This window comes from Agrobacterium sp. MS2 (assembly GCF_003261015.1).
Taxonomy (GTDB): Bacteria; Pseudomonadota; Alphaproteobacteria; order Rhizobiales; family Rhizobiaceae; genus Agrobacterium; species Agrobacterium pusense.
Map to the genome: position 1 here is coordinate 495,368 of NZ_QLNF01000012.1, position 56,334 is coordinate 551,701.

General features: G+C 59.6%; 52 protein-coding genes and 1 pseudogene. 20 read left to right on the forward strand and 33 right to left on the reverse strand.

Annotated features, from left to right (window positions below; all coding sequences use genetic code 11):
- Positions 1-172: 172 nt before the first annotated feature.
- On the reverse strand, positions 173-436 hold the full coding sequence (locus DOU54_RS27945; protein ID WP_004441746.1) for a hypothetical protein: 264 nt from the start codon (positions 434-436) through the stop codon (positions 173-175).
- Between the two features lie 131 nt (positions 437-567).
- On the opposite strand from DOU54_RS27945, the gene DOU54_RS07215 reads away from it, so the two are divergent.
- The 3 genes from DOU54_RS07215 (at position 568) to DOU54_RS07225 (ending at position 3,263) form a co-directional block, all read left to right on the forward strand.
- A complete protein-coding gene (locus DOU54_RS07215) occupies positions 568-1,287 on the forward strand; it encodes a hypothetical protein (RefSeq protein ID WP_113380620.1) in 720 nt (239 codons plus the stop codon).
- Positions 1,288-1,426: 139 nt separating this feature from the next.
- The gene (locus tag DOU54_RS07220) at positions 1,427-2,920 is read left to right on the forward strand and encodes a D-alanyl-D-alanine carboxypeptidase (RefSeq protein WP_081093392.1); all 1,494 of its coding nucleotides are present in this window, start codon (positions 1,427-1,429) and stop codon (positions 2,918-2,920) included.
- An 82-nt stretch (positions 2,921-3,002) separates the two neighbouring features.
- Complete coding sequence (locus DOU54_RS07225) at positions 3,003-3,263, forward strand: hypothetical protein (protein WP_004441743.1); 261 nt, start codon at positions 3,003-3,005, stop codon at positions 3,261-3,263.
- A 92-nt stretch (positions 3,264-3,355) separates the two neighbouring features.
- Here the strand turns inward: DOU54_RS07225 and gyrA are convergent, their stop codons facing one another.
- The gene (gyrA, locus tag DOU54_RS07230; RefSeq protein WP_113380621.1) at positions 3,356-6,148 is read right to left on the reverse strand and encodes a DNA gyrase subunit A; all 2,793 of its coding nucleotides are present in this window, start codon (positions 6,146-6,148) and stop codon (positions 3,356-3,358) included.
- Positions 6,149-6,364: 216 nt separating this feature from the next.
- Between gyrA and DOU54_RS07235 the strand changes: the two genes are divergently transcribed.
- Together DOU54_RS07235 and DOU54_RS07240 are read left to right on the forward strand one after the other, a co-directional pair.
- The gene (locus DOU54_RS07235) at positions 6,365-6,994 is read left to right on the forward strand and encodes a MarC family protein (protein WP_035208833.1); all 630 of its coding nucleotides are present in this window, start codon (positions 6,365-6,367) and stop codon (positions 6,992-6,994) included.
- A 127-nt stretch (positions 6,995-7,121) separates the two neighbouring features.
- Complete coding sequence (locus DOU54_RS07240; RefSeq protein ID WP_113380622.1) at positions 7,122-8,270, forward strand: CBS domain-containing protein; 1,149 nt, start codon at positions 7,122-7,124, stop codon at positions 8,268-8,270.
- Between the two features lie 52 nt (positions 8,271-8,322).
- Here the strand turns inward: DOU54_RS07240 and DOU54_RS07245 are convergent, their stop codons facing one another.
- Together DOU54_RS07245 and DOU54_RS07250 are read right to left on the reverse strand one after the other, a co-directional pair.
- On the reverse strand, positions 8,323-8,586 hold the full coding sequence (locus tag DOU54_RS07245; protein WP_234882499.1) for a hypothetical protein: 264 nt from the start codon (positions 8,584-8,586) through the stop codon (positions 8,323-8,325).
- A gap of 33 nt (positions 8,587-8,619) precedes the next feature.
- Positions 8,620-9,198, reverse strand: coding sequence for a single-stranded DNA-binding protein (locus DOU54_RS07250; protein WP_048902810.1), 579 nt, complete (start codon positions 9,196-9,198; stop codon positions 8,620-8,622).
- Positions 9,199-9,463: 265 nt separating this feature from the next.
- Between DOU54_RS07250 and uvrA the strand changes: the two genes are divergently transcribed.
- Entirely contained in the window at positions 9,464-12,385 is a 2,922-nt protein-coding gene (uvrA, locus tag DOU54_RS07255; protein ID WP_004441722.1) for an excinuclease ABC subunit UvrA, read from the forward strand.
- A gap of 56 nt (positions 12,386-12,441) precedes the next feature.
- Complete coding sequence (locus tag DOU54_RS07260) at positions 12,442-13,242, forward strand: DUF72 domain-containing protein (protein WP_113380623.1); 801 nt, start codon at positions 12,442-12,444, stop codon at positions 13,240-13,242.
- Between the two features lie 6 nt (positions 13,243-13,248).
- Here the strand turns inward: DOU54_RS07260 and dusA are convergent, their stop codons facing one another.
- Complete coding sequence (dusA, locus tag DOU54_RS07265) at positions 13,249-14,259, reverse strand: tRNA dihydrouridine(20/20a) synthase DusA (protein ID WP_113380624.1); 1,011 nt, start codon at positions 14,257-14,259, stop codon at positions 13,249-13,251.
- Positions 14,260-14,396: 137 nt separating this feature from the next.
- On the opposite strand from dusA, the gene DOU54_RS07270 reads away from it, so the two are divergent.
- A complete protein-coding gene (locus DOU54_RS07270; protein ID WP_006697530.1) occupies positions 14,397-15,086 on the forward strand; it encodes a fumarylacetoacetate hydrolase family protein in 690 nt (229 codons plus the stop codon).
- A gap of 27 nt (positions 15,087-15,113) precedes the next feature.
- Positions 15,114-15,647: a gamma carbonic anhydrase family protein gene (locus tag DOU54_RS07275; protein ID WP_004441707.1), complete on the forward strand. Its 534-nt coding sequence runs from the start codon at positions 15,114-15,116 to the stop codon at positions 15,645-15,647.
- Between the two features lie 39 nt (positions 15,648-15,686).
- On the opposite strand, the gene zur is transcribed toward DOU54_RS07275, so the two are convergent.
- From zur to znuC, 3 genes are read right to left on the reverse strand one after another with little or no spacing between them, the layout of a single operon-like run.
- Positions 15,687-16,100, reverse strand: coding sequence for a zinc uptake transcriptional repressor Zur (gene zur / locus DOU54_RS07280; protein WP_004441705.1), 414 nt, complete (start codon positions 16,098-16,100; stop codon positions 15,687-15,689).
- Positions 16,097-16,915 carry a zinc ABC transporter permease subunit ZnuB gene (gene znuB / locus DOU54_RS07285; protein WP_004441703.1) on the reverse strand — a complete coding sequence of 273 codons (819 nt, stop codon included), beginning with the start codon at positions 16,913-16,915 and terminating at the stop codon, positions 16,097-16,099. Before znuB ends, zur begins: the two co-directional genes overlap by 4 nt.
- Positions 16,908-17,855, reverse strand: coding sequence for a zinc ABC transporter ATP-binding protein ZnuC (gene znuC, locus DOU54_RS07290; RefSeq protein ID WP_113380625.1), 948 nt, complete (start codon positions 17,853-17,855; stop codon positions 16,908-16,910). Before znuC ends, znuB begins: the two co-directional genes overlap by 8 nt.
- 104 nt (positions 17,856-17,959) lie before the next feature.
- Here znuC and znuA point away from each other — a divergent pair, with 104 nt between their 5' ends.
- Positions 17,960-18,979, forward strand: coding sequence for a zinc ABC transporter substrate-binding protein ZnuA (gene znuA / locus DOU54_RS07295; RefSeq protein WP_107339691.1), 1,020 nt, complete (start codon positions 17,960-17,962; stop codon positions 18,977-18,979).
- Between the two features lie 61 nt (positions 18,980-19,040).
- Here znuA and DOU54_RS07300 read toward each other — a convergent pair whose 3' ends face one another.
- Entirely contained in the window at positions 19,041-20,093 is a 1,053-nt protein-coding gene (locus DOU54_RS07300; RefSeq protein ID WP_113380626.1) for a LacI family transcriptional regulator, read from the reverse strand.
- A gap of 502 nt (positions 20,094-20,595) precedes the next feature.
- On the opposite strand from DOU54_RS07300, the gene DOU54_RS07305 reads away from it, so the two are divergent.
- From DOU54_RS07305 to DOU54_RS07315, 3 genes are all read left to right on the forward strand, one after another.
- Entirely contained in the window at positions 20,596-23,046 is a 2,451-nt protein-coding gene (locus DOU54_RS07305; RefSeq protein WP_244404997.1) for a beta-mannosidase, read from the forward strand.
- 122 nt (positions 23,047-23,168) lie between these two features.
- Positions 23,169-24,200 carry an L-glyceraldehyde 3-phosphate reductase gene (mgrA, locus tag DOU54_RS07310; protein ID WP_113731008.1) on the forward strand — a complete coding sequence of 344 codons (1,032 nt, stop codon included), beginning with the start codon at positions 23,169-23,171 and terminating at the stop codon, positions 24,198-24,200.
- Positions 24,201-24,379: 179 nt separating this feature from the next.
- Positions 24,380-24,703 carry an RcnB family protein gene (locus DOU54_RS07315; protein ID WP_004441687.1) on the forward strand — a complete coding sequence of 108 codons (324 nt, stop codon included), beginning with the start codon at positions 24,380-24,382 and terminating at the stop codon, positions 24,701-24,703.
- Between the two features lie 65 nt (positions 24,704-24,768).
- On the opposite strand, the gene gnd is transcribed toward DOU54_RS07315, so the two are convergent.
- The 5 genes from gnd to ccoG form a co-directional block, all read right to left on the reverse strand.
- Positions 24,769-26,199, reverse strand: coding sequence for an NADP-dependent phosphogluconate dehydrogenase (gene gnd, locus DOU54_RS07320; protein WP_035208854.1), 1,431 nt, complete (start codon positions 26,197-26,199; stop codon positions 24,769-24,771).
- 127 nt (positions 26,200-26,326) lie between these two features.
- Positions 26,327-26,500, reverse strand: a complete 174-nt coding sequence (gene ccoS, locus DOU54_RS07325; protein WP_112765787.1) for a cbb3-type cytochrome oxidase assembly protein CcoS — start codon at positions 26,498-26,500, stop codon at positions 26,327-26,329.
- Positions 26,497-28,788: a cation-translocating P-type ATPase gene (locus DOU54_RS07330; protein ID WP_113380628.1), complete on the reverse strand. Its 2,292-nt coding sequence runs from the start codon at positions 28,786-28,788 to the stop codon at positions 26,497-26,499. Before DOU54_RS07330 ends, ccoS begins: the two co-directional genes overlap by 4 nt.
- A complete protein-coding gene (locus tag DOU54_RS07335; RefSeq protein ID WP_112554868.1) occupies positions 28,785-29,285 on the reverse strand; it encodes a FixH family protein in 501 nt (166 codons plus the stop codon). The genes DOU54_RS07330 and DOU54_RS07335 overlap by 4 nt, the downstream gene beginning before the upstream one ends.
- Positions 29,282-30,865, reverse strand: coding sequence for a cytochrome c oxidase accessory protein CcoG (gene ccoG, locus DOU54_RS07340; RefSeq protein WP_113380629.1), 1,584 nt, complete (start codon positions 30,863-30,865; stop codon positions 29,282-29,284). Before ccoG ends, DOU54_RS07335 begins: the two co-directional genes overlap by 4 nt.
- A gap of 121 nt (positions 30,866-30,986) precedes the next feature.
- Here ccoG and DOU54_RS07345 point away from each other — a divergent pair, with 121 nt between their 5' ends.
- Together DOU54_RS07345 and DOU54_RS07350 are read left to right on the forward strand one after the other, a co-directional pair.
- Entirely contained in the window at positions 30,987-31,391 is a 405-nt protein-coding gene (locus DOU54_RS07345; RefSeq protein WP_035208858.1) for an SRPBCC family protein, read from the forward strand.
- An 11-nt stretch (positions 31,392-31,402) separates the two neighbouring features.
- Positions 31,403-31,759: a VOC family protein gene (locus tag DOU54_RS07350; RefSeq protein WP_113731022.1), complete on the forward strand. Its 357-nt coding sequence runs from the start codon at positions 31,403-31,405 to the stop codon at positions 31,757-31,759.
- A gap of 72 nt (positions 31,760-31,831) precedes the next feature.
- Here DOU54_RS07350 and hflX read toward each other — a convergent pair whose 3' ends face one another.
- From hflX to dusB, 9 genes and pseudogenes are all read right to left on the reverse strand, one after another.
- Positions 31,832-33,238 (reverse strand): GTPase HflX, encoded by a 1,407-nt coding sequence (gene hflX / locus DOU54_RS07355; RefSeq protein ID WP_193603305.1) that lies wholly within the window; start codon positions 33,236-33,238, stop codon positions 31,832-31,834.
- 108 nt (positions 33,239-33,346) lie between these two features.
- Positions 33,347-33,637 (reverse strand): RNA chaperone Hfq, encoded by a 291-nt coding sequence (hfq, locus tag DOU54_RS27700; protein WP_197483846.1) that lies wholly within the window; start codon positions 33,635-33,637, stop codon positions 33,347-33,349.
- Positions 33,614-33,829: pseudogene (gene hfq / locus DOU54_RS27950) on the reverse strand (RNA chaperone Hfq); the annotation flags it as partial. The pseudogene hfq (DOU54_RS27950) and the gene hfq (DOU54_RS27700), both read right to left, overlap by 24 nt.
- A 184-nt stretch (positions 33,830-34,013) precedes the next feature.
- Positions 34,014-35,390: a Trk system potassium transporter TrkA gene (gene trkA, locus DOU54_RS07365; protein WP_004441664.1), complete on the reverse strand. Its 1,377-nt coding sequence runs from the start codon at positions 35,388-35,390 to the stop codon at positions 34,014-34,016.
- Between the two features lie 48 nt (positions 35,391-35,438).
- On the reverse strand, positions 35,439-36,803 hold the full coding sequence (gene ntrX, locus DOU54_RS07370) for a nitrogen assimilation response regulator NtrX (RefSeq protein ID WP_004441661.1): 1,365 nt from the start codon (positions 36,801-36,803) through the stop codon (positions 35,439-35,441).
- A complete protein-coding gene (locus tag DOU54_RS07375) occupies positions 36,793-39,054 on the reverse strand; it encodes a sensor histidine kinase NtrY-like (RefSeq protein ID WP_004441659.1) in 2,262 nt (753 codons plus the stop codon). Before DOU54_RS07375 ends, ntrX begins: the two co-directional genes overlap by 11 nt.
- A gap of 150 nt (positions 39,055-39,204) precedes the next feature.
- The gene (gene ntrC, locus DOU54_RS07380; protein WP_004441656.1) at positions 39,205-40,656 is read right to left on the reverse strand and encodes a nitrogen regulation protein NR(I); all 1,452 of its coding nucleotides are present in this window, start codon (positions 40,654-40,656) and stop codon (positions 39,205-39,207) included.
- Positions 40,653-41,801 carry a two-component system sensor histidine kinase NtrB gene (locus DOU54_RS07385; RefSeq protein WP_004441645.1) on the reverse strand — a complete coding sequence of 383 codons (1,149 nt, stop codon included), beginning with the start codon at positions 41,799-41,801 and terminating at the stop codon, positions 40,653-40,655. Before DOU54_RS07385 ends, ntrC begins: the two co-directional genes overlap by 4 nt.
- A complete protein-coding gene (gene dusB / locus DOU54_RS07390; protein ID WP_113380630.1) occupies positions 41,798-42,814 on the reverse strand; it encodes a tRNA dihydrouridine synthase DusB in 1,017 nt (338 codons plus the stop codon). Before dusB ends, DOU54_RS07385 begins: the two co-directional genes overlap by 4 nt.
- A gap of 275 nt (positions 42,815-43,089) precedes the next feature.
- Between dusB and DOU54_RS07395 the strand changes: the two genes are divergently transcribed.
- Both DOU54_RS07395 and DOU54_RS07400 read left to right on the forward strand, forming a co-directional pair.
- Positions 43,090-44,277, forward strand: coding sequence for a bifunctional 2-C-methyl-D-erythritol 4-phosphate cytidylyltransferase/2-C-methyl-D-erythritol 2,4-cyclodiphosphate synthase (locus tag DOU54_RS07395; RefSeq protein WP_113380631.1), 1,188 nt, complete (start codon positions 43,090-43,092; stop codon positions 44,275-44,277).
- Positions 44,274-44,783, forward strand: a complete 510-nt coding sequence (locus DOU54_RS07400; RefSeq protein ID WP_004441636.1) for a CinA family protein — start codon at positions 44,274-44,276, stop codon at positions 44,781-44,783. Before DOU54_RS07395 ends, DOU54_RS07400 begins: the two co-directional genes overlap by 4 nt.
- On the opposite strand, the gene DOU54_RS07405 is transcribed toward DOU54_RS07400, so the two are convergent.
- Entirely contained in the window at positions 44,765-45,217 is a 453-nt protein-coding gene (locus DOU54_RS07405; protein ID WP_004441633.1) for a type II toxin-antitoxin system RatA family toxin, read from the reverse strand. The genes DOU54_RS07400 and DOU54_RS07405 overlap by 19 nt on opposite strands.
- 9 nt (positions 45,218-45,226) lie before the next feature.
- Positions 45,227-45,796 (reverse strand): P-loop NTPase family protein, encoded by a 570-nt coding sequence (locus DOU54_RS07410; RefSeq protein ID WP_113380632.1) that lies wholly within the window; start codon positions 45,794-45,796, stop codon positions 45,227-45,229.
- 239 nt (positions 45,797-46,035) lie between these two features.
- Here DOU54_RS07410 and DOU54_RS27375 point away from each other — a divergent pair, with 239 nt between their 5' ends.
- The 3 genes from DOU54_RS27375 to DOU54_RS07425 all read left to right on the forward strand — a co-directional run bounded on the left by DOU54_RS27375 (position 46,036) and on the right by DOU54_RS07425 (position 48,092).
- Positions 46,036-46,212, forward strand: a complete 177-nt coding sequence (locus DOU54_RS27375; protein WP_003496171.1) for a hypothetical protein — start codon at positions 46,036-46,038, stop codon at positions 46,210-46,212.
- Positions 46,213-46,337: 125 nt separating this feature from the next.
- Positions 46,338-47,072, forward strand: a complete 735-nt coding sequence (locus DOU54_RS07420) for a helix-turn-helix transcriptional regulator (RefSeq protein WP_022556105.1) — start codon at positions 46,338-46,340, stop codon at positions 47,070-47,072.
- Positions 47,073-47,162: 90 nt separating this feature from the next.
- Entirely contained in the window at positions 47,163-48,092 is a 930-nt protein-coding gene (locus tag DOU54_RS07425) for a DMT family transporter (RefSeq protein WP_113380652.1), read from the forward strand.
- Between the two features lie 205 nt (positions 48,093-48,297).
- Here the strand turns inward: DOU54_RS07425 and lipA are convergent, their stop codons facing one another.
- The 8 genes from lipA to DOU54_RS07465 all read right to left on the reverse strand — a co-directional run bounded on the left by lipA (position 48,298) and on the right by DOU54_RS07465 (position 56,214).
- On the reverse strand, positions 48,298-49,269 hold the full coding sequence (gene lipA / locus DOU54_RS07430) for a lipoyl synthase (RefSeq protein ID WP_113380633.1): 972 nt from the start codon (positions 49,267-49,269) through the stop codon (positions 48,298-48,300).
- A 102-nt stretch (positions 49,270-49,371) separates the two neighbouring features.
- Positions 49,372-49,620, reverse strand: coding sequence for a GlsB/YeaQ/YmgE family stress response membrane protein (locus tag DOU54_RS07435; protein WP_004441618.1), 249 nt, complete (start codon positions 49,618-49,620; stop codon positions 49,372-49,374).
- A 95-nt stretch (positions 49,621-49,715) separates the two neighbouring features.
- Positions 49,716-51,161: a dihydrolipoyl dehydrogenase gene (gene lpdA / locus DOU54_RS07440; protein WP_022556103.1), complete on the reverse strand. Its 1,446-nt coding sequence runs from the start codon at positions 51,159-51,161 to the stop codon at positions 49,716-49,718.
- 57 nt (positions 51,162-51,218) lie between these two features.
- Positions 51,219-51,863, reverse strand: coding sequence for an SGNH/GDSL hydrolase family protein (locus tag DOU54_RS07445; RefSeq protein ID WP_006697549.1), 645 nt, complete (start codon positions 51,861-51,863; stop codon positions 51,219-51,221).
- A gap of 12 nt (positions 51,864-51,875) precedes the next feature.
- Entirely contained in the window at positions 51,876-53,246 is a 1,371-nt protein-coding gene (locus DOU54_RS07450) for a pyruvate dehydrogenase complex dihydrolipoamide acetyltransferase (protein WP_045534817.1), read from the reverse strand.
- 14 nt (positions 53,247-53,260) lie between these two features.
- A complete protein-coding gene (locus tag DOU54_RS07455) occupies positions 53,261-54,682 on the reverse strand; it encodes a pyruvate dehydrogenase complex E1 component subunit beta (RefSeq protein WP_035208868.1) in 1,422 nt (473 codons plus the stop codon).
- Positions 54,683-54,699: 17 nt separating this feature from the next.
- Complete coding sequence (pdhA, locus tag DOU54_RS07460; protein ID WP_004441604.1) at positions 54,700-55,743, reverse strand: pyruvate dehydrogenase (acetyl-transferring) E1 component subunit alpha; 1,044 nt, start codon at positions 55,741-55,743, stop codon at positions 54,700-54,702.
- A gap of 153 nt (positions 55,744-55,896) precedes the next feature.
- Positions 55,897-56,214, reverse strand: a complete 318-nt coding sequence (locus tag DOU54_RS07465; protein ID WP_004441601.1) for an FtsB family cell division protein — start codon at positions 56,212-56,214, stop codon at positions 55,897-55,899.
- Positions 56,215-56,334: the final 120 nt, after the last annotated feature.

Here is a 56,334-nt window from a genome sequence, read left to right on the forward strand (position 1 = left end):
GCAGCGCCGGCGGCAAGGTATCGGACAACTCGGCGATGATTTCGTTGGCGCGGTTATAGGAATAGATCGCGCAGAGCGTGAGCACCAGCAGAACGATCCAGGGCCAGATTGGTTTGCGCCTTTGCGACGCTCCGTTGGGCTGTTGCGGTAAAGTCATGCCGGCACCTTCCGTTCAGGCCTTGACGCGCGGCTCGCCTCCCGGCGCATAGGCGGTTTTCTGCAGGAAGCGGAATATGTTGCCGCATTGGGCGCAGCGGATCATGAAGTCGGTTGGGTCGCCCGAAGGGCGTTCTGCGCGAAATCCCCGGGGCATTTCGTCAATGCGGAAATCAACGTCCCGGCGGGTTTTGTCATCCGACTCGGACGCCTCGGCAAAACCCTGATGGCCACATTTGGAACATTCGAGTTTCCGGGAATATCTGTCACGCGCTGCCATATGCCGTCCTTTGCTTGCGCTTATCAGGTAGCAGCGGCAAAACATCATTTCAATGGCGATCGCCGCGGGTTAAAGCTTTGCCTGTTATTTCCGCGCCGAAAACCCGGCGGACAGAGCGAGTTTGAAAGCTCATGCATAGCGACACAGGCTTCCTTTCCTCTTCCCTCATAAGACGCGTCATCGTCATATGCGGAGCCCTTGCCGCCCTTCTCACTGCGCTCAATTTCGGCATGAAATGGTATGGCGACAGAATTATTCAGGCGGGACACACCACGTCGACCGACGAAGTGGAGATGACCATCGGCAACGACCGGCTGAAACTGGCAAAAAACACCCTTCGGAATCCGTCTGATCGTGACAGTGGTGCACATGAGCGCGCCGACCTCTACCTCACCTGGCCCGACCTTGCGGGGTATCGAGATTCGAATCGTGCCCTTTTCGACGATCCGAAAAATGCAGTCGGGCTGATTTTCGTTCAGCTGTCGCAAAGCACCATGTCGCAGGACATGTCAGGACGTTTCGAGCCGATTTATACCAGACTTATAGAAGGTGAGCCGACGCCCCTGAAGCACGGTCTGCTGCTCCATCGGCTGCGCGCTGATTCCGGTTATGGCAAGGAAGTCATATTGACCGGCCGACGCGACGGCGAAAGCGTCTATGTGGTGCGCTGCCTGCTGCCGCAGACGCCTCAGGAAACAGCGGGTAGCGATTGTCAGAGAGATATCCACGTCGGCCAGGACCTGAGCCTGTTCTACCGATTCTCGGCCAACCTGCTGCCGCAATGGCAGGCGCTAGACGCAGCCGTGACAGCCTATGTCGAGAAACGCCTCGTAAAAGACGAAAACCCGTGACACGGCACGAGACAGATCGCGTGTGAAAAGTCGCATTTTATGGAAGGCGGATACCTTTCATAAACCACTTGGTAACGCCATCCCGATAAAGTTTCTACCCGGAGCATTCGGGCGGGGCGTGTCCGAGCGGAACATAAATATGCGATTAAAGAGTTCAGCAGTGTTGAAAAGTCTATCTTGGGCACATTCGCGCAAAGCGGGTACAGGGTCTTTTGTAAGGTTTGTGGCGTTGACACTTGCGGCGGCGTTCATAACCGCAACATCCGTCCAGACCGCAAAGGCCGATCCGAAATATGCGGGCATCGTCATCGATGCGAAGACCGGCAAGGTGCTTTACGGCGAGGATCCCGACGGGCTGCGTTACCCGGCTTCGCTCACAAAGATGATGACGCTTTATCTGACGTTCGAAGCCCTCAGTGCCGGACGTATCTCTCTTGATTCCAAGGTGCCGGTTTCGGCGAATGCAGCCAAGGAGCCGCCGTCCAAACTCGGTGTGCGCGCTGGCGGCAGCATTACGGTCGAGCAGGCGATCCTTGCTCTCGTTACCCGGTCGGCCAACGACATGGCGACGGCGCTCGGTGAATATCTCGGCGGCTCAGAAGACCGTTTCGCCAGAATGATGACCGCAAAGGCCCGTGCCCTGGGCATGACGCGCACGACCTACCGCAATGCCAACGGGCTGCCCAATACAGCCCAGATGACCACGGCGCGCGACCAAGCCCGCCTCGGCATCGCGCTTCGCCAGCATTTTCCGCAATATTACGGTTACTTCTCCACCCGCACCTTTAATTTCGGCAAGCAGGTAATCGGCAATCACAATCGCCTCGTCGGAACCGTGAAGGGCGTCGACGGTATCAAGACCGGTTACACGCGTGCAGCCGGCAGCAATCTTGCCACCTCCGCGCAGCTCGACGGGCGCTCCATTGTCGCCGTCGTCCTCGGCGGTCGCTCCAGCGCCGCCCGTGACGCCACCATGCGCAAACTGGTTGCAACCTATCTGCCGCAGGCGTCGCGTGGCGGCAACAGCAACCTGATTGCACAGACGCGTTCCGCCCCGGTCGAAGAGCCGGTCGCTGTGGCCGCCGCCGTTCCCTCTGTCGCCGTCGCCGCGACGGATGCCGGCCTGCCCAATGCCGGACCCGTTCCGCAGACGCGTTACGAGGAAGCGCCGGTTACCGCCTTTGCTGGCTCCTCTTCCAATGCAGCCGTCAAGGCAATGGAAGCGGCTACCTGGCAGAAGGGTAAAGACCCCATCCGTCAGGCGCCGTCCGCGCCCGATCGCAAGCTGATAACCAATTCCACCAAGGTCGATAATATCGTCACGGCTTCCACCTCGGCTTCCGCAGCCTCCGCCCCTTCCGTTGCGGCAAGGTCTGACGCGCCGCAGGGCGGCTGGGTCATCCAGATTGGCGCATCGCCGGACGAAAATTCCGCGCGCGGCCTGCTGCAGAGCGCCCAGGAAAAAGGTGGTGCGGCGCTTCGTTCAGCCAAGCCCTTCACGGTGGCCTACAGCAAGGATGGCTCCCAGATATACCGCGCCCGTTTCGGCGGCTTCGATGGCCAGAACGCCGCGGTGAATGCATGCAATGCATTGAAAAAGAAAGGCGTCAGCTGCTGGGCATCCCTTCAGTGAAGACGTTCCCGCAGGCGGTGCTCTCTGTTTCGAACATCGCCTGTCTCCTCGAATTGTGTAATGAGTAGCGAGGCTTTCCAAGATGGCAGTCAACGAGAATTATTCGGACATTGCGTCTGGCAACGGGCATGGCAGCCTGTCGGTTCTGCATCCCATTCATGAGGCGGCGATGCGTATCGCCGATCTCGGTCTCAACCGTTCCAAGGCAAAAACGCGTGATCTCGTCGCGTTGCTGCTCTCGCATGGCGCCCGTGCCTGGCGCGCCAACCAGCCGGAAGCCAGCATTCACCTGCACGTCGCCCGTCGGTCGGGGCGCTCACCGGTTCATATACGTATTCGCTAACAGACCGCACCAGACGGAAACCCAAAGAAAAACCCCGCGGCGCACAGGCACCGCGGGGTTTTTGTTGATCCTGATGTGAAAAACGAGGCGGCTTACGCCTCGCTTTCCGGTGCCTCCGGCGTGGTCGGCAGATTGTCATCCGCCTCCTCGCCATTGCCATTTTCAGCCTCGTCGTCGCCTTCAGGCTCGTTGATGCGCTCCACGGAAACCACCTTCTCATCCTTCGCAGTCGAGAAGATTGTCACACCCTTGGTCGCGCGGCTGGCGATGCGGATGCCGTTGACAGGCACGCGGATGAGCTGTCCGCCATCGGATACCAGCATGATCTGGTCGCCTTCTTCCACCGGGAAGGCCGCAACAAGTTCACCGATCTCCGACGTCTTCGCGGTATCGGTGGCGCGGATGCCCTTGCCGCCGCGGCCTGAAGTGCGGAAATCGTAAGACGATGAACGCTTGCCGAAGCCCTTCACGGAAACCGTCAGCACGAATTCTTCGCGCGCCTTCAGTTCCTGGTAGCGCTCCTCATTGAGTTCGCCCTCTTCCGTTACTTCCTCACCGACGAGCGCGATATCGTCCTCATCCACGCCTGCGGCACGCCGTTCGGCAGCCGAGCGCTTGAGGTAAGCCGCACGCTCCCACGGCTCCGCTTCCACATGGCCCACAATGGTCATGGAGATGATGCGGTCGCCTTCGGCCAGGTTGATGCCGCGCACGCCGACGGAATTGCGGCCGGCAAAGACGCGTACATCGTCCACGGGGAAGCGGATGCACTGGCCGAGCGCGGTCGTCAGCAGCACATCGTCGCGGTCCGTACAGGTTTCGACGGAGAGGATTTCATCGCCCTCCTCGTCCAGCTTCATGGCGATCTTGCCGTTGCGGTTGACCTGTACGAAATCGCCGAGCTTGTTGCGGCGAACCGTGCCGCGCGTCGTCGAGAACATCACGTCAAGCGTTTCCCAGGTCGTTTCGTCCTCGGGCAACGGCATGATGGTGGTGATGCGCTCGCCGGGTTCCAGCGGCAACATGTTGATAAGGGCCTTGCCCTTGGACTGCGGCGTGCCGATCGGCAGACGCCAGACCTTTTCCTTGTAGACGATGCCACGCGAGGAGAAGAACAGGACTGGCGTGTGGGTGTTGGCGACGAACAGACGGTTGACGAAATCCTCATCGCGCGTTGCCATGCCGGAGCGACCCTTGCCGCCGCGACGCTGTGCACGATACGTCGTCAGCGGCACGCGCTTGATGTAACCGAGATGCGAAACGGTCACGACCATGTCTTCGCGGGCGATGAGGTCTTCATCGTCCATATCGGGACCGCCTTCGACGATCTCGGAGCGACGCGGCGTGCCGAATTCGTCGCGGACGGCGGAAAGCTCGTCCTTGACGATCTGCATGATGCGGAGGCGCGATGACAGGATTTCCAGATACTCGCTGATCTCAGCGCCGATCTTGTTCAGCTCGTCGCCAATTTCATCCCGGCCGAGCGCCGTAAGGCGCGCAAGACGCAATTCGAGAATGGCGCGGGCCTGTTCCTCGGAAAGGTTGTAAGTCCCGTCTTCGTTGATGCGGTGGCGCGGATCATCGATGAGGCGGATCAGGCTTTCCACATCCTGTGCAGGCCAGCGACGCGTCATCAGTTCTTCTCGGGCCGAAGCCGGATCGGGAGCATGCCGGATGACGCGGATGACCTCATCGATATTGGCGACGGAAATCGCCAGACCGACCAACACATGCGCCCGCTCGCGCGCCTTGCGCAGCAGGTATTTCGTGCGACGGCTGACGACATCTTCGCGGAAGGACACGAAAGCACGCAACATGTCGAGCAGCGTCATCTGCTCGGGCTTGCCGCCGTTCAGCGCCACCATGTTGCAGCCAAACGAGGTCTGCAGCGGTGTGTAGCGGTAAAGCTGGTTCAGGATGACGTCTGCATTGGCGTCGCGCTTCAATTCGATGACGACGCGATAACCCTGGCGGTCGGATTCGTCGCGCAGGTCGGAAATGCCCTCGATGCGCTTTTCCTTGACCAGCTCAGCCATTTTTTCGATCATCGACGCCTTGTTCACCTGATAGGGAACTTCGGTGATGATGATCTGCTCGCGGTCGCCACGCATCGGCTCGATTGTCGCGCGGCCACGCATGATGACCGATCCGCGGCCCGTTTCGTAAGCCGAGCGGATGCCGGAACGGCCCATGATCAGCGCACCGGTCGGGAAATCAGGGCCCGGAATGATCTGCATCAGTTCCGGCAGCTCGATCGCCGGATTATCGATCAGGGCGATACAGCCATCGATAACCTCTGACAGGTTATGCGGCGGGATGTTCGTGGCCATGCCGACCGCGATGCCGCCTGCCCCGTTGACCAGCAGGTTCGGGAACTTGGCCGGAATGACGACCGGCTCCTGCAAGGTGCCGTCATAGTTGTCACGGAAGTCGACCGTTTCCTTGTCGAGATCGTCAAGCAGCGAATGCGCGGCCTTATCCAGACGGCATTCGGTATAACGTTCAGCGGCCGGCGGATCACCGTCGATGGAGCCGAAGTTGCCCTGGCCGTCGATCAGCGGCAGGCGGAGCGACCAGTCCTGCGCCATACGCGCCAGCGCGTCATAGATTGCCGAGTTGCCGTGCGGATGGAATTTACCCATCACGTCCCCGGTTACGCGGGCGCATTTAACGTATTTCTTGTTCCAGTCGATGCCGAGTTCGGACATGCCGTACAGAATACGGCGATGAACCGGCTTCAGGCCGTCTCGCACATCGGGAAGCGCGCGGGACACGATAACGCTCATGGCGTAATCGAGATACGACCGCTGCATTTCCTCCATGATGGAAATCGGTTCAATGCCTGGCGGAAGCTTTCCGCCGCCGGGGGGGCTCTGGTCAGTCAAAACGGATCACATTCTCTGTTAAGAATCGGATGGATTTTTATAGCGGAAACAGCCACGTTAAGCCAATTTCCCGGCGAGTTTTGAACAGGCTTTTGCGTCATTTGCAAGACGAACGCCGCTTTTCACGATTTAGCTGCCCAAATGCGTGGCGCTCTCTTTCAAAGTGCCCGCGACTTGCGTAGGCTCCGGCCTAAAAACAAAACCAACGGGGAAAGAATGGCCAGCAGCGAAACGCTCATCAATGCGCTTACCACACTTCTGGTCACACTCGATCCGCCTGGGCTTGCGCCCGTCTTTCTGGCGCTGACTGCCGGAATGACCCGTGACCAGCGCAGCCAGGTGGCGTTGCGCGGCTCCATCATCGCTTTCGGTATCCTTGCCGTCTTTGCCCTCTTCGGCCTCGCAATCCTCAATCTGCTCGGAATTTCGCTGGGCGCCTTCCGCATCGCCGGCGGCCTTCTCCTGTTCTGGATCGCCTTTGAAATGATTTTCGAAAAGCGCCAGGAGCGCAAGGAAAAGACCTCGGAAATCGCCATTACCAAGGACCATCTCCACAATCTCGCGGTCTTCCCGCTGGCCCTGCCGTTGATTGCCGGGCCGGGTGCTATTTCCGCCACCGTTCTGCTTGCCGGCTCAATGAAGACCACGGTCGAGATGGTGGTGCTCATCCTTATCCTCGCTTTCGCGATGGCTCTCGTTTACGCGGCCTTGATCGTCTCGGAACGGATGGACCGCTTTCTCGGCAATACCGGCCGCGCCATCCTTACCCGGCTTCTCGGCGTGCTGCTGGCTGCACTGTCGGTGCAATTCGTGGTCGACGGGATCAAATCCGCATTCGCTTTCTGAGCCGTTCCTGCGCGACACCAACGCAATAAATTCCTGCCACCGCTGAAATGCCGGAAAATCCTCCCTTAAAATCAGCTGGCGCTTCGGCTAAAAGACGCGTGTCATTTCGGATTCGAAAGTTATCTCCATGCGTTCCACGCTGCGCCGCATCATTCCCGATGCCGCACCCGTCAGCAACAGGGAAAGGCTCCGCTCCGCCACAGGCGCCTTCGTCGGCATACTGCTGACTGGCACTCTCGCCAGTTTCGCTCTTCGTTTCGATCCCACGCTGCCCGCCATGATCGCGCCAATGGGGGCTTCGGCCGTCCTGTTGTTCGCCGTACCCTCCAGCCCGCTGGCGCAGCCCTGGTCGATCCTGTGCGGGAATTTCGTCTCGGCTTTTGTCGGGGTGACGGTGGCGCTGCTGGTTCCGGATCCGTTCCTCGCAAGCGCGCTCGCCATCAGCCTGGCCATCGCCGCCATGATGGCGCTGCGCTGCCTGCATCCGCCGAGCGGTGCGGTGGCGCTGACGGCCGTTCTGGGCGGCCCTGCCATACATGGCCTCGGCTATGGTTTCCTGCTATGGCCGGTCGCCGGAAATTCGCTGATCCTTCTTGCCCTGGCCGTCGCTTACAACAATGCCACCGGCCGCGCCTATCCACACGGTCTGAAGCTTGGCAAGGCCGCGCACGGGACAGCCGATCCGACACCCATTCAGAAAATCGGCTTTTCCTCCACCGATCTCGACGACGTGCTGAAGGAATATGACGAGTTCATCGATATCGACCGCGACGCGCTGGAAACCATCCTGCGGAAGACAGAGTTGCGCTCCTACCGGCGTCGCGCGCTGCATCTCGATTGCGAAAGTGTCATGTCCCGGGATGTGGTCGGCGTCGCCCCTGATGACAGCCTGCGCCACGCGCATGCCCTGATGCAAAGCCATCATTTCAAGGCGTTGCCCGTCACCAATGACAGCGCCGAAATCGTCGGCATCGTCACCCAGACAGACTTTCTGGAAAAGGCGAGCTGGAGAAACGGTCGTCCCTCGATCGGTTTCCTGCAGCGACTGCGCCTCATCCTGTCAGGCGCAAGTGCCCCCAACGATACGGTCAAGGACATCATGACATCGCCCGTTAAAACCGTGCGGCCGGAAACCCCAATCGAGGAAGCAATCATCCGCTTTGCGGAGGAAGGATTGCATTATCTGCCTGTCATCGACGCCAGGGGTAAGATGGTCGGCATCGTCTCGCAATCCGATGTCATGGTGGCGATGCTGGCCGACAAGGTCGCGGCATAGACTGCCCCGGGCGTCGAAGTGTTCTTCTCTTAAAAAACGGCAAAGCCCGATGTCAGCGTCTCGCCTTCAAAAGGCGCTGCCACAGTGTGCCACCGAAGAACCGCCCGAGCACCACAAAATAGGCAATGATCAGCACGAAGGCGATAAAGGCGGGCGCACCGTTGAGGGCAAAACCTTCGGGCGTTCGCCCTCCCGCTACCGTCGCGACCAGAAATCCGGCGGCGAAAAACGCCGTCCAGAAGTCGAGAAAAAAAGCGAGGATGATGCGCCAGGTGGCGGGCTGTTTTGGCTGCAGGGTTTCGTCAGTCAAGCTCACCTCCTGTCACACGTTTCTTCGTCCCCGGTCCGATCAGAACGGGATATCGTCATCCATGTCGTTGGAGAATCCGCCCGAAGGCTGGTTGCCACCACGGGAAGAACCGCCGCGCGAGGAGGACTGCTGGTCGTAACCGCCGCCATAGCTGGAGCCGCCGCCGCTGCCATAATCATTACCGCCGCCGAAGTCGCCGCCGCCGCTGCGGCCGCCGCCCTCACCGCGACCATCGAGCATGGTCAGCGTGGAGTTGAAGCCCTGCAGCACGATTTCGGTGGAGTAACGGTCGTTACCGGTCTGGTCCTGCCATTTGCGGGTCTGCAACTGGCCTTCGATATAGAGCTTGGCGCCCTTCTTCACATATTGCTCGACGACCTTGCACAGGCCTTCGTTAAAGACGACGACCGTGTGCCACTCGGTCTTTTCCTTGCGCTCGCCGCTGTTGCGGTCCCGCCAGGTCTCCGAGGTGGCGATGCGCAGGTTGGCGATGGGTCGGCCATCCTGCGTCCGGCGGATTTCGGGATCAGCGCCCACGTTTCCGATCAGAATTACCTTGTTTACGCTACCAGCCATCTCGTCATCCTGTCCGCCGGCCATCATGACCGGCAATTGCATTTCAAAAAATTCGGCACACAATAGCTGCCGCCGCCCGCAAAGGGCACCGCAAGCATGGAACTATCCACAAAGAATAATCTTAAGCTGTGGGGGGCAGACATTCGCGCTTGCAATTCGTTCCTTTTTTGTTCTATTGAATTGCAGATTTCGAGTCAAGCATCGTGAAAAGCTGCGACCGATAGGGAATAGACCTCGACACGTCCGGCTGCGTCACTACATAAGGACGCGCCGCCATCCAGCCTGTTATTTTTGTCCGAGCCTTGTCATGAGTGAACTGAAGACGATTTCCATCCGTGGTGCCCGTGAACACAATCTCAAGGGTATCGATCTCGATCTGCCACGCAACAAGCTGATCGTCATGACCGGGCTTTCCGGCTCAGGCAAGTCGTCGCTCGCCTTCGATACGATCTACGCCGAAGGCCAGCGCCGTTATGTCGAAAGCCTCTCGGCCTATGCGCGCCAGTTCCTGGAAATGATGCAGAAGCCGGATGTCGACCAGATCGAGGGCCTGTCGCCGGCAATCTCCATCGAACAGAAGACCACCTCGCGCAACCCGCGCTCCACGGTCGGCACGGTCACCGAGATTTACGACTATATGCGCCTTCTCTTCGCGCGTGTCGGTGTCCCCTATTCGCCGGCCACGGGCCTGCCGATTGAAAGCCAGACGGTCAGCCAGATGGTCGACCGCATCCTCGCTTTCGAGGAGGGCACGCGTCTTTACATCCTCGCGCCGATCGTGCGCGGCCGCAAAGGCGAGTACAAGAAAGAACTTGCCGAGCTGATGAAGAAGGGCTTCCAGCGTGTAAAAGTGGACGGCCAGTTCTACGAGATCGCCGACGTTCCGGCCCTCGACAAGAAGTACAAACACGACATTGACGTGGTGGTTGACCGCGCCGTCGTGCGCCCGGATATGGCCGCGCGTCTTGCCGACAGTCTTGAGACCTGCCTCAAGCTTGCCGACGGGCTGGCAATTGCCGAATTTGCCGACAGGCCCCTGCCGCCCGAAGAGACAGCCGCCGGTGGTTCCGCCAACAAGTCTCTCAACGAGACCCATGAGCGGGTGCTGTTTTCGGAAAAATTCGCCTGCCCCGTTTCCGGCTTCACCATTCCGGAAATCGAACCGCGTCTGTTCTCCTTCAACAACCCCTTCGGCGCCTGCCCCAGCTGCGATGGCCTTGGCTCGCAGCAGAAGGTGGATGAGAACCTGATCGTGCCGGAGCCGGCCCGCACCCTGCGTGACGGGGCCATTGCTCCCTGGGCAAAATCATCGTCGCCCTATTACAACCAGACGCTGGAAGCGCTCGGCAAAGCCTTCGGATTCAAGCTTTCGAGCAAGTGGTCCGATCTTTCGAAGGAGGCGCAGCACGCCATTCTTCAGGGCACTGACGACAAGATCGAGTTCAACTACCAGGACGGTGCCCGCTCCTACAAGACAGTCAAGAACTTCGAAGGCATCGTGCCCAATCTGGAGCGGCGCTGGAAAGAGACAGACAGCGCCTGGGCGCGCGAGGAAATCGAGCGCTATATGTCGGCAGCCCCCTGCCCGGCCTGCGCCGGTTACCGCCTGAAGCCGGAGGCGCTGGCGGTCAAGATCAACAAGCTGCATATCGGTGAAGTCACCGAAATGTCGATCCGGACGGCGCGCGACTGGTTCGAGGTGCTGCCGGAAAGCCTGAACGCGAAGCAGAATGAAATTGCCGTCCGTATTCTCAAGGAAATCCGCGAACGCCTGCGATTCCTCAACGATGTAGGGCTGGATTATCTCAGCCTGTCGCGCAATTCGGGCACGCTGTCGGGCGGGGAGAGCCAGCGTATCCGTCTGGCCTCGCAGATCGGCTCTGGCCTCACCGGCGTTCTCTACGTTCTCGATGAGCCCTCGATCGGCCTGCACCAGCGCGACAATGCGCGCCTGCTGGATACGCTGAAACATCTGCGCGATATCGGCAACACCGTCATCGTGGTCGAACATGATGAGGACGCCATTCTGACGGCGGATTATGTGGTCGATATCGGCCCGGCGGCCGGTATTCACGGCGGCCAGGTGATTGCCGAAGGATCCCCGCAGGAAGTGATGGCCAATCCGAAATCGCTGACCGGCAAATATCTCTCCGGTGAACTCGGTGTTGCCGTGCCGGCTGAGCGCCGCAAACCGAAGAAGGGCCGCGAGATCAAGGTTTTTGGCGCACGCGGCAACAACCTGAAGAATGTCACGGCCGCTGTGCCGCTCGGTGTTTTCACGGCCGTAACCGGGGTTTCGGGTGGCGGCAAATCCACCTTCCTGATCGAGACGCTGTATAAATCGGCGGCGCGCAGGGTCATGGGCGCGCGTGAAATCCCGGCCGAGCACGACCGCATCGATGGTTTCGAATTCATCGACAAGGTGATCGATATCGACCAGTCGCCGATCGGACGCACGCCGCGTTCCAACCCGGCCACCTATACCGGCGCCTTTACGCCGATCCGTGACTGGTTCGCCGGCCTGCCGGAAGCCAAGGCTCGTGGTTACGCGCCCGGCCGCTTCTCCTTCAACGTCAAGGGTGGCCGCTGCGAGGCCTGCCAGGGCGACGGGGTGATCAAGATCGAGATGCACTTCCTGCCTGACGTCTACGTCACCTGCGACGTCTGCCACGGCAAGCGTTATAACCGCGAGACGCTGGACGTCACCTTCAAGGGCAAATCCATCGCCGACGTGCTGGATATGACGGTTGAGGAAGGCGTCGAATTTTTCGCCGCCGTTCCCGCCGTGCGCGACAAGCTGCAATCGCTCTTCGATGTCGGCCTCGGTTACATCAAGGTCGGACAGCAGGCCAATACGCTTTCAGGCGGCGAGGCGCAGCGCGTCAAGCTCGCCAAGGAACTGTCGAAGCGCTCGACGGGCCGCACGCTCTATATTCTCGACGAGCCGACGACGGGCCTGCATTTCCACGACGTCAACAAGCTGCTCGAAATGCTGCATGCGCTGGTGGAACAGGGCAATTCCGTGGTGGTGATCGAGCATAATCTCGAAGTCATCAAGACGGCGGACTGGATCATCGATATCGGGCCTGAAGGCGGCACGGGCGGCGGCGAAGTGGTGGCCACGGGCACGCCGGAAGACATCGTCAAGGTGGAGCGTTCCTATACCGGCCACTTCCTGAAGGAGCTTCTGGAGCGCCGGCCGGCCGGAAAACGGGAGGCTGCGGAGTAAGCCGCAGCTTTCGTCGCAAAGGTTCGAAAGGCCGAAGGCCGGAGGAGGAACTAGATATGTCGACATCAGGCACGATCCGCACCGGTATCGGCGGCTGGACCTTCGAGCCCTGGGAAGGCACTTTTTATCCCGAAAAACTGCCGAAAAAACGCCAGCTGGAACACGCCAGCCGGCAGCTCACGGCAATCGAGGTGAACGGCACCTATTACAGCAGCCAGAAACCGGAGACCTTTGCGAAATGGGCATCCGAAGTGCCCGAGGATTTCGTGTTTTCGCTAAAGGCAAGCCGCTTTGTCACCAACCGCAGGGTTCTGGCCGAGGCAGGTGAGTCGATGACGAAGTTCCTGACGCAGGGGTTGACGGAACTCGGGTCCCATCTCGGTCCCATCCTCTGGCAGTTTGCGCCCACGAAAAAATTCGACGCGGAGGATTTCTGTGCATTTCTGGCGCTGCTGCCCGAAAAGCAGGACGGGCTCACTCTTCGCCATGTCGTGGAGGTGCGCAACCCGACATTTCAGGTTCCGGAATTCATCGAACTTCTTGCCAGGCACAAGGTCGCCGTCGTCTGCGCTGACCATCACGATTATCCGATGCTGCCTGACGTAACGGCCGATTTCGTTTATTGCCGCCTGCAGAAGGGCGAGGACGACATCGAGACCTGCTATCCGAAAAAAGAGATCACGCACTGGGCTGAGCGGGTAAAGACCTATGCGAGGGGCGGTGTGCCGGACGATCTGCCGCTGATCGCGCCGGATCGGAAGGTTAAGAAGACCCCGCGCGATGTTTTCGCTTTCTTCATTACCGGCGGCAAGGTCAATGCGCCTAATGGTGCGCAGGAACTGCAAAAGGCGGTCTGAGCGCTTTCAGCCCGCCATGTCTTTCGTGGTGCTGACATCGATGCTGGCGAAAGCGGCCTCGATGACCTCCGGCCCTGCCCCGGGCCTCGTGGCATCGCTGGAGAGGATTTGCCGGAAACGGCGCGCGCCGGGCATGCCCTGAAACAGTCCGACCATATGGCGGGTGACGTGGTTGAGACGTCCGCCCGCGGCGATATAATCGGCGGCATAGGCCATCATCGCGTCACGCAGCGCCATCCAGTCCGGGTGGCGGGCCTCCTCGCCATAGATGCGATGGTCGACGTCGACAAGGATGGAGGTGTTGTGATAGGCGGCGCGGCCGAGCATCACGCCATCCATATGCTGGAGATGTCCGCTCGCCTGATCGAGATCGGCGATGCCGCCGTTGATGCCGATAAAGACGTCAGGATTTTCCCGCTTCATGCGATAGACGAGGTCATAATCGAGCGGCGGCACTTCGCGGTTTTCCTTTGGCGAAAGCCCCTGCAGCCAGGCTTTGCGCGCGTGAACCCAGACCGCGTCCGCGCCCGCCGCAACAACCCTCTTCAGAAAATCAGGCAGAACCGCTTCCGGCTCCTGCTCATCCACCCCGATCCGGCATTTCACGGTAACCGGCACACTGGCGGCAGCCTTCATTGCGGCCACACATTGCGCCACCACATCAGGCTCGCGCATCAGGCAAGCGCCGAAGGTGCCGGATTGCACCCGATCCGAGGGACAGCCAACATTCAGATTGATTTCATCATAACCGTAGTCCCCGGCGATCCGCACCGCTTCGGCAAGCTTGGCCGGATCAGACCCGCCGAGCTGCAACGCCACGGGGTGTTCCTGAGGGTGATAACCGAGCAGCCTGTCACGCTGGCCATGGATGATGGCGTCGGCAACGATCATTTCGGTGTAAAGCAGCGCACGCTTCGACAATTGCCGGTGCAGAAACCTGCACCTCGTATCGGTCCAGTCGATCATGGGGGCCACGGCGAAGATTTTTTCGCCGCTTGCAAGCGCTTGTCTGTACATGGATTAACCTCTTTGCGCCGGCTTCTACAGCAAAGGACCGTAAAAAGCCAGTTTTGCAGGCGAGGCAATTTTGAACTGGAAATCGCGCCGGAATCGCGGGACAAGAATTGCACCCTAAAAGACGACAGGAAATCCACATGGCCGCTACCGTCATCCCCGCCCCGAAGCCCGTTCTCCTGCCCGTCGAAGGCACGAGCGATCTGTTCCCTGTACGGCGGGTCTATTGTGTCGGCCGCAATTATGCCGATCACGCCATTGAGATGGGCCACGACCCCTCGCGCGAGCCGCCCTTCTATTTTCAGAAGAACCCGGACAACCTGCTGCCCGCAGGACAGGATTTTCCCTATCCGTCGCTCTCATCGAATGTGCATTACGAAGTTGAGTGCGTCGTGGTGCTGAAAAGCGGCGGAGCGGATATTCCGACGTCGGAAGCGCTGAACCATGTCTGGGGTTACGCCGTCGGTATCGACATGACACGCCGCGACCTGCAGGACGGGCTGAAGAAGATGGGACGTTCCTGGGAGGGCGCGAAGGCCTTCGAATATTCCGCGCCGGTGTCCCCCATCGTCCCAGCGGACAGGATCGGGCATCCCGCAACCGGCGCGATCTGGCTCGACGTCAATGGCGAACGCAAGCAGACGGGCGATCTCGCCCAGATGATCTGGAAGGTGCCGGAAGTGATTGCCGAGCTTTCCAAGCTGTTCACCCTTGCCGCTGGCGACGTCATCATGACCGGCACGCCGGCTGGCGTTGGTCCAATCGTTCGCGGTGACCGCATAGAATGCGGCGTCGAGGGTGTCGGCACACTGTCGGTGACGGTCGTCTGACGCACGAACATAAGGGAGGACATCGACATGCCGCTTTACCGCCTTGCCGACCGTGTGCCGCAAACGCCTGCAGCGGATCGCTACTGGATCGCTCCCGACGCCAATGTCATTGGCTCAGTCACGCTCGGCGAAGACGTCGGCATTTGGTTCGGTGCAACGCTGCGTGGAGACAATGAGCCGATCATCGTCGGGCGCGGCACCAATATTCAGGAAGGCGTGATGGTTCACAGCGATCCCGGCTTTGCCGCAACGATCGGCGAAATGTGCACCATTGGCCACCACGCTATCGTGCATGGCTGTACCATCGGCGATAATTCGTTGATCGGCATGGGCGCGACGATCCTGAACGGCGCAAAGATCGGCCGAAACTGCCTCGTCGGCGCCAATGCTCTAGTGACGGAGGGGAAGGAATTTCCGGATAATTCCCTGATCGTCGGCTCGCCCGCGCGCGCTATCCGCACGCTTGATGACGACGCCGTGGCGGGGATTCGCCGCTCAGCGAAAAAATACGTCGAAAACTGGAAGCGTTTCTCGCAGGATCTGGCGGTCATCGAAAGGTGATCGGGAGCGGGCAACAATACCCATTCCATCCATCGTCCGTCAGGCCGAGCAGGCGGCGCAAAGACCGCGGATTTCGATGGTGGTCTTTTCCGCTTTGAACTTGCTGTCCTTCACCCAGCGCTCCAGCCGGTGATCGATCTCGTGATCGTGGAATTCCGTGACCTGCCCGCAGGACTCGCAGATGGCGAAGGCGACGGTGCCATGGTGACTGGAGCAGCACTCCGCCTGGGTATGGGTGCAGGCGACGAAGGCGTTAAGGCTCTCCAGCCGGTGCACAAGGCCATATTCCACCAGTTTTTCCAGCGCCCGATAGACCTGCAGCGGCGCGCGGAAACCATCATCGCGCAACTTGTCGAGGATCATATAGGCGCTGAGCGGCTGATGCGCGTTTGAAAGGGCGTTCATGACCAGCGACTGGTTCTTGGTGAGGTTCTGCTGGGTCTGCGCATTCATGACTTGCCTCCTTCATCCGCGGAGCGGGACAAACCCGGCGCCGGCAACAGGCTTATAACGAAGAGGATCACCGCGGCAACCACGATGGATGGACCGGACGGTGTATCATAGGTGAGCGATCCGAAGAGGCCGCCAACAACGGCAACCGCACCGATCAGCGAAGCCACCACCGCCATTACCTCCGGTGTAGCGGAGAAACGTCTGGCGGTCGCAGCCGGTATGATGAGCAGCGATGTGATGAGCATGATACCGACCACCTTCATCGCGATGGCGATCACCAGCGCCATCAGCAACGTGAAGATCAATTTCGCCCGTTCCGGTTTCAGCCCCTCGGCTTCCGCCAGCTCCGTATTGACGGTGGAGGCAAGCAGCGATCGCCACAGGAACACCATGGAGACGATGACAACCAGTCCGCCGCCCCAGATCAGTGCAATATCGCTGCGGGTGACGGCGAGAATGTCGCCGAACAGGAACGAGACGAGATCGATGCGGACCCAGCTCATGAAGGCAACGATGACAAGGCCGATCGCCAATGCGGAGTGGGACAGGATGCCCAGCAGCGCATCGGCGGACAGCGCCTGCCGCCGTTGCAGGAAAATCAAAAGGAGCGACACGGCCGACGCGACCAGAAACACGCTGACAATGAGGTTCAGCTGCAGCAGCAGAGACAGGGCAACACCCAGAAGCGCCGAATGGGCCATGGTATCGCCAAAATAGGCCATGCGCCGCCAGACGACAAAGCAGCCAAGCGGACCGGCTGTCAATGCAACCCCAATGCCGGCGACCATGGCGCGGACGAAGAAATCGTCAAACATGGCGTTCTCCCTGCCGCTGGTTAAGGTGGGCGTCGTCGTCACGTTCATGGCCGCAGCCGCATTCTCCATGATCATCGTGGCGGTGGCCGTGGTCATGATGGTCATGCCCGTGGTCATGATGAAGATCATGCCCGTGATGGTGACCATCCTCGGGGTGGCAATGGTCCGTCACCGTGCCATCCGCATGTTGCACCCGGCCGTCCGGCAAATGGGTGTGATCATGATGGTGACTGTAGACGGCCAGCCCCTTCGCCGCCGCGCCGCCGAACAGGCGCATATATTCCGGACTCTGGCTCACCGCCTGCGGTGTGCCGCGGCAGCAGACATGGCCGTTGAGGCATATCACCGTATCGGTTTCCGCCATCACTACATGCAGATCATGCGAGATTAACAGAATTCCGCAATTATTTGAATTCCTGATATTTTTTATCAGATCATAAAGCGCGATCTCGCCGGAGAAGTCCACCCCCTGCACGGGTTCGTCAAGAACCAGAAGGTCGGGCTTGCGGGCAATGGCGCGGGCAAGAAGCGCGCGTTGGAACTCGCCACCGGACAGATGCTGCACCTCGGCATTGGCAAGATGCGCGATACCGGTCGCATTCAGAGCGGCGTCTATTTCGCGGGCAGCGAGCGGTCCTGTCAGTGTCATCAGTCGGCGCACCGAAAGCGGCATTGTCCAGTCGACCGAAAGCTTCTGCGGCACATAGCCCACTTTCAGACCAGCCTTGCGGGTAACCACCCCCTCGGTTGGTTTGACGACACCAATCGCCATTTTCGCGCTCGTGGACTTGCCTGATCCGTTCGGCCCGATCAGTGTGACGATCTCGCCCTTGCTGACGGAAAACTCCACGCCGCGCACCAGCCAGCGGCCGTTGCGCTGGACGCCGGCATTGGCAAGGGAGACCAGTATCTCGTTACCCGAATGGGCGGAATGAAGCATGGGATTGTCCGTTTGGCGATGTTGCTTACCGCTATCGCATACGTTATAGAGTTACGCAATAAATGTAATAACATAACTAACGTTCTTCAAGTGGAGTGCATTTCATGAAATCGATCCTGATCCCGCTCGCGGCCTCCATGGCAATCGCGGTCGCCGCTTCCGGCGCCACCGCTGCACCCGAGGTCGTGGTGTCGATCAAGCCCGTCCACTCCCTCGTTGCGGCCATCATGCAAGGTGTCGGGGAACCACAGCTCATCGTCGATGGCGCGGCCTCGCCGCATACCTATAATCTCCGTCCGTCGAATGCACGCAAGCTCGAAACGGCGGATGTGGTTTTCTGGGTGGGTCCCGGACTGGAAGCATTTCTGGAGAAGCCGCTGGAAGCGCTGGCCGCCAAGGCGACTGTTGTGGAACTGGAAGATGCCAAGGGGCTGGAAAAGCTGCCCTTCCGTGAAGGGGGGCCCTTTGAAGCGCATGATCATGGCGAAGAAGGCCATGAGGCGAATGACGGTCATACCGAAAAGCCGGACGCGCACGAGCATGGTCACGAGCATGACGGAGGCGGTCACGCCGGTCACGACGGTGAGAGCCACGATGCCCATGAGCATGGCACCTATGACACACATCTCTGGCTTGACCCCGCCAATGCCAAGGCCATGGCCCAGGCAATCGAAACCGCGCTGATCGCGGCCGATCCCGGCAATGCCGCGATCTATCAGTCCAACACAAAGAAGCTGATCGATGATCTCGATACACTTGACGCCGAACTGGCCAAAACGGTTCAGCCGGTGAAGGACAAGCCGTTCATTGTCTTCCACGACGCCTACCAATATTTCGAACATCGCTATGGCGTGAAGACGGCGGGGTCGATCACCGTCAGCCCCGAAACCCTGCCGGGCGCGGATCGCGTCAAACAGATGCAAGAAAAGGTTCGCCAGCTCGGCGCGACCTGCGTTTTTGCCGAACCGCAATTCGAGCCTAAGCTGGTCTCGGTCATCACCGAAGGTACGGCAGCGAAGTCGGCTACGCTTGATCCGGAAGCGGCAACGCTGGAGCCAGGCCCGGAGCTTTACTTCAAGCTGATGCGCGGTATCGCCGGGTCGCTGAAGAATTGTTTGTCCTGATGGGCACCTCATCAAGCCTGGCATGGCCAATGCGCCATGCCGGCTCGTTCTTGCGTGTGCCTTAAGGCTTCGGCGCCATGGAGGACCAGACCGGGCGGCTGATGCTCTGCAGAGTTTCCGCGGACGCGCCGTTGATGCGGGCCAAAAGGGCTTTCGCAAGCTCCCTGCCCGCCAGTTTGATATCTTCATTGACGGTATGGATCTGCGGCTTGATCCAGTTCAGGAATTCGGCGGACTGTTTCGAGACGATGTCGATGTCCTTTCCGATTTTCACGCCCGCGGCCTCGAACCCGGCCACCAGCGCGATGGTGCTACTGCCACTGATCGAAACGATGCCATCGGGACGATCATCGGACTGCATGAGCCTCTGACCGAAATCGCGGATTTTTTCCAGCGGCGTTTCGATTGTAACGGTGTCCAAGGGAAATTCGGTAAGGCCGAAATCCCTAATTGCCCGATTAAACCCCTTGCGAGCGTGGTCGTGAAACGAAAAACGTGACGGCGGCACGATGACGGCGATCTTCCTGCGTCCGCATTGAGCCAATCGCTCAACCGCTTCGTAGGCGTAGGCTTCATTGTCAAAATCATGAAAGGCATGGTCGATGCCCATGTCCGAACGTCCATGGGTGACGAAGGGCATCTTGCGCTCCGTCATGAAACGGACTCGCGGATCGTTGGGTTCGATCTTAGAAATGATGACGCCATCCGCCGACCCCGTTTCGAGAATGTAGCGGATCGGCACCATGGAATCCTTGGCGTGGATATGGGGCGTTACGACCAGATGATATTGGGTCGAGGACAAAACCTCGGTGATGCCGAACACCATCTGGCTGGTAAAACCCATCAGCTCTTCATCGACGCTGAGAACGAGGGCAATCACATTGGTCTTGCCGGTGCGAAGGCGCACGCCGGCGCGGTTTGGCTGATAGCCGATCTGGCGGGCAATCAGCCGCACGCGCTCCTTTGTCTCCGCGCCGATATCAGGCGCATCCTTGAGCGCGCGCGAAACGGTGGTGATGCCGAGGCCCGTCATGTAAGCGATGGTCTTTAGGGTCGGGCGCTCGCCCGTCGTCACGGGCGCTTCGCTCCCGCCGGATTTACCAGTATCGTTCATGTCATTTCGCCATGCTTGACCGAACGGTGATCATAGATAGCTTTTACGTCGTTGCAAAGGCAAAGGTCCTCAACCGGGATCCGCTTTCCGCGCGGGAGCCCCTGTTTGGGCTATAACGATGTAGCTCGAAAAAATGTCCGGTTCTTACTGCGCTTTTCTCTCGCCCGCCCGTGATGGCTGCGTAGCCAATATATGATTTAATCATAAACATTTAAAAATAATAATAACTTATTGATATAAAATAGAAAAATAAAATAACATTTAGAACGATCCATCCGGCCGCAATTGATGCGCCGTTCCAGAAATTTTTCCTGACATATGTTGTACCTGAAAGACATGACGGAATGGAGGTTTTACGGTAACGTTGCCGAAGGGAGGGTATCATGAGACCGAGCAAGCGGGCGTTTAGCCACTTGCGGCGTCCATCCTCCCCAGATTCTGACACAAGCCTGCATCACAATGCCGGCTTCCTTATTTGAATTCATAAATGCAGGGTCCCGTCATGATTTCTTCCTCCACGCCCGAAACCGTCATCGATCTGGCAGGGCTCTGGCGCCTGACATCAGTGGACAGAGATCATACGACCGAGCTTACCGTCCCTGGGGATATCCATACGGCTCTCAAAGATGCGGGCATCATTCCAGATCCCTACCACGGAGCCAATGAAAAGGCTGTGCAATGGGTGGCCCAACAAGACTGGGTTCTTGAGCGAACGTTCATCCTCGATGAGGCGGACGCAAGCTGGTATCTCGACATCGACTATCTCGACACCGTCGCGATTGTCTTCGTGAACGACGTTCCGGTGCTCAGCGCGGACAATTGCTTCCGTCGCTACCGCCCTGACATTTCCCGTGCAGTGCGCCCCGGTGAAAACACCATTCGCATCCATTTTCACTCCAATATAGCCGCCGGGGCGGAGCGCCAGGCGCGCCAGCCGTTTTATATACCCTATCACCCGGGGAATTCGCCTATCGCCAATGGCAATATGCTGCGCAAGCCGCAATGCCATTTCGGCTGGGACTGGAACATCGCGATCGCGCCACTCGGGCTTTACGGCAAAATCCTGCTGAAACGGCTCGATACGGCCCGGATTGAGCATGTCGTTACCTCACAGCGCCATATCGACGGCGGCGTCGAGCTGCATGTGGCCGTCACCCTCTTTGCCGAGGGACCGGCAAGCCTGCCGGTTTATCTGTCTCTCAACGATGAAAGGCTGAGGCTCGATTGCGGCGTCGGCGCAGGCGAAACCGTGGTGCGTCACGTCTTCTTCTTGGAAAATCCGGAGCTCTGGTGGCCTGCCGGCAGTGGCGAGCAGACGCTCTACACGCTGATGGTGGAGCTGCCCGATGAGACTGTGACCCGGCAGATCGGCTTCAGGACCATCGAGCTTCTGACCGATAAGGATGATGCCGGCAGCCGCTTCGCGTTCCGCATCAACGGCCGGGAAATCTTCTGCCGCGGTGCCAACTGGATTCCCGCAGATGCGCTCTATTCGCTCACCAGCCGGGAAAAGACCGAAGACCTCCTCTGCTCCGCGGTCGAGGCTAACATGAACATGATCCGGGTCTGGGGCGGCGGATTTTATGAGGAAGACTGGTTCTACGATCTCTGCGACCGTCTTGGCCTGCTGGTGTGGCAGGACTTCATGTTCGCCTGCAATCTTTATCCCTGCAGCGAGGATTTTCTCGATAATGTCGAACATGAGGTTGATTATCAGGTGAAACGCCTCTCCTCGCATCCTTCCATCGCGCTCTGGTGCGGCGATAACGAGCTGGTGGGTGCACTGACCTGGTTCGATGAGTCCCGCAACAATCGCGACCGATACCTTGTGGCTTATGACCGACTGAACCGCACCATTGAAAAGGCCCTGAAAAAGGCCGCTCCCGAAGCGCTGTGGTGGCCATCAAGCCCCGCCTCCGGTTATCTCGATTATGGCGATGCCTGGCACGCGGATGGTTCCGGCGACATGCATTACTGGTCCGTGTGGCACGAGAACAAGTCATTCGACAATTACCGTTCGGTGAAGCCGCGTTTCTGCTCGGAATTCGGTTTCCAGTCCTACACCTCCATGCCGGTCATCCGCACCTATGCGGAAGACACGGATATGAACATCGCCTCCCCCGTCATCGAACTGCACCAGAAAAATGCCGGCGGCAACGAGCGGATCGCCGGTACGATGTTCCGCTACTTCCGCTTCCCAAAGGACTTCGAGAATTTCGTTTATCTGAGCCAGGTCCAGCAGGCATTGGCTATCCGCACGGCCGTCGATTACTGGCGCTCGCTGAAGCCGCATTGCATGGGAACGCTATACTGGCAGCTGAACGACACTTGGCCGGTCGCCTCGTGGTCAAGCCTCGATTATGGCGGCGGCTGGAAGGCGCTGCATTATGCCGCCCGCCGCTTCTTCCAGCCTGTCACGGTTTCGGCTATCCCTGCGGAGGATGGACGCCGAATAAACTTCTCCATGGTGAATGACACGGCGGAAGACGTCGAGATCGACATGAATATCGTTGCCCTGACCATGGACGGCAACCGAGTGCCGTTGAAATCCGCCAACGGCACCTGCACGACCGACAAGGCCGCTACGCTGACCGACATCGACATGAGCAGCCTGCCTGACGGCACCATCCTTGCCTGGAGCTTCATCGCCTCCAACGGCATGACCGGCGAAGGCCACCATGTGCGCGACACCTATAAAGCGCTGGAACTTCTGCCCGCCGGTCTGACACTCACCACCAGCTCACTGAAAAACGGGCAGTTCGAAATAGATGTCACCGCAAGCGGGCTTGCGCTCTTCGTCATGCTGGAGGCAGATCAGCCCGGGCGTTATTCCGACAACCATTTCGATCTCGCTGCCGGCGAAACGCGGCGTATCATCTTCACCCCGAAAGCGGGCGGCGGACAGCCGCACTTCCGTGTCTTCGATCTTCATGGCTGCCAGTCCCCGCATTGAAACGATGCGGAGAAAGGCATAACCATCCTGTTCGGGAAGACAGGCTTCGCGGCCTGCCCTCATCAGTTCAAATGGTTGCCGGGTTCTTCGGCAGCCGATCATCAGCAAGTGGAGGAAGACCCATGGTTTGGCAACCGGCCGAAAACCGTTACACGTCCATGAAATACAATCATTGCGGCAAAACCGGACTGAAACTACCGGAGATCTCGCTGGGACTCTGGCATAATTTCGGCAACGATACGCCGCATCAGACGAAACAGGCCATCTGCCGCCGTGCATTTGATCTCGGCATTACCCATTTCGACCTCGCCAACAATTATGGCCCGCCGCCCGGCAGCGCCGAGACCGCCTTCGGCGAAATCCTGAGGACGGATTTCCGGGGTTATCGTGACGAGATGATCATCTCCTCCAAGGCAGGTTACAACATGTGGCCTGGTCCTTACGGCGAATGGGGCAGCCGCAAATATCTTATCGCCTCCTGCGACCAGAGCCTGAAACGCATGGGGCTGGATTACGTCGATATCTTCTATTCTCACCGTTTCGATCCCAACACGCCGCTTGAGGAAACCTGTGGTGCGCTTGACCAGATCGTCCGCTCGGGCAAGGCGCTTTATGTCGGCATTTCCTCCTATAACTCTAAGCGCACCCGTGAGGCCGCCGCGATCCTGAAGGACCTCGGCACGCCCTGCATCATCCACCAGCCGAGCTATTCGATGATCAACCGCTGGATTGAAGAAGATGGTCTCGTTGATACGCTGGAGGAACTAGGCATCGGCTCCATCGTCTTCTCGCCGCTGGCGCAGGGCATGCTGACGACGAAATATCTCGGCGGCGTGCCTGATGGCAGCCGCGCATCGCAGAGCAAGTCGCTCAACCCGGCTTTCCTCAATGAACGTAATGTCGAGAACATCCGGGCGCTGAACGGCATTGCCGAGCGGCGTGGCCAGACACTGGCGCAGATGGCCATCGCCTGGGTGCTGCGCGGCGGTCGCATCACCTCGGCGCTGATCGGCGCCAGCCGCGTCGAGCAGGTTGAAGACTGTGTGAAAGCGCTGGACAAACCGGATTTCACGACCGAAGAACTCGCTGAAATCGACCGCTACGCCAAGGACGCTGATATCAACCTCTGGGCAAAATCTGCCGAACGCGTCTGACCGAGGAGAGACCGCCCGGTTATTCCGGGCGGTCCCACCGCGTCAAGAAACTTCAAAACAAAAGATTAACTCCTGCCTCTAAGCCTTAACAACCATTACATAATTGTAATTTTAAATTCAGTTTCCGTTCATTCGTTTGTTCGTAAGTTCTTCTCATTGAAACACGAGAGGAAACTTCCATGAAAAAGTTCGTCACCATTCTTCTGGCTGCAACCGTTCTCGCGGCCCCGATGGCTCAGGCGCAGGGCCGTCACGATGATCGCCACCGCGGCGTCACCGTCGAGCGTCATGTCACGAAAAAGGTCATCGTCAAGAAGCACCGTTGGGATCGTGGTCAGCGCCTCTCGCCAGCAGAGCGTCGTCATTTCGTCGATCGTCGCGATTATCGCCGTTACCGCCTGGCCGAACCGCGCCGCGACCAGCGCTGGGTGCGCGTTGACAACCAGTTCCTGCTCATCAATGCCGTCAGCGGCCTGATCGTCGGCCTTGCCGCCGCTCGCTAATTCCAAGCACCGGTGAAATGAAAAAGGCCCGCTTGCGCGGGCCTTTATCTTTATCCAATGGCCGATCAGAAAATATCGGCGCCGCTGCCCCACGGGCCATGCGGCTTGTCCACGCCGTCGGTGCGTTCGAAGCCATGGGCGCCGAAGAAGTCGCGCTGCGCCTGGATAAGGTTGGCGCTGCCGCGGCCGCGACGATAGGCATCGAAATAGCCGAGTGCAGAGGCCAGCGCCGAAACCGGCAGGCCCGACAGGGCAGCGTAAGAAACGACGCGGCGTAGCGGCGCATCGGTTTCCTTGACGATAGCGGAGAAAGCCGGCGTCACGATGAGGTTGGCCACATGCGGATCCTTGGTAAAGGCCGAGGTGATTTCATCGAGGAACTCCGAGCGGATGATGCAGCCGGCGCGCCAGATGCGGGCAATCGTCGGCATCGGCAGGTTCCAGTTGAACTCCTTCGAAGCGGCCGACATGATGGCGAAGCCCTGCGCATAGGCACCGACCTTGGCGGCCAGAAGCGCGCTTTCCAGATCGGCGATGAAGGCCTTCCTGTCGGCCGGTGCAGTTGCAAGGGCCGGAAGGCCAAAGATTTTCTCGGCAGCTTCGCGCTCATCCTTCTGCGAGGAGAGAATACGGGCAGCCACGGCCGCTTCGATGGCGGTTGCGGCGACGCCCATGTTCTGCGCCTCGATGACGGACCACTTGCCCGTGCCCTTCTGGCCGGCCTTGTCGAGGATCAGATCGACCATCGGTTTGCCGGTGATCGGATCGGCGGCGCGCAGAACCTTTTCGGTGATTTCGATCAGGTAGGAATTAAGACGGCCCTTGTTCCATTCACCGAACACATCGGCGATTTCGGCAGCGCTCATCTTCAGACCGTCACGCAGGATGCCGTAGATTTCCGCGATCATCTGCATGTCGGCATATTCGATACCATTATGGATGGTCTTGACGAAGTGGCCAGCACCATCATTTCCGAGCCATGCCACGCACGGATCGTCATTATATTTGGCGGAGATGGAGGTGAGCACTTTCTCGACGCGCTTCCAGCTGTCCTCGGTGCCGCCAACCATGATGGACGGTCCATGACGCGCGCCCTCTTCGCCACCCGAAACGCCCATGCCGATAAAGGTGAGGCCGCTGTCCTTCAGATTGTCGAAACGGCGGATCGTGTCGCGGAAATTCGCATTGCCCGCATCGATCATGATGTCGCCGTTCGAAAGATGCGGCTTCAGGATTTCCATCTGCTGGTCGACCGGATCGCCAGCCTTGATCATGATGATGATCGGGCGCGGAGGACGAATGGCGGCAACGAATTCCTCGATGGTTTCGCAAGGGATCAATTGTCCCTGCAACTCGCCGGCTTCAGCGTAGAATTTTCTCGTCGCTTCAGGGGTTCGGTTGAATACGGCGATCTTGTTGCCCTTTTCGGCGATGTTGAGCGCCAGGTTAGAGCCCATGACGCCGAGACCGATCAAACCGATTTCTGCCTGTTCCACGGATGTGCCTCCATCTTGCTTTTTGGTGGTCGTGTTGTGGCACTGTAATCACCAAACGGCAAGGCTGGGCGTGACTGAAACGATTAAATTTTGATGACGCAAATCAGCTTTGCATATTTGCGGCAGGTCACGGCCTATTCGAAATCGAGGTTCGCGGCCGGTTATCACCATCGTCCAGCGCCCGCCAGGCGGCCCCTTCCATGTCCTCATACTGGCCCGAACGCACCGACCAGAGGAAGGCAAAAAGTCCGAGTGCGCCTAATAGCAGCGCAACGGGAATGAGATAGATCAGCATATTCATGCCAGTTGCGCCCCCTCGCCCGCAAACCCGGTCTCTGGTTCATTCCGACGACCGGCGGATTCAACCGATCCGGCGAGGCGCAATGCGTTGGCGACGACGATCAGCGACGATGTCGACATGGCGATGGCCGCGATCATCGGCGTCGCATAACCAGCAATCGCGATCGGCACGGCAATGATATTATAGCCGATGGCAAGCGCGAAGTTCTGCCGGATGAGCTTTCCGGCCTGCTGCGATGTCTCGATCGCGAAAGGCACGGCATCGAGGTCCTCCTGCATAAAAACAAAATCGGCGGCCTGCCGGCCGATATCGGCGGCGGTGGCGGGCGCCATCGAAACATGTGCGGCGGCGAGCGCCGGCGCATCGTTGATACCGTCTCCCACCATCAGGACTTTGTGCCCTTCCCCGGTAAGCGAGGCGCAACGCGCCGCCTTGTCCTTCGGCGACAGGTCCGCGCTCCAGTTGGCGATCCCCAGCCGGTCGGCCATGGCGCTGACAGCTGCTGCCCGGTCACCCGAAACGATTTCCTGAGCCAAACCCCGCACCGACAGGCTGCGCAATGCCGCAGCCGCACCTGCGCGCGGATTGTCATCGAAACCGAAGCTCGCCAGAAGGCGGCCATCGAGTGACAACACCACCTCCGACCGCGCGTTGCCGTTGTCGGCACCCTCATCATCCGGGCACGCGAAACGGCGGTTACCGAGCCGATAGGTTCCCACATCAGTCTTCGCCTCGACGCCCGAACCCGGGATTTCATGCACCGTCTCATACGCCGGCAAAGGGCCGCTGTAGGCGGCATGCAGAGCTTTTGAGAGGGGGTGGCGGGAATGGGCAGCAAGTCCTGCCGCAATTGCCATGGTGGCGGGCTTCACCTCGCCCGTCTCGACCAGTCGCGGCCTGCCGATGGTCAATGTGCCGGTCTTGTCGAACAGTACGGTATCGATCTCCGCCAGTCGCTCCATGGCCGACCCTTCCTTGACCATGATCCCATGCCGGAAAAGTCTTCCCGCGGCCACCACCTGCACGACGGGAACGGCAAGGCCGAGCGCGCAGGGGCAGGTGATGATGAGAACCGCGATGGCGATCAGCATCGCCTGTTTCCAGTCGCCACCGAAGAAACCCCATCCGAGAAACGACACAAGCGCCAGAAGATGGACGACGGGCGAATAATAGCTTGCGGCCCGGTCGGCAATACGGCGGTAACGCGCTCGCCCACTTTCGGCCGCCTCCATCAGACTGATGACCTCCGACAGGAATGAATCCCTGGCCGAGGCGGTCACCCGGGCCACCAGCGAACCGGTAAGGTTCAGCGTACCCGCCTGCAGGCTGTCACCCACCGCAACACGCCTTGGCGCGCTTTCACCATTGACGATCGACATGTCGAGATCGCTGCTGCCACTCTCGACCACCGCGTCGACCGCCACACGGTCTCCTGCCGCTATCGCAATCGACATTCCCGGCTCGATATCGGCAAGCGGGCGGTATTCGCGTGTTCCGTTCTCACCGAGGACGGTCGCGCCCCGTGGCGAGAGCCGGGCGAGCCCGGCAATCGCCGAACGAGCCTTGTCGCGCATGATGTGATCGAGCGTGCGGCCGATCAGCAGGAAGAACAGCAGCGACACCGTCGCATCGAACCAGGCATGTTCACCGTGGTGGATCGTCTCCCACAGCGAAACGGCATAGGACAGCGTGATGGCCAGTGCGATCGGCACGTCCATGTTTGTGCGGCCGTGTTTCAGCGCGCTCCAGGCCGACTGATAAAAGAAACGCCCACCGTAGATCAGCGCCGGGGCGGCGATCATCGCCGAAATCCAGTGAAACATGTCGCGCGTCGCCGCATCCGCGCCGGACCAGACGGAAACGGACAAAAGCATGATATTGGCCGAGGCAAAGCCGCATAGCGCCACCGCCCTGATCAGCTGCGAACGCAACGCGTCGGAAGCGTCCTGACCACTGGCGAAAAGATGCGTGCGGTATCCCGTCGCCAGAATGGCGCGGGCAAGGTCGGCGGGATCGGTCCTGACACCCTCGACCTCTTCTCTCCAGACAATCGCAACACGCTTGGACGAAAGGTTCAACCGCGCCCGCTCCACCTGCGGCAAGCGGCCGAGCGCGCGCTCCACGGTGGTGATGCAGGCGCCGCAATAAACATCCGGCACGCTGAGATCGGTCTGGCGGAGACCCTGCCCCAGATCACGGCTTGCCAGCATCAGCTCCTCTGACGACGGTGGATTGACCGGATCGGCAAGCTGCAGCGATCCTTCTGTCCCCGGTGCACAACAGCTCATTGGCGCCCCCTGACAACGGCGATCCGCGTGCCCTCGTGCACGATGATCCGGCCGTTCTTGACGGCTGTAATTTCTACGATCCACTGACCCGGCAGCATGTCATGCGGGCCGGTAAAGACCCCTTTGGCAACCGGGGTCAGCTCCATGTCGAAATTCTGGCGTTCCCCAACGGGCCGGCGAAAATGCGCGATCAACTGATCGGTATCGACCGGGCCGGTATCGGGATGAAAGACCTCGTAGCGGACCGTCCTTTCGTCCACCGCAAGTTTACCCTTTATGCCGGTCGCCGCTCTCGCCTTGGCTGCTTCCGCCTTCGCGTTGAACTGCTGGCTGGCCACATAGGTATTCGGCACGACAAGCCCGCTCCAGCTGTTGACCGCGTTCCAGGCCATCACCATGTTGACGGTGATGACGGTGCCGAAAAACAGCAGCATGACGCCCAGCATATGCCAGCCGGTGAAAGTGAAACCGGACGTGTGACGATTGTTCACGGTCATTTTGTCGCTCCCGGAGCGTTGAAAACAGCGTCATAGCGGGCCGTCTCATGGCCGCCCGTATCGCTGACGATAAACTCGAAATTTTCCGCGGCCCGAGCGACGCGCCCGCCCGGCCGGGTGACGAAGACCTTCAGCGTCGTCGCTTCATCCGGCTCCACCGTCACCTCAAAGGCACGCGCGGCCGCATCGGGCATACCGTTTATCTTCATCACGGCATCAGGAAGGCCATTGATGGTCAGGCTCATCGTGCGCGGCTGCGGCACCATGTTGAGGATGCGCACGGTGTAGCCGTTGCGGATGGATCCGTTCGATTCCAGCACGTATTGCGGATTGCGGTCGTGCAGAACATTGAGCGCCAGCCGCTCGCGCGTCACCAGCGCAAACAGCATGCCGATGCCGACAGCCGCCCAGATGGCAGTATAAAGCAGCGTGCGCGGACGGAAGATGATGCGCCAGTTGAAGTGGCGCACGCGCTTGCTGAACTTGCCGTCTTCCTCACGCACGTTGGCTGGGCGGATTGCGTGCTGACCGTTGCCGGTCGCGAGCGCCATGTTGGATTGATACTCGGCAAGCGTGGCATAGGCGATCAGGCCACGCGGCTTGCCGATCTTGTCCATCACCCCGTCGCAGGCATCGATGCAGAGCGCGCAGGTGATGCATTCCAGCTGCTGCCCGTCCCTGATGTCGATGCCCATGGGACAGACCGCGACGCAAGCGTTGCAATCGACGCAATCGCCGACGCTCTCCCCCGCTGCGGTGGCCTTTTTGGCGTGCCGCGAGCGTGGCTCGCCGCGCCAGTCGTTATAGGTGACGACAAGCGAATTCTCATCCAGCATCGCCGCCTGAATGCGTGGCCAAGGGCACATGTAGGTGCAGACCTGTTCCCGCATCAACCCGCCAAAGACATAGGTCGTGGCGGTGAGGATGGCGACGGTCGAATAGGCAATCATGGGCGCCTGGCCGGTGACGAATTCCCGCGCCAGCGTCGGCGCATCGGCGAAGTAGAAAATCCAGGCGCCGCCGGTCAGGGCGCCAATCGCCAGCCAGATCGCGTGCTTCAACACTCGCTTGCGGAATTTGCCGACTGTAAGGGGCGCGACGTCCAGCTTCATGCGTGCATTTCGGTCACCCTCGATCGCCCTTTCGACGACGAGAAACAGGTCCACCCACACTGTCTGGGGACAGGTGTAACCGCACCATGCACGTCCCACGGCGGACGTGACGAGAAACAGCCCCAAACCCGCCATGACCAGCAATCCCGCGACGAAGAAAAATTCCTGCGGCCAGATTTCGATGAAAAAGAAATAAAAGCGTCGATTGGCGATATCGATCAATACTGCCTGATCTGGCGCATAGGGGCCACGGTCCCAACGCAGGAACGGTGTGAGATAATAAATGCCGAGCGTGACGAGCATGACAAGCCATTTGAACCGCCGGAACCGACCTTCCGCGCGCTTGGGAAAAATTTTCCTGCGTGCTTCGTAAAGCGGTTTGCGCGTTTTTGCGGAATTGACGGCCTCCGCGTCCAGCCTTTCAACGGGCTGCTGCGGGCGTTCCTGTCCGGCGCGATAGATGTTCATGATAGGAGTCCGGTTTTTATCTCCTTGCTTTCTCCCATCTCTGCGGTGAAACATCCTTGACTTGCATCAAGTGACGACAAAGTGGCGCAGCAAGAGGAGCGTGCCGCACGAGGAGGATGAGATGTCTGTCATGCAGTCGAGAATCATTCATCTGTCTATCGAGAAGCCGTGGAGTCACGTCTATGACTTCGTTTCCGATCCGAACAACATGGCTCGCTGGGCTGCCGGACTGGCAGGTGGCCTCAGGCCGGATGGCCAAGACTGGATCGCCGAAGGCGGACCACTCGGCGAGGTCAGGGTGAATTTTGCGCCAGCAAACGAATTCGGGGTCGTGGATCACGTCGTCACCTTGCCCGATGGCCTGAAGGTCTATAACGCGCTCAGGGTGACCCCGAACGGCAGTGGCGCCGAGGTCAGTTTCACGCTGCTTCGTCTTGAGGGGATGACGGACGAGGATTTCAACGGGGATGCGAGGGCTGTCACAGCCGATCTCGAAGCCTTGAAGGCGCTGCTCGAAGAGACGTGATGGAGTAAATGATGACGGAAAATGGCAACGACCGGCGAATCGACTATGTCGAATTCAACGTGAGCGATATTGAGCGCAGCAAAGCCTTTTACGGCGGCGCTTTCGGCTGGTCTTTCAAGGATTACGGTCCGCAATATTGCGAATTTTTCGACGGCCGCCTGACCGGCGGTTTTACCACCACGGCGCCGGTTTCCGCGAAGGGTGGACCGCTGGTTATTCTCTATGCGGCTGATATCGACGATGCCCAGCGGCAGGTGGTGGCGGCGGGTGGCGAGATAAGCGTCGCAATCTTCGCCTTTCCCGGCGGACGCCGGTTCCATTTTACCGATCCCGATGGATATGAACTGGCGGTCTGGTCTGCGGCGTAAGACGTTTCGGCAAACGTCAACTCTCGGCTTTGCGCGGAAGAATGACTTGGAATAAGGGGCGGCCGGGAGCGCTCAGCGTTCCCAGTCCTCCCGCTCGCGTGTGGTCGTCTTCCCGAGCTTGCGTTCCAGCTCTGCGGCCTGCGCTTCGGAAAGGCGAACATCGAGGGCAACCGAACCATCCTCGTGATCTTCCCGCCCGTCGACGATGGAATTGCTGTAGACCCAGGAAATCAGCGGCAATTGTTCAACGGACAGGACCACGGTCGTCTCCGTCAGAACACCGGAGAGGCGTTTCGAAATCTCGTCCATCAGGGCATCGACGCCCTCGCCGGTGATCGCAGAGACAGCACGAATATTGGCGCTGCCTTCGGCTCTTTGCATGATGGCGTCGTGGGCTTCCGGATCGAGGCGGTCAACCTTGTTCCAGACCTCGATGATACGGTGCTCGGCTTCCTTTTCGTCAATGCCGAGATCGCGGAGAATGCGCAGCACATCCGCCGACTGCGCGGCATTGTCCGGATCGGACATATCGCGGACATGCAGGATGAGATCGGCTTCCAGCACTTCTTCCAGCGTCGCACGGAAAGCCGCGACCAGATGTGTCGGCAGATCCGAAATGAAACCGACCGTATCGGACAGGATCACCGTGCGGCCGTGCGGCAGTTTCATGCGCCGCAATGTCGGATCGAGTGTGGCGAACAGCATGTCCTCGGCCAGAACGCCCGCACCGGTAATGCGGTTGAACAGCGTCGACTTGCCGGCATTTGTATACCCGACCAGCGCCACGATCGGATGCGGCACCTTGCGGCGCTTGGCGCGATGAAGCTGGCGGGTTCGCACCACCTGCTCCAGTTCCCGCTCGAGCTTGACGATGCGTTCCTGAAGCAGGCGCCGGTCAGCCTCGATCTGCGTTTCACCGGGGCCGCCCATGAAGCCCGCGCCACCGCGCTGGCGTTCAAGGTGGGTCCAGCTTCGAACGAGGCGACCCTTCTGATAGTTCAGATGCGCAAGATCGACCTGCAGCGTACCCTCCTTGGTGGAGGCTCGGCGCCCGAAGATTTCCAGGATCAGGCCCGTTCGGTCGATGACCTTGGCATTCCAATGCTTTTCGAGATTGCGCTGCTGCACCGGCGTCAGCGGATGGTCGACAATGACCAGGCCGGAATTGGTTTCATCCAGAAGATGACCGATTTCCTCGATCTTGCCGGTGCCGAACAATGTCGCCGGGCGTGGCTGGTTGACCGCGACGATGAGCCCCTGGGTCACCTCGAGATCGATGGCGAGCGCCAGCCCCTTCGCTTCCTCAAGCTTCGCCTCGACCGAGCGGCCAGCAGCGGCAGGTGATGCAGACGCGTCGCGGGTGTCGCGCTGCTTCAGGACCGGCACAAGAACCACGGCGCGCATGTCGTCGCGGTGTTTTTCCTGCTCGGGAATGATCGATTCGTTCGAGGTGTCGCGGGTCGAAATGGCAGTCCTCATCGGGAAAGACGGTTGGAATTCGTCCGCGCCGGCGCGGACGTCAATAGGAAGCAACCGCCCAGCGGCAAATAAGTTCCCGGCGCGGCTGGTTCCATTAAGACGAGAAGGTCAGGACGCCTCGCGTGCAGCGCCTTCTTCGTTTTCGAACATCTGCATCGGCTGACCCGGCATGATGGTCGAAATAGCGTGCTTGTAGACAAGCTGTGCGTGATCGTCGCGACGCAGAAGCTCGCAGAAATTGTCGAAAGCCGTGACCACGCCCGTGAGCTTGACACCGTTGATCAGGAAGATCGTCAGCGCAATGTTCTTCTTGCGAACCGTGCTGAGGAACAGATCCTGAAGATTCTGCGAGCGGTCCGGACCTTCTTCGATTTCGAGTTCCAGCGGCTGTCCGGGCATGATGGTCGAGATCGCATGCTTGTAAACCAGCTGCGAATGACCGTCCCGGCGCAGCAGAACGCAGAAATTATCGAAGGACGTTATCACGCCCGTGAGCTTCACACCGTTGATCAGGAAGATCGTCAGTGAAATCTTTTTCTTGCGTACGGTGTTGAGGAAAAGATCTTGAAGGTTTTGAGAACGTTCCGCCATGGCGCCGCTTCTTTCTTTTTTGCCGGCAGGGATACCGGAAAATAATCAATCAATAATAAGCCGGCCAAATCTCGTCCCCCGTTTGGCCGACCTCAAACTCTGGTATCAAATCGTGTCTTGTTCGGCAACGGCGAAAACAGCCGAATGGGTACGAGTATTGACCCGTTTTCTGCCGTCGAAACAGTCAGAAATATTGTATCGAAACGCGGAAAAGCTGTTCCACGTCCCGCACCGCGTCGGCGGAGGCGAACAGTACGACACGGTCTTTCGCCTTGATCTTGGTGCTCCCGTCCGGCCGGATGACCACGCCATCGCGATATATCGCGCCGATACGGACGCCTTCGGGCATTTCAACGTCACGAAAGGACTGACCGACGAGCGGTGACGTTTCCAGCGCCTCCGCCTCGATCACCTCTGCCGAACCGCGCTGCACGGCATAGACGGAGCGAATACGACCCTTGCGCACATGCTGGAGAACGCGGGAGATGGTGACCGCCCTCGGATTGATATAGGCGTCAAGTCCGAGCGAGTCGGCAACCTCGTGAAAGGAGGAACTGTTCAAAAGCGCGAGGTTCGACTTGCAGCCGAGTTGCTTGGCCATGACCGCAGCCAGGATATTGGTCTGGTCGTTATTGGTCAGGGTGACGATCAGGTCCGCGTCCTGAATGTCGGCCTGCATGAGAATTTTCTGGTCCAGCGCTGAACCATGCATGACGATGGTGTGGCTGAGCTGTTCCGATGCGGCAACTGCCCTGTCGCGATCCGCTTCGATAATTTTCACCCGCGTCTTTGGCTGCAACTCCTCGATCTTGCTGGCAACGAAGTGGCCGATATTGCCCGCGCCCGCAATAACGATGCGCTGCGCCTCCTGCTCTTCGTGACCGAACAGGCTGAGCGTGCGGCGGGCGTGTTGCCGCTGGCAGATGACGTAGGCAAGGTCGCCGACCCGCAATTGTTCGGAAGAATGCGCCACCTTGAGGAAACCATCCCGGTAGACACCCACAACCGTCGCGATGAGGTCTGGAAAGAGGCTGGAGAGTTGCTGCAACGGCGTGTTGATGACCGGGCAATCCTCCATACATTCGATGGCCAGCATGTAGACCGTGTCGTCCGCGAAACGCACCACGTCGGTCGCGCCCGGAAAGGCGATGCGCCGCAGCACCATCTTGCCGACTTCAACTTCCGGCGAGATCGTCACGTCGATGGACATGTTTTCGCGGCTGAAGAGATCGGCGTATTCAGGCTTCAGATAGCTCTGGTCGCGGATGCGGGCGATCTTGGTTGGCACGCTGAACAAGGCATGCGCAACCTCGCAGGCGACGATGTTGATTTCGTCATGCAGCGTCACGGCGATGATCATGTCCGCCTGGTCCGCTCCGGCCTTGGCCAGCATGTCCGGATGCGCGCCATGGCCGACGTAACCGCGGACATCAAGCGTCTCTGTGATGGCGGTTATCAAGGACGCGGCAGTATCGATGACGGATACTTCGTTGTCCTCGCGCGACAATTGTTCGGCGATGCCGTAACCCACCTGCCCTGCGCCGCAAATGATGACTCTCATGCTGTCTCTCTGACGGATAATCGGTTACGGCGACCTAGCCCTGGCCCCTTATACGCCGAGAGATTTCAGTTTGCGATGCAGTGCAGAGCGTTCCATGCCGACAAATTCCGCCGTTCGCGAAATATTGCCCCCGAACCGGTTGATCTGCGCCACCAGATAGTCTCGCTCGAACATTTCGCGAGCTTCGCGCAACGGCAGCGTCATGATGTGCTGATCGCCCTGAGCCGATATCTTCGGCAGCATGTCGCCGATATCGGACGGCAGCATGTCAGCAGAGATCGGGGCTTCACCGCCTTCGGGACGCGCCAGTATCATCAACCGCTCGATATTGTTGCGAAGCTGTCGGATGTTGCCCGGCCAGTCATGGGTCTGAAGAACGGCCATTGCGTCGTCGCCGATCTTGCGCGGGCGGATGCCAGCCTGTTCGGAAATCTGCCGCATGAACATGTCGACGAGGAAGGGAATATCCTCACGTCGCTCGGACAGCGCCGGTACCTTCACCGGCACGACGGCGAGCCGGTGGTAGAGATCCTCGCGGAACTGGCCCTCAGCGATCAGGCTTTCTAGGTGATGAGCCGTCGACGAAATGATGCGCACATCCACCTTCACCCGCTTGCCGCCGCCCACACGCTCGAATTGCTGGTCGACAAGCACGCGGAGGATCTTGTTCTGGGTCTCGCGGGGCATCTCGCCCACTTCGTCGAGATAAAGAACGCCACGATGGGCTTCTTCCAGTGCGCCCACCTTCCGGGGCTGTCCAGGCAGGCCTTCGGTGCCGAAGAGTGCAATCTCCATGCGATCCGGCGTGATCGTCGCGGCGTTAAGGGCAACAAAGGGACCCGTCGCCCGAGACGACTTTTTGTGGATCATCCGCGCCACCAGTTCCTTGCCGGAACCTGACGGGCCGAGAATCATGATTCGGCTGTTGGTGGGCGCGACCCGGTCGATGGTCTGGCGCAGCTGCGATACCGCAAGTGACGCACCGACAAGTTCAACCGCATCCCCCGTGCGCTTCTTGAGCTCCTGAACCTCGCGCTTCAGCTTGGAGTTTTCCAGCGCGCGTTCGGCAATGAGAATCAGACGGTCCGCCTTGAACGGCTTTTCGATGAAGTCGAAGGCGCCGCGCTTGATGGCGTTGACGGCGGTTTCGATATTACCGTGACCCGAGATCATCACGACCGGAATTTCGGGATGGCGGCTCTTGATCTCGTCCAGCAGCGCCAGACCATCGAGCTTCGAACCCTGCATCCAGATGTCGAGAAAGATCAGGCGCGGCACGCGTTCCGAAATGGCGGCCAGCGCGCTGTCGCTGTCGAACGCCATACGCGTTTCATGCCCCTCATCGGAGAGAATGCCCGCCACGATTTCGCGAATGTCCGCCTCGTCATCCACGACCAGAATATCAGACGCCATATGCTGCTTCCTTGTTATTTTCGCCGCCGACCGCCTCGATATAGGGCAGCAGCACTCTGATCATGGCGCCGTGGCCATGATCGAACTCCGGCGGGGCATCATGGAGTTCCAGATACCCGCCATGCTCTTCGATGATCTTCTTGACGATGGCGAGGCCAAGGCCTGTGCCCTTGTCCCGCATCGTCATATAGGGTTCGAGAATGCGGTGGCGATTTTCCACCGGCAGACCGCGGCCATTGTCGATGATGTCGGCCACAAAACGCGAGTTGGCCTCGTCGAAGGACGCGCGAACGAGGATTTTGCCCGGCCGCTTTTCGCCTTCCACTGCTTCGATGGCTTCCGTCGCATTCTTGATGAGGTTGCCAAAGGCCTGCCCCAGCATGCGGGCATCGAACATGCCCTCCAGCGGGGTGTCACCCAGCTCCGTCGTGAACTTGGTGTCAGCGGCGCTGATTTCCCGGAGAAACGCTGCGTCCTTCAGGATCGCCCTCAGGTCCGACTTTTCCTTCGTTGGCTTCGGCATACGCGCAAAAGCGGAGAATTCATCTACCATGCGGCCTATATCGCCGACCTGCCGGACGATGGTGTCCGTACACTGGTCGAAGACGGCGCGGTCGCTTTCGTCGATCTGCTTGCCGAAACGGCGCTTGATGCGCTCGGCGGAAAGCTGGATCGGCGTCAGCGGGTTCTTGATTTCGTGCGCGATACGCCGCGCGACATCCGACCACGCCGTCGAGCGTTGCGCGATGACGAGATCGGTGATGTCGTCGAGCGTGATGACGTAGCTGTCACGGCTGTCGCGGGCGTCTTCGCGCGTTACCTGTACATTCAGCGTTCGTTCCTTGCCACGCCGCATTATGTTGATCTGCTTGCGGAAGTTGCCGCGCGACCAGCTGTTGGCCTCGTTGACGACCTGTTCGATCTCAGGCGCGATCTCGGAGAGTTGTGCGCCAATGAGCTGTTCCGACGTTTGTGCGAGGAACTCTTCGCCCGACGGATTGACGATGGTTATCCTGCGGTTTTCGTCAACGCCGATAACCGCGGCGGTCACGCCTGACAGCACGGCCTCGATGAAACGGCGGCGATCATCGATGTCGTCCTTGGCCTCGATGATCTGCTCCTGCTGGCTGCGCAGTTCCGACACCATCTTGTTGAAGGTGCGGGACAGGCGCCCGACGTCGCCATCGACGGCGCGAACGGGAACGAGGACATGCATGTTGCCGGTGGCGACACTGTCTGCGGCGCTGATGAGAAGGCGGATCGGCCGCACGATACGGTCGGCCACCGCAATGGCCGTCCAGATTGCCGCGAGCAGCACGATCAACGCAAAACCGAGATAGAGAATTGCGAAGGCGATCTGCAGCGGGGCGCGGCCTGCCTCCATGGCCTTGTATTCGGCGCGGTTCTCTTCCATCAACCGCATCGCGCCCATCACCTTGGGATCGACCGCACGTACCGTATAAAGGAATGTGCCGCTGATGCCTTCGAGCTTGATGATGGCGCCTACGAGGTTGGTAATACCGGGCGGGATCAGCGTCGGCTGGCCGGCGGCCGCCTTTTCGAGCGCGTCATGCGGTATCGCGGGAAGCGGCTTTTCCGTCTTGATGTCGGCCTGGGCGACGGCGTCGCCATCCTCCTGCACGAGAAACGCACCAAGAAGGCCGCGCCCCTTGGCTTGGCGGGTCATAAGATCAACGAAGCCGGTGCGGTCGAGATAAAAGAGAGCGCGGTTGCGGTCGAGGTCGGTCGCCATCGACAGGGTCTGCCCCTGGAGGTAACCGGCATTCTCCATCATGTATGCCTGGGCGATATTACTTGATGAATCGACGATCGACTGGGTGCGCAGCGAAAACCAGCGATCGAGACCGACATTCAGCGTCAGGCTGGCGAAGATGGCGACGAGCACTGCGGGCGTGATCGCCACGATGGAGAAAAGGACGACAATGCGCACGTGCAGACGCGCCGCCGCCCTGCCCTTTTTGCGCGCTTTCAGCAGCCGGTTGATTTCGCGACCGATCAGGAAGATCAGGCCGATCACGAAGATCGAGTTGATGACGACGGAAGCGATGACCACATTCGATGTCGGCGCGATCGGCGTGACGCCCAGCAGCACGAAAAGCGTGATGATGGCGCACACGAGGGCCACGCCGGCGAGCACCAGCCCCGGCAGAGCGAAAGACATCCTGCGATCGGCGACCACCATGCCCGCTGCTTCGTCGGCAACGGCGTTTTCGGCGGCGGGTTTCCGCATGCACTACTCCCAATCGCTGGCCAGCCAGCGCCACAGTCATGAAGTCAGGCGAGGTTCGCACATGTGGGGCGAATCTCTGTCCTTCCTAGTGTTTTCCAAGCAACACAATGTGGCGAAAATGCAACGACAAATGCGGCCTTGTCAACATTCTCAGCTGGGGCGGGAGCTGCGATAAACGGAAACACCCAGCTCGCGGATTTTCTTGCGCAGGGTATTTCGGTTCAGACCGAGAAGATCGGCAGCCTTGATCTGGTTGCCGCGCGTGGCAGTCAACGCAGCCAGAATCAGCGGATACTCCAGTTCGCGCAGCACGCGGTCATAAAGACCTGGAGGAGGCAGGCCATCGCCGAAGCTGGCGAAATAGTCCCGCATGTTCTCCTCGACCGCCTGCGAGATGGTGAGTGAACCGGTGCGGACCGCCATCTTGTCAAGCGGGCTGTCGGGAACATCCGATTGCAGTTCCTGCTCGATGATCTCGCGGGTGATGACTTCCTGCGGATAAAGCGCCATCAGGCGGCGGATCAGGTTTTCCAGCTCGCGCACGTTGCCCGGCCAGGCATAGGCCTTCATGACTTCAAGAGCTTCGGTCTCGAAACGCTTGCCTTCCAGGCCTTCCTTCTCGCCCGTCTGGATGAAATGGCGAACCAGATCGGGAATATCCTCGGCGCGGTCCCGCAGAGGTGGCAGGCGCAACGGCACCACGTTCAGGCGGTAATAGAGGTCCTCGCGGAACAGGCCCTGATTGATCGACTGCTTCAGATCCTTGTTGGTTGCCGCGACGATACGGACATCGGTGCGGATCGGCGTGCGTCCGCCAACCGTCGTATATTCACCCTGCTGCAATACGCGCAGCAGGCGCGTCTGGGCGTCCATCGGCATGTCGCCGATTTCATCGAGGAAGAGTGTGCCGCCCTCGGCCTGTTCGAAACGGCCGGTCGAGCGGTTCTGGGCACCCGTGAAGGCGCCTTTCTCATGGCCGAAGAGTTCGGATTCAATGAGGTCACGCGGGATTGCCGCCATGTTGATGGCGACGAACGGACCGTTGCGGCGTTTGCCGTAATCATGCAGCGCGCGGGCCACCAGTTCCTTACCCGTGCCGGATTCGCCCGTTATCATCAGCGTCAGGTCGGTCTGCATCAGGCGGGCGAGAACCCGGTAGATTTCCTGCATTGCGGCGGAGCGACCGACGAGCGGCATGCCGTCCTGCATGTCGTCGTCCAGCTTCGCCGGCTTGCGCTTGGGCTCCGATAAAGCCCGGCCAATGATGGCGATCAGTTCTGTCAGGTCGAAGGGCTTGGGCAGGTAATCGTAGGCACCCTTTTCCGAGGCCTTGATGGCGGTCATGAAGGTGTTCTGAGCGCTCATGACGAGAACGGGAAGGTCCGGACGGGCTTTCTTGATGCGCGGCAGAAGGTCGAAGGCGTTTTCATCGGGCATGACGACATCGGTGACGACAAGATCGCCCTCACCTGCCGAAACCCAGCGCCAGAGCGTTGCAGCATTGGAGGTGATGCGCACGTCATAACCGGCGCGGCTCAGCGCCTGGTTGAGCACCGTGCGGATTGCGGCATCATCATCGGCGACGAGGATCGTAGCTGTCATTGGTCATTCCCTGTCGTGTTCGGCAAAGTGCTGTCGTCGAGCGCCACTTCCGGCGAGACGGGCATCAATACGCGGAAAGTCGTGCGGTGGTTCTGGCTGTCGCATTCGACAATGCCGCCATGGGCGCCGATCAGCTTGGCGACAAGCGCCAGACCGAGGCCCGAACCATTCGTCTTGGTGGTGATGAACGGATCGAAAAGATGCGGCAAGAGATCGGCGGGTACGCCCGGGCCATTGTCATGCACGCAGAATTCCAGCGGAAGCGAGATGCGCTCCCGGCTGCCGGCAACCGATAGTCGGATCCCGGGACGATAGGCGGTCGTCAGCACGATCTCGCCATCCGACTGATTGGCCACCGCTTCGGCCGCATTCTTGACCAGGTTGAGGAAGACCTGCACCAGCTGGTCGCGGTTGGCGTAGACCGGCGGCAGCGACGGGTCGTAATTCTCCGATATCTTGATGTTACGGGCGAAACCGGCCTTGGCGATCGCCTTTACATGATCGAGAACCGAATGGATGTTGACCGGCACGCGATCCACCGGCCGCTCGTCGGAAAACACCTCCATGCGGTCGACCAGCGAAACGATGCGATCCGTCTCGTCACAGATCAGCCGGGTCAGCGCCCGGTCCTCATCCGCGACCGAGGTCTCCAGAAGCTGGGCCGCGCCGCGAATGCCCGAGAGAGGGTTCTTGATCTCATGCGCGAGCATGGAGGCAAGGCCGGTGACGGAGCGGGCAGCAGCGCGATGGGTCAGCTGCCGGTCGATCTTGTCGGCCATAGACCGTTCCTGAAAGACGACGACGACCGATCCAGGCTCGCTGACGACGGGCGCGACATAAAGATCGACCAGCTTGTCCTGGCCGAGACGCGGCGAGCTCAGATCAACGCGATATTCATTGACCGGCGCGCGGCGCTCCCGCACCTGATCGATCAGGGCAAGCAGCGGGCTGCCGAAGGGGATGAAAGTGGAAACCCTATAGCGCGCGAGGTGGGAGGCGCTGGCGCCGAAAAAGGCTTCGGCTTCCCAGTTGGCGAAGGCGATAAAACCTTCGGCATCCACCAGAATGACGGGATTCTGCACCGCGTTCAGAACCGCCATGGCGAGCGGGTTCGCATCTGCAGGGCTGTGTTTATCAGCGCTCATGCGGCCTTCCTTGCGGCATCTTCGCCCGCATTTTCGCAAAGGGCGGAACGCAGCAGGTCTGCCACCTCCCCCGTCTCGCGCGATGTCATGATTTTTGCCTTGTCGGTCGTGGCGATACCTGGCGCGAAACGGTCGAGATACCAGCCGAGATGTTTGCGGGCATGTCGGAGGCCGGCTTCCCTTCCGTAAAATTCCAGCATCATCTCATAATGTTCGACGGCGATGGCGGGGATATCCTCTCGATGCGGCGCTGCATGCCCCGCGAGCACCGCCGGCAACCACGGCTGCCCCTGCGCGCCGCGACCGACCATGACGGCGTCCGCACCCGACCGCCGCAGGATTTCGCGAGCATCTTCCGCCGTCTCGATGTCACCATTGGCGATCAGCGGCACGGAAATCACCTCACGCACGGCGCGGATGGCATCCCAATCCGCCCGCCCCTCGTAAAACTGCATGCGGGTGCGACCGTGAATGGTAATAAGGCGAACGCCTGCTGCTTCGGCGCGCCGAGCTATATCAGGTGCGTTAATGCTGTTTTCATCCCAGCCGAGCCGCATCTTCAAGGTCACCGGCACATCGACCGCATTGACAGTCGCCTCGATCAGCGAAAGCGCGTGATCGGGATCGCGCATCAGCGCCGAGCCTGAATAACCGCCCGTCACCTTCTTGGCAGGACAGCCCATATTGATATCGATGATACCGGCGCCATTGCCAGCAGCGATCTTCGCCGCCTCGGCCATGAAATGCGCCTCGCGCCCCGCAAGCTGCACCATGTGCGGAACCATGCCTGCATTTTTCAGCCGCGCCCAGGATTCCCCGCGATTGGCGACAAGCTCCCGGCTTGCCACCATTTCCGTCACCACGAGGCCCGCTCCGTAACGCCAGGCGAGCTGTCGGAAAGGCAAATCCGTCACGCCCGACATGGGCGCCAGCACAGCCCGATTACGGATCGTAACTGAGCCGATGCTGAACGGTTCTGACAACTCCGGAAGGGCCAAATGATGATCTTTCATGCAGAAGGGTTATTTGCATTATTTTTAGACAGTGTTTGCGCAGTTGCCAAGCACTTTTAGAAGGTTGCACCTTTTATTTGCTGAGCGGCTGCCTGCCTGTTTTGCTGTCGGCGGCAAATTGTGCAGCTTCGAAAGCGCAGCAACGTCATCTCCTGCGCTTTGAGGGGCTGATGCCCGCCTTGTCGGGCTGGCCATCCGGGTTTTGAAACGCTAGAGCATGACTGTCAACCACGAAGGGTTGCACGCAAAGCATACGACCAATGCAGGAACGTACTATGAAACTCGGCATCGTCATCGTGGCCGCGGGACGCGGGGAAAGAGCCGGCTCTCCCGAGGAGGGTCCGAAACAATATCGTCCGATCGGCGGCAAGGCTGTGATCGAGCACACTCTGTCGACGTTCCTCCAGTGGAAGAACGCTTCCCATATCGTCGTCGTGCACCATGCGGACGATACGGCGCTGCTCACTCCGGTTCTCCAGCGACTTGATGCCGGGGAGCTCGTCACCACGGTTATTGGCGGCGTGACACGGCAGCAGTCTGTTCTGGCAGGGCTGGAGGCGCTTTCCCGCCATGGCCTGAGCCACGTAATGATCCACGACGCGGTGCGGCCTTTCGTTTCCGTCGATATGCTTGAACGTATTGTCGCCCTGCACCGGGAGGGCGCGGGCGGTGTTCTACCCGCCCTGCCCGTCACTGACACGCTGAAACGCGGCGCGGGCAATCGTGTCACCGACACGGTTTCGAGACTGGGCCTTTATGCCGCACAGACCCCACAGAGTTTCGACTATGCCGACATCCTCGCCGCGCATCGCGCTGCTGCCGCCTCGGGAAAATCGGAGTTTACCGATGACGCGTCGATTGCCGAATGGGCGGGTCTGGCAGTAACATTGACCGAAGGTTCGGTCGATAATGTGAAACTCACTCTCAAGCGGGATATCGCCATGGCCGATGAAAAGCTCTCTCATGCAATGCCGGACGTGCGCACCGGGAACGGCTACGACGTACACCAGCTGGAGCCCGGCGAAGGCGTGACGCTGTGCGGCATATTCATCGAGCATGATCAGAAGCTCAAGGGTCATTCGGATGCGGACGTTGCGCTGCATGCGCTGACGGATGCCTTGCTGGCGACCTGCGGCGCCGGCGACATCGGTGACCATTTCCCTCCTTCCGATCCGCAATGGAAAGGAGCTCCTTCCCGCATATTTCTGGAGCACGCGGCGAAAGTGGTGCGCGACAATGGCGGCACGATCATGAATGCCGATGTCTCGCTGATCGCCGAAGCGCCGCGCATCGGGCCGCATCGGCAGGCCATGCGGGAAGCGCTCTCCGACATGCTCGGCATCTCGCTGGAGCGTTGCTCGGTGAAGGCGACGACCAATGAAACCATCGGCTTCGTTGGTCGCAGGGAGGGGATTGCAGCAATCGCCACCGCCACGGTCGTTTACAGGGGCAGACCGCTATGAGCCTGTTTCCAGCGGATATTGAAGGGCTCGCACGGCAGATCATTGCTGATTTTGCAGCAGACGGTCTCATGGTCTCGACCGCGGAAAGCTGCACGGGCGGCCTGATCGCGGGTGCGTTGACGGAGATTTCGGGCTCCTCGGCGGTGGTCGACCGCGGTTTTGTCACCTATACGAACGAGGCCAAGATGGACATGCTTGGCGTTGGCGCTGAAACGCTGACGGGCTTTGGCGCGGTCTCGCGGCAAACCGCACTGCAGATGGCGCACGGCGCCCTGTTCCGGTCACGCGCCGATTTCGCGGTTGCCGTTACCGGCATTGCTGGTCCGGGGGGTGGATCCGCCGAAAAGCCGGTGGGTCTCGTTCATCTGGCCGCCAAGGCCCGTCACGGCCGGAGCCTGCATCAGGAAATGCATTATGGCGAGATCGGCCGTACGGACATCCGTCTTGCAACGGTCAGGACGGCGCTCGAGATGCTGATCGCCCTCCGTCAGGCGGGATTGGTGTAGATCTTATCGGCGCGGGTCTCGAAAGCTTCTGCGAACATGCGGAAGGCACGGTCGAACATGGACCCCATGACTGCGCCCAAGAGGCGGTTCTTGAACTCGTATTCGATGAAGAAATGCACGTTGGAGCCGCCCTCGGCAGCATCGAAACGCCATCGATTGTCGAGATATTTGAACGGCCCGTCGATATATTTGACGTCGATGGCCCGTTCCGCGGGATTGAGCAGAACCTGCGTGGTGAAGGTCTCGCGAATGGCCTTGTAACCCACGGTCATATCCGCCACCAGCAGCGTCTTGCCATCGCGCTCCTTGCGGGAGCGTACGGTGAGTGCTTCGCATAAGGGCAGGAACTGCGGATACTTCTCCACATCGGCGACGAGGTCGTACATGCGGTCCGGCGAGTGTTTTACAAAACGATGCGTTTCGAACTTGGGCATGAGCGGCAGTTAATCCTCGATGTGCAGAAGATCAAGAAGGCGGCGGAGTTGTTTTCGGCTTTTCAGCTGCCATACCGGCACGTCCGGGCCGTAAAGGTCAAAATTGCGTTCGAGAACCGGGGCGGTGCGCTGCTCGAAATTCCAGATGTAACGCAAAAATTCCTTGTCGATCCTTTCCCCGCATCCCTCCGCCATTTCAGGCCGCGCCTTGCCATAACCCTTGATCGCCCGGCTGACGGCGCCCCACAGGCAGAGCCAGCGCGGCATGCGCACCCAGACGACAATGTGCGATCTCGGCAGGCGCATGTCGAAAGACGAGGGATTGCTGCCATCCATCAGCCAGCGTTCCTCGGTGATGATGGCGGCAATTCTCTGCCGCTGTTCTTCACGCGGGCGCGCCTGCCAGCCGGGCAGCCAGAAAATCTCGCGATCCATGGAAATGTAACGAAGCCCGAAGGCAGCCGAAAGTTTCTGCGAAAGCGTCGACTTGCCGCCGCCCGAGCAGCCAACGACCATGATGCGTTGCGCCCCGGCGATAATCGCAGCAGCGTCTTCCACCCTTTGAAGATAGTTTGGCATTTCAGAAACCTCATCTGATTGCTGGATTTTTCTGCCATCGCCCCGCAGGGGTATCTTCGCCGCGCATGGCAGTTACGGAAAATTGACTATTGCAACCCCTTGCGGGGGATTGCTATTTATTTGCGACTAATATTACACCCATTGGATGCAACGGCGCTGGAAGCTCCCTATTTCGCCCAGCCTATTCATCCTTGGGTTCAGACCCGATACATAACCGCTTTGAGCCACTGAGTGAGCCGATGGACGATTTTTCCAACATCATCAACCTTCTCGAATCCGCCAAACAGCTTGCATCGATGAACGGCATGCCTGTGCTCGCCTATCTGATCGACGTCGCCAAATGCGAGGCGAGAGAAAACAAGCCGGTTCTGCGCAAGCGCAAGCGCGGCGAATCGACCGCCAAGGAAGACTGTTAATTGCCGGCGCCTGGCCGACCGATAAAGCCGGCTGGCCCAATCTTCAAGACAATGTCATAATCACCCAATGAAACCGGCCGCTTTTCCAGGCGGCCGTTTCTTTGCCCAATGGAAACGACAGCGTCATGACAGCCGCATCAGCCGACATCAGAACCTACAGACAGGAAAGACCGAAGGAGCGACACGCATTCGTTCAAATCGTTCTGCCGTTCTCGGGTTGCCTGCGTATCGATGTGGCAGGACGGCAAGATGAGTTGTCCATCGGGCGCGGCGTCTTTATCCACCGCGATCTTCCGCATACCCAGGAAGCCACGGCCATCAATCATTCGCTGGTGGTGGATATCGATGAATGCGTGATTCCCGAACAGACGCTTGAAAAATTCGCTCACGCGCCCTTCCTCGATATTGCGCCTGAGACACGTCAATTGATAGCCTATATGCGCAGCCTGGTTCGAACGGATGGACGCCGCGACGATATTGCCGCCATTTGGGCGCCGCTGCTGGTTGACAGCCTTGCCAACAACAAGCGGGATATGCGCCGGCGCCTGCGAAAGCTGAGCGAAGTCGTGAGGGCCGAGCCCTTCTTTCCGTGGACGATCGAGATGCTGGCCTCTTGCATGACGCTCAGCGACAGCCGCCTGCATGCGCTGTTTCTCGAAGAATTCGGTGTTCCGCCGCATCGGTGGCTTTCCGGGTTGCGCATGGAGAAGGTGTGCGCCCTGCTCAGCAACTCCGTCATGCCGATTTCCGAAATCGCGCTCAGGGCCGGTTTTTCCGACCAGACGGCGCTGACACGGGCCATGCGCCTCGCGGTGGGAGAGACCCCCGCCGCGTATCGCCGCCGCCACGGCATTCATTAGAACCGCTCACATTCGTCAGGAGTTTTTGTCAAGACAGCCGCAACCGCCTGTGGCACATCGCTGACAAATGTGAATGCGGATGTGATGGACATGAACAGGACTGGTCTCGGTGTTTTTTACGGCATAATGGCGGGTGCGCTCTGGGGCGGGATATTTCTCGCTCCGAAACTCGTGCCGGATTTTTCCGCCCTGCAGCTTTCCACGGCGCGCTACCTGACCTATGGGCTGATTTCGCTGGTCATCATCGGGCCACGCCTCAAACAAGTGTCGGCGCGGTTTGGCGCGCGCGAATGGTTGGCGCTCGGCTGGCTGAGCATGATCGGCAACATCGCCTACTATGTTTTCATCTCTACCGCGGTGAAATTGAGCGGCGTCGCCTTCACCTCAATCATCATCGGCTTCCTGCCTGTTGCCGTTACCATCATCGGCAGTCGCGACCACGGCGCCGTGTCGCTGAAGCGGCTGTGGCCGTCGCTTGCCTTCGGCGCGATAGGCATTCTCGGCATCTCATGGCAATCGCTGACGGAAAACGATGCGGGTCTGGATATTTCTCGCGTCATCGGCCTTGCCTGCGCGCTCGGGGCGCTGGCTTCATGGACGGCTTTTGCCGTAGGCAATGCCCGCTGGCTGTCGCGCCTTCACGATGTGAGCGCCGATGACTGGAACATGATGACAGGTGTAGTGACCGGCGGGCTTGCGCTGGCGCTCGCCATGCCCGCCTTCGCACTGGGTGGAGAAAGCCACAGCACGGGCGACTGGCTGTATTTCGCCGCCATCGCCGCCGGGCTCGGCTTCACCGCGTCCATCCTCGGCAATGCCTTCTGGAACCGTATGAGCCGCATGCTGCCGCTTACCATGGTTGGGCAGATGATCCTGTTTGAAACGCTGTTTGCGCTGCTTTACGGTTTTCTCTGGGAAGGGCGTGGCCCGACGCTGGTCGAGGTCCTGGCGATCTGCTCGGTCGTGCTGAGCGTCGTGCTCTGCATGCAGGCGCACAGGCCTGAAAAGGTTGCGGCGTGATCGGCCTGAAGGCCAAAAACAGACGATTGAATTGATCCACAGGCGCCGCGTCTCACGCACCGTCATCCTCGGGAATATCCCAAGGATCTAATCACCCATTGTCATTTCCATAGGTTGCAGATGCTCGGGGCAGGCCCGAGCATGACGATGGTGAGAACATGAAGACTTCAAATCTCAATGCCGTATTGGCGAACCTTTGCGTCGCTTACTCCGCAGCCGCCAGCAACTTCTTTTCGCGTGCCGCACGCAGGCGTTCGAAATCGTCACCGGCATGGTGGGAAGAACGGGTCAGCGGGCTCGACGAAACCATCAGGAAGCCCTTGGTGTAAGCCACCGTCTCGTAGGACTTGAATTCCTCCGGCGTCACGAAAGCCTCGACCTTGTGGTGCTTGCGGGTGGGCTGCAGGTACTGGCCGATGGTCAGGAAGTCGACGTCAGCGCTGCGCAGATCGTCCATCAGCTGCAGCACTTCATTGCGCTCTTCACCGAGGCCAACCATGATGCCCGACTTGGTGAACATGGTGGGATCGAGTTCCTTCACCCGTTGCAGAAGGCGCACCGAGTGGAAATAGCGCGCACCCGGGCGGACCGTGAGGTAGTTGCCCGGAACCGTTTCCAGATTATGGTTGAAGACGTCGGGCTTTGCGGCAACGACACGTTCCAGCGCGCCGGGCTTCTTCAGGAAGTCGGGCGTGAGGATTTCGATTGTGGTCGTCGGAGAGGCTCCGCGGATCGCCCAGATCACCTTTTCGAAATGTTCAGCACCGCCATCGGCGAGATCGTCACGGTCGACGGAGGTGATGACGACGTGGGAAAGTCCCATCTGCTTGACGGCCTTGGCGACATTTTCCGGCTCATTCATGTCGAGCGGATTGGGCTTGCCGGTCGCGACGTTGCAGAAGGCGCAGGCACGGGTGCATATTTCACCCATGATCATGAAGGTCGCGTGCTTCTTGTCCCAGCACTCGCCGATATTTGGACAGCCGGCTTCCTCGCACACGGTCACCAGCTTGTGGCTGCGCACCAGTTCGCGCGTCTCGTGGTAACCCTTGGAGGTCGGCGCCTTGACGCGGATCCATTCGGGCTTGCGCATCACCTCGGTATCAGGCTTGTGCGCCTTTTCCGGGTGGCGGATACGCTTTTCGTCAGACGACGTCCTGTCGAGAATAGTGACCATAAAAACCTGCTTCCATCGCCCTTGGCGATCCAGACATCTTTGGTGCGATGCTTTAGAACAATTCCAGAAAAAGCGTAAGCCCCTTCCGGTCACGAAGCCTTGTCAGCGCCGCACGAGCTTAGCCACGAACAGCAACAGGCTTGCGCCGATGAAGGCGGTAACGAAATAACCGAGCCTGCTATCCTGCACGAAAACATCGAAGGTTCGCAGCACCGCAACAGCGACCACCGAACCGACAATGCCAAGGACAATGTTCATGAAAATGCCGAAACGCATGTCCATGAGCTTGCCGGCAAGCCAGCCGGCGAGACCGCCGATGATGATTGCTGCAATCCAGCCTACACTTTCCATTCCCACGCTCCCTGAAATAACAGCCCGCCTTAAGGCTGTATCGAGACATATGGGACACCCGGCATGGTTAGACAATGCCGGGCATCACGCGGCACTTATGCGTTCAGCACACGTCCATAGGCATCGAGCACGCTTTCCTTCATCGATTCCGAAATGGTCGGATGCGGGAAGATCGTGTGCATCAAATCTTCTTCTGTCGTCTCCAGATTCATGGCGACGACGAAGCCCTGAATGAGTTCGGTCACTTCCGCCCCGACCATATGCGCGCCAAGCAGCTCGCCGGTCTTCTTGTCGAAGATGGTCTTGACCATGCCCTGATCTTCACCCAGCGCGACCGCCTTGCCGTTCGCCGCAAAGGAGAAGCGGCCGACGCGGATATCGCGGCCCTGTTCCTTGGCCTTGGCTTCGGTGAGACCGACAGAAGCGACCTGCGGGTTGCAATAGGTGCAGCCGGGAATCTTCAGCTTGTCCATCGGGTGGACATTCGGCAGGCCGGCGATCTTTTCGACGCAGATGACAGCCTCGTGCTCAGCCTTGTGGGCAAGCAGCGGCGGACCTGCGACATCGCCGATGGCGTAGATGCCGGGAACGTTGGTCTTGCCGTAACCGTCGATGACGATGAAGCCGCGATCGGTCTTCACGCCGGCAGCTTCGAGGCCGATGCCTTCGATATTGGCAACGACCCCAACGGCAGAGATCATGCGATCAGCCGTGATCTTTTCGGAAGAACCGTCCTTCTTCTCCAGCGTCGCGGTGACGGAGTTTGCGCCCTTTTCCACCTTGGAAACCTTGGTTTCCAGATGGATCTTCATGCCCTGCTTTTCGAGTTGCTTCTTGGCGAAGGTGGAGATTTCCGCATCTTCGACAGGCATGACCTGGCTCATGATTTCGACAACGGTCACGTCCACACCCATGGTGCGGTAGAAGCTGGCGAATTCGATGCCAATCGCGCCGGAGCCCATGACGAGAAGAGACTTCGGCATTTCTTCTGGCTTCATTGCCTCGAAATAGGTCCAGATCAGCTTGCCATCCGGCTCGATGCCAGGCAGCGCGCGCGGGCGGGCGCCCGTGGCGACGATGATGTGCTTGGCTGTATAAGTACCCTCGCCCAGCGTGTTCTTCGGAACCGGACCCTGCGGCTGCACCACCGGCTTGGTGGACTTGCCGACCACGATTTCGCCCGGCTTGGTGATCTTGGCTTCACCCCAGATGATATCGACCTTGTTCTTCTTGAACAGGAAACCGACGCCATTGTTCATGCGGGCAGCAATGCCGCGCGAGCGCGCCACGATTGCCTTGACGTCAGGCTTGATCGAGCCTTCCAGCGTCAGGCCGTAATCCTTGGCGTGGGTGGCGGTGTGCATGACATCGGCTGTGCGCAGCAGCGCCTTGGTGGGAATGCAGCCCCAGTTGGAGCAGATGCCGGCCAGATGCTCACGCTCCACGACGGCAACCTTCATGCCGAGCTGGGCTGCGCGGATCGCGGCAATGTAACCGCCCGGTCCCGAACCGATGATGATGACGTCATATGATTGAGCCATTGGAAATCCTGCCTTGTCCTATCGGGTCGCGAGCAGCGCCACGACCGGGAATTGTTCTTAAAGTCCGAGCATCATGCGGACGACGGGCTCCAGCCCCCGCCCGATGGCCCGCGTATTTTCAGCATCGAGATGAACGCCATCCACCGGCGTCGTTCGGGCGACGGAACCCGCATCGAAAAAGCCGCAATCAAGCTCGTCGGCCAGATCCCGGTAAACGGACGCCAGCATCGCCGATTCATCGATGGCATCGCGAAAGATCGCGCCCATGAACGGATTGGCCGTCTCACACAGCTGCGGCGGTGCGACGATCAGCACGTCAGGCGCCTCCCAGTCCGGCACCTGCCAGATGTGGTTGCGCGTGAGCTTCACCAGCCTTTCGACACCCTTCATGGCAACGATCGCCGATCCGTGGATTGACGGCTTCAGGTCGTTGGTGCCGAGCATTATAATCACCAGATCCAGCGGCGCATGGCTGTGCAACAACGTCGGAAGAACCCGCGCGCCGTTGCGGTCGCAATCGGCGGTGTTGTCGTCATAGGCGGTGGTGCGACCACCCAGACCTTCGTGAATCACATGCACGTCAGGACCGAGCGCCTTCTGCAAGACGCTCGGCCAAAGATCGTCATGGCTGTGCCGGCCACCCGTTTCCGCATTTGATCCCCAGGTGAGGGAATCGCCAAAGCAGAGGACCGACTTCACCATCTTACTCTCCGATCAAACCAGCATGCCCATCGGGTTTTCGATGTAGCGCTTGAAGGCGCCGATCAGTTCGGCTCCGAGCGCGCCATCGACGCAACGGTGGTCGGTGGAGAGCGTGACCGTCATGACGTTGGCGATCTTGATCTCGCCATTCTTGACGACAGCGCGTTCTTCACCCGCGCCGACCGCCAGGATGGTGGCATGCGGCGGGTTGATGACGGCGGAGAAGCTTTTCACGCCCATCATACCCATGTTGGACACGGCGGTCGTGCCACCCTGATATTCCTCGGGCTTCAGCTTGCGCTCTTTCGCGCGCTTGCCGTAGTCCTTCATCTCGTTGGAGATGGTGGAGAGCGACTTCTGCTCGGCCTTGCGGATGATCGGCGTTATCAGGCCACCCGGAATGGAAACGGCAACGCCGACATCCGAATGCTTGTGCTTGACCATGGCGCTTTCCGTCCAGGAGACGTTGGCGTCAGGCACGTCACGAAGCGCCAGCGCCAGCGCCTTGATGACCATGTCGTTGACCGACAGCTTGTAGGCCGGCTTGCCGTCCTTTTCAGGGGCAGCGGCGTTGAGCTGGGCGCGCAGCGCCAGAAGCGTATCCAGTTCGCAATCGACCGAAACGTAGAAATGCGGAACGGTCTGCTTGGATTCGACCAGACGCTTGGCAATGACCTTGCGCATGCCGTCATGCGGCACGAGCTCATAGGAGCCTTCTTCGAACAGCTTGAGAACGGCTTCGTCCGACTGGCCCTTGGCAAGCGCCGGAGCCGGTGTGCCTGCGGATGCAGCAGCGGCGGGAGCAGCCTTTGCACCGCCGGAAGCCGCAGCTTTTTCGACGTCGGTCTTGACGATACGGCCATGCGGGCCGGAACCGGAAACGGCCGAAAGGTCGAGACCGGCTTCCTTGGCGAGACGACGTGCCAACGGCGAAGCGAAGATACGCTCGCCGGACTTTGCGACCGGCGCTGGCGTGGACGAGGCAGCGGGCTGGTCGGCAACCGGCTTTTCAGCCTTCGCCGGGGCAGCCTCTTCCTTCGGCGCTTCCGCCTTGACGGCGTCCTGCTTGGGGGCCTCCGTCTTTGCCTCAGCCTTGGCGGGAGCGGCATCGCCGCCCTTTGCCGCCTCGGCCACATCCTCGCCATCGGCGGCGAGGATTGCGATGAGGGCGTTGACCTTTACGGCTTCCGTGCCGGCCGGAACGACAAGCTTGGCGACGGTGCCTTCGTCGACGGCTTCCACTTCCATGGTCGCCTTATCGGTCTCGATCTCGGCGATCACGTCACCGGGTGCGACTTTGTCGCCTTCCTTGACCAGCCACTTGGCCAGATTGCCCTCTTCCATCGTCGGAGAAAGGGCAGGCATGGTGATGTTGATAGGCATCGAAACGCCTCCCCTTACTTGTAGCAGACGGTTTTGACGGCCTGGACGACTTCATCGACATTCGGAAGCGCCAGCTTCTCCAGATTGGCCGCGTAAGGCATCGGAACGTCCTTGCCGGCAATCGTCAGGATCGGCGCGTCGAGATAATCGAAAGCAGCGCGCTGGACCTGGTTGGAGATGAAGTCACCGACCGATGACTGCGGGAAGCCTTCTTCGACAGTGACGAGACGACCTGTCTTTTTCACCGATTCGATAACGGTCGGCAGGTCCATCGGGCGGATGGTGCGCAGGTCGATCAGTTCGACGTCGATGCCGAGCTTTTCGAGTTCCGCAACAGCCTTCACCGCATAGGTCATGCCGATGCCGAAGGAAACGATGGTTGCGTCCTTGCCCTTGCGATGAATGCGCGCCTTGCCGATCGGCAGCACGAAATCATCGAGCTTCGGCACTTCGAAGCTCTGGCCGTAGAGAATTTCGTTCTCGAGGAAGATGACCGGGTTCGGATCGCGGATGGCGGCCTTCAAAAGACCCTTCGCATCGGCAGCCGTATAGGGCATGACGACCTTGAGGCCCGGAATATGGCTGTACCATGCGGCGTAACATTGCGAATGCTGGGCCGCAACGCGGGCAGCAGCACCCGAAGGACCACGGAACACCATCGGTGCGCCCATCTGGCCGCCCGACATGTAAAGCGTCTTTGCCGCCGAGTTGACGATCTGGTCGATCGCCTGCATGGCGAAGTTGAAGGTCATAAATTCGACGATCGGCTTCAGGCCGGTCATGGCTGCGCCGACGCCGATGCCGGCAAAGCCGTGTTCGGTGATCGGGGTGTCGATGACGCGGCGCTCGCCGAATTCCTGCAGCAGGCCCTGGGTAATCTTGTAGGCGCCCTGATATTCGGCGACTTCTTCACCCATGATGAAGACTTTTTCATCGGCGCGCATTTCTTCGGCCATGGCGTCACGCAGCGCTTCACGCACCGTCGTCATCACCATTTCGGTGCCTTCCGGAATGTCCGGGTCAGCGGCAACGTCGATCTTGGGCGCCGCCGGAACCTTCGCGGCTTCCTTGGAAGCGCTCGGCTCTTCGGTCGCTTCGCGGGTCTTGCCGCCAGCGGCATCAGAACCGGAATTGGCAGCCTCGGCCTTCGGCTCTTCCTTCTTGGCAGAGGAAGAGATGTCGTCGGCGCTTTCGCCTTCCTGGATGAGCACGGCGATCGGGGTGTTGACCTTGACGCCTTCGGTGCCTGCATCGATCAGCAGCTTGCCGATGACGCCTTCATCCACGGCTTCCACTTCCATGGTCGCCTTGTCGGTTTCGATTTCCGCGATGACGTCGCCGGAGGTGACCTTGTCGCCTTCCTTTTTAAGCCATTTGGAAAGCGTGCCTTCCTCCATGGTCGGGGAAAGGGCGGGCATAAGAATTTCTACAGGCATGGGTTTCCCTTTCCCGATCAGAGCAGAATGTCGGTGTAGAGCTCGGACGCATCCGGCTCGGGGTCGTTCTGGGCGAAGTCGGCGCTGTCGGCAACGATATCACGGACATCCTTGTCGATGGCCTTGAGTTCGTCTTCGCTGGCCCAGCCCTGCTCCAGAAGGCGTGCTTTCACCTGCTCGATCGGATCGTGTTCCGAACGCATCTTCTGCACTTCGTCCTTGGAACGGTATTTCGCCGGGTCAGACATGGAGTGACCGCGGTAACGGTAGGTCAGCATTTCCAGAATGATCGGACCCTTGCCGGAACGGCAGTGTTCCAGCGCCTGATCGGCTGCTGCCTTGACGGCGCGCACATCCATGCCATCCACCTGAATGCCGGGAATGCCGAAGGACTGGCCACGCAGCGAATAGTTCGACTGGGCGGTGGCGCGGGCGGTCGAGGTGCCCATGGCGTAACGGTTGTTTTCGACGATATAGATGATCGGCAACTTCCAGAGAGCGGCCATGTTGAAGCTCTCATAGACCTGGCCCTGGTTCGCCGCGCCGTCACCGAAGTAGGTCACGGAGACGTTGTCGTTACCGCGATAGCGGTTGGCGAATGCGAGGCCGGTGCCGAGCGACACCTGAGCGCCGACGATGCCGTGACCGCCATAAAAATGCTTCTCTTTCGAGAACATGTGCATGGAGCCGCCCTTGCCTTTCGACAGGCCGCCCTTGCGGCCGGTCAGTTCGGCCATGACGCCGCGGGCGCTCATGCCGCAGGCGAGCATGTGACCATGGTCGCGATAGGCGGTGATGACCTGGTCGCCCTCTTTCTGAGCCATCTGCATGCCAACGACGACAGCTTCCTGGCCGATGTAGAGGTGACAGAAACCACCGATGAAGCCCATGCCATAGAGCTGGCCGGCCTTTTCTTCAAAACGGCGGATCAGAAGCATCTCGCGATAGGCGTGAAGCTCTTCTTCCTTCGAGAAGTCGGGGCTGTTCTTGCCGGTGAATTCGGTTGCGGACTTTGCCGTTGTCTTGCGGCCGGATACGGTCGCTGATTTTCGCGGCGCCATTCATCCCTCCCTGAGTTGCCGTTTGAATGGATAGAGTGGCGCGTACCATATGCAAGAAAGCGCCATGCAGCAATGCTTTAAACGCATGGCACATATTCACGCTAAGATGCTGTGAATAAATCAAAAATGTTGAATTAACCTAATTTCGGTTAATCAGAAATATGTGTTCATGATGACGATTTCGTCCGTTCGGGACATGTTCAGCTGGTACCGGGAAATCTCGTCGATCATGTCCCGTTCAAGCGAACCGTCACTCAACAGTTCCACCTGACGCTCCAGCGCCACGCGCGCCTGTGTCAGCTTTGCAAGCTCCGCCGTCCGGGTAATACGCTGCCGTTCCAGCCGCTCCGTTGCCTGAAGGCCGAAATCGCCATGGATCGAATGATAACCGAAGTAGGAAAGAAAAGCGATGGTAATGGCTGGAACGATCAGCCGACCGAATCGTCTCTTTTTATGATGCCTGGTCCACATGCCGGAGAGATGCCTCAAAACGCGTAACGTGAGTCTGAGACTAGAGCGGATTGTTTAACTATCCGTTGACCTTAAATTCCAATCGGCAATTGGGCATGAAAAAGCCCGCCGGAGGGCGGG

What these genes read in the sequence shown, in the direction of transcription:
- DOU54_RS27945 (WP_004441746.1), bottom strand. Translation starts at nt 436, where the DNA reads ATGGCAGCGCGTGACAGATATTCCCGGAAACTCGAATGTTCCAAATGT.
- DOU54_RS07215 (WP_113380620.1), top strand. Translation starts at nt 568, where the DNA reads ATGCATAGCGACACAGGCTTCCTTTCCTCTTCCCTCATAAGACGCGTC.
- DOU54_RS07220 (WP_081093392.1), top strand. Translation starts at nt 1,427, where the DNA reads ATGCGATTAAAGAGTTCAGCAGTGTTGAAAAGTCTATCTTGGGCACAT.
- DOU54_RS07225 (WP_004441743.1), top strand. Translation starts at nt 3,003, where the DNA reads ATGGCAGTCAACGAGAATTATTCGGACATTGCGTCTGGCAACGGGCAT.
- DOU54_RS07235 (WP_035208833.1), top strand. Translation starts at nt 6,365, where the DNA reads ATGGCCAGCAGCGAAACGCTCATCAATGCGCTTACCACACTTCTGGTC.
- DOU54_RS07240 (WP_113380622.1), top strand. Translation starts at nt 7,122, where the DNA reads ATGCGTTCCACGCTGCGCCGCATCATTCCCGATGCCGCACCCGTCAGC.
- DOU54_RS07250 (WP_048902810.1), bottom strand. Translation starts at nt 9,198, where the DNA reads ATGCAATTGCCGGTCATGATGGCCGGCGGACAGGATGACGAGATGGCT.
- uvrA (WP_004441722.1), top strand. Translation starts at nt 9,464, where the DNA reads ATGAGTGAACTGAAGACGATTTCCATCCGTGGTGCCCGTGAACACAAT.
- DOU54_RS07260 (WP_113380623.1), top strand. Translation starts at nt 12,442, where the DNA reads ATGTCGACATCAGGCACGATCCGCACCGGTATCGGCGGCTGGACCTTC.
- dusA (WP_113380624.1), bottom strand. Translation starts at nt 14,259, where the DNA reads ATGTACAGACAAGCGCTTGCAAGCGGCGAAAAAATCTTCGCCGTGGCC.
- DOU54_RS07270 (WP_006697530.1), top strand. Translation starts at nt 14,397, where the DNA reads ATGGCCGCTACCGTCATCCCCGCCCCGAAGCCCGTTCTCCTGCCCGTC.
- DOU54_RS07275 (WP_004441707.1), top strand. Translation starts at nt 15,114, where the DNA reads ATGCCGCTTTACCGCCTTGCCGACCGTGTGCCGCAAACGCCTGCAGCG.
- zur (WP_004441705.1), bottom strand. Translation starts at nt 16,100, where the DNA reads ATGAATGCGCAGACCCAGCAGAACCTCACCAAGAACCAGTCGCTGGTC.
- znuB (WP_004441703.1), bottom strand. Translation starts at nt 16,915, where the DNA reads ATGTTTGACGATTTCTTCGTCCGCGCCATGGTCGCCGGCATTGGGGTT.
- znuC (WP_113380625.1), bottom strand. Translation starts at nt 17,855, where the DNA reads ATGCTTCATTCCGCCCATTCGGGTAACGAGATACTGGTCTCCCTTGCC.
- znuA (WP_107339691.1), top strand. Translation starts at nt 17,960, where the DNA reads ATGAAATCGATCCTGATCCCGCTCGCGGCCTCCATGGCAATCGCGGTC.
- DOU54_RS07300 (WP_113380626.1), bottom strand. Translation starts at nt 20,093, where the DNA reads ATGAACGATACTGGTAAATCCGGCGGGAGCGAAGCGCCCGTGACGACG.
- DOU54_RS07305 (WP_244404997.1), top strand. Translation starts at nt 20,596, where the DNA reads ATGATTTCTTCCTCCACGCCCGAAACCGTCATCGATCTGGCAGGGCTC.
- mgrA (WP_113731008.1), top strand. Translation starts at nt 23,169, where the DNA reads ATGGTTTGGCAACCGGCCGAAAACCGTTACACGTCCATGAAATACAAT.
- DOU54_RS07315 (WP_004441687.1), top strand. Translation starts at nt 24,380, where the DNA reads ATGAAAAAGTTCGTCACCATTCTTCTGGCTGCAACCGTTCTCGCGGCC.
- ccoS (WP_112765787.1), bottom strand. Translation starts at nt 26,500, where the DNA reads ATGAATATGCTGATCTATCTCATTCCCGTTGCGCTGCTATTAGGCGCA.
- DOU54_RS07330 (WP_113380628.1), bottom strand. Translation starts at nt 28,788, where the DNA reads ATGAGCTGTTGTGCACCGGGGACAGAAGGATCGCTGCAGCTTGCCGAT.
- DOU54_RS07335 (WP_112554868.1), bottom strand. Translation starts at nt 29,285, where the DNA reads ATGACCGTGAACAATCGTCACACGTCCGGTTTCACTTTCACCGGCTGG.
- ccoG (WP_113380629.1), bottom strand. Translation starts at nt 30,865, where the DNA reads ATGAACATCTATCGCGCCGGACAGGAACGCCCGCAGCAGCCCGTTGAA.
- DOU54_RS07345 (WP_035208858.1), top strand. Translation starts at nt 30,987, where the DNA reads ATGTCTGTCATGCAGTCGAGAATCATTCATCTGTCTATCGAGAAGCCG.
- DOU54_RS07350 (WP_113731022.1), top strand. Translation starts at nt 31,403, where the DNA reads ATGACGGAAAATGGCAACGACCGGCGAATCGACTATGTCGAATTCAAC.
- hflX (WP_193603305.1), bottom strand. Translation starts at nt 33,238, where the DNA reads ATGAGGACTGCCATTTCGACCCGCGACACCTCGAACGAATCGATCATT.
- hfq (WP_197483846.1), bottom strand. Translation starts at nt 33,637, where the DNA reads ATGCCCGGACAGCCGCTGGAACTCGAAATCGAAGAAGGTCCGGACCGC.
- trkA (WP_004441664.1), bottom strand. Translation starts at nt 35,390, where the DNA reads ATGAGAGTCATCATTTGCGGCGCAGGGCAGGTGGGTTACGGCATCGCC.
- ntrX (WP_004441661.1), bottom strand. Translation starts at nt 36,803, where the DNA reads ATGGCGTCTGATATTCTGGTCGTGGATGACGAGGCGGACATTCGCGAA.
- DOU54_RS07375 (WP_004441659.1), bottom strand. Translation starts at nt 39,054, where the DNA reads ATGCGGAAACCCGCCGCCGAAAACGCCGTTGCCGACGAAGCAGCGGGC.
- ntrC (WP_004441656.1), bottom strand. Translation starts at nt 40,656, where the DNA reads ATGACAGCTACGATCCTCGTCGCCGATGATGATGCCGCAATCCGCACG.
- DOU54_RS07385 (WP_004441645.1), bottom strand. Translation starts at nt 41,801, where the DNA reads ATGAGCGCTGATAAACACAGCCCTGCAGATGCGAACCCGCTCGCCATG.
- dusB (WP_113380630.1), bottom strand. Translation starts at nt 42,814, where the DNA reads ATGAAAGATCATCATTTGGCCCTTCCGGAGTTGTCAGAACCGTTCAGC.
- DOU54_RS07395 (WP_113380631.1), top strand. Translation starts at nt 43,090, where the DNA reads ATGAAACTCGGCATCGTCATCGTGGCCGCGGGACGCGGGGAAAGAGCC.
- DOU54_RS07400 (WP_004441636.1), top strand. Translation starts at nt 44,274, where the DNA reads ATGAGCCTGTTTCCAGCGGATATTGAAGGGCTCGCACGGCAGATCATT.
- DOU54_RS07405 (WP_004441633.1), bottom strand. Translation starts at nt 45,217, where the DNA reads ATGCCCAAGTTCGAAACGCATCGTTTTGTAAAACACTCGCCGGACCGC.
- DOU54_RS07410 (WP_113380632.1), bottom strand. Translation starts at nt 45,796, where the DNA reads ATGCCAAACTATCTTCAAAGGGTGGAAGACGCTGCTGCGATTATCGCC.
- DOU54_RS27375 (WP_003496171.1), top strand. Translation starts at nt 46,036, where the DNA reads ATGGACGATTTTTCCAACATCATCAACCTTCTCGAATCCGCCAAACAG.
- DOU54_RS07420 (WP_022556105.1), top strand. Translation starts at nt 46,338, where the DNA reads ATGACAGCCGCATCAGCCGACATCAGAACCTACAGACAGGAAAGACCG.
- DOU54_RS07425 (WP_113380652.1), top strand. Translation starts at nt 47,163, where the DNA reads ATGAACAGGACTGGTCTCGGTGTTTTTTACGGCATAATGGCGGGTGCG.
- lipA (WP_113380633.1), bottom strand. Translation starts at nt 49,269, where the DNA reads ATGGTCACTATTCTCGACAGGACGTCGTCTGACGAAAAGCGTATCCGC.
- DOU54_RS07435 (WP_004441618.1), bottom strand. Translation starts at nt 49,620, where the DNA reads ATGGAAAGTGTAGGCTGGATTGCAGCAATCATCATCGGCGGTCTCGCC.
- lpdA (WP_022556103.1), bottom strand. Translation starts at nt 51,161, where the DNA reads ATGGCTCAATCATATGACGTCATCATCATCGGTTCGGGACCGGGCGGT.
- DOU54_RS07445 (WP_006697549.1), bottom strand. Translation starts at nt 51,863, where the DNA reads ATGGTGAAGTCGGTCCTCTGCTTTGGCGATTCCCTCACCTGGGGATCA.
- DOU54_RS07450 (WP_045534817.1), bottom strand. Translation starts at nt 53,246, where the DNA reads ATGCCTATCAACATCACCATGCCTGCCCTTTCTCCGACGATGGAAGAG.
- DOU54_RS07455 (WP_035208868.1), bottom strand. Translation starts at nt 54,682, where the DNA reads ATGCCTGTAGAAATTCTTATGCCCGCCCTTTCCCCGACCATGGAGGAA.
- pdhA (WP_004441604.1), bottom strand. Translation starts at nt 55,743, where the DNA reads ATGGCGCCGCGAAAATCAGCGACCGTATCCGGCCGCAAGACAACGGCA.
- DOU54_RS07465 (WP_004441601.1), bottom strand. Translation starts at nt 56,214, where the DNA reads ATGTGGACCAGGCATCATAAAAAGAGACGATTCGGTCGGCTGATCGTT.